The 57,671-nt window shown below is 52.2% G+C and carries 54 protein-coding genes (2 of these 54 only partly in view); 23 read left to right on the top strand and 31 right to left on the bottom strand.

Translation table 11 applies throughout. The features are described 5' to 3' along the window. The 4 genes in view from bioC to bioB are tightly spaced (each overlapping or abutting the next) and all read right to left on the bottom strand, a layout consistent with a single transcriptional unit that may run on beyond the window. Positions 1 to 554, bottom strand: partial view of a malonyl-ACP O-methyltransferase BioC gene (gene bioC / locus PL263_RS01835; protein ID WP_278211419.1) — the 5' portion only. 232 nt of this gene lie to the left of the window's left edge; only the first 554 of its 786 coding nucleotides appear in the window; its start codon is at positions 552 to 554; its stop codon lies off the left edge, out of view. Next, complete coding sequence (bioH, locus tag PL263_RS01830; protein ID WP_278211418.1) at positions 547 to 1,308, bottom strand: pimeloyl-ACP methyl ester esterase BioH; 762 nt, start codon at positions 1,306 to 1,308, stop codon at positions 547 to 549. The genes bioC and bioH overlap by 8 nt, the downstream gene beginning before the upstream one ends. Beyond that, positions 1,305 to 2,465 (bottom strand): 8-amino-7-oxononanoate synthase, encoded by a 1,161-nt coding sequence (gene bioF, locus PL263_RS01825; RefSeq protein WP_278211417.1) that lies wholly within the window; start codon positions 2,463 to 2,465, stop codon positions 1,305 to 1,307. Before bioF ends, bioH begins: the two co-directional genes overlap by 4 nt. Further along, positions 2,465 to 3,451, bottom strand: a complete 987-nt coding sequence (gene bioB / locus PL263_RS01820) for a biotin synthase BioB (RefSeq protein WP_140910659.1) — start codon at positions 3,449 to 3,451, stop codon at positions 2,465 to 2,467. The genes bioF and bioB overlap by 1 nt, the downstream gene beginning before the upstream one ends. 106 nt (positions 3,452 to 3,557) lie before the next feature. Between bioB and PL263_RS01815 the strand changes: the two genes are divergently transcribed. Then, positions 3,558 to 4,220 (top strand): ComF family protein, encoded by a 663-nt coding sequence (locus PL263_RS01815; RefSeq protein ID WP_347568929.1) that lies wholly within the window; start codon positions 3,558 to 3,560, stop codon positions 4,218 to 4,220. A gap of 32 nt (positions 4,221 to 4,252) precedes the next feature. Here the strand turns inward: PL263_RS01815 and PL263_RS01810 are convergent, their stop codons facing one another. Further along, complete coding sequence (locus tag PL263_RS01810) at positions 4,253 to 5,179, bottom strand: FAD:protein FMN transferase (protein WP_278211415.1); 927 nt, start codon at positions 5,177 to 5,179, stop codon at positions 4,253 to 4,255. Between the two features lie 327 nt (positions 5,180 to 5,506). Then, complete coding sequence (locus tag PL263_RS01805) at positions 5,507 to 7,147, bottom strand: P-loop NTPase (protein ID WP_278211414.1); 1,641 nt, start codon at positions 7,145 to 7,147, stop codon at positions 5,507 to 5,509. 207 nt (positions 7,148 to 7,354) lie between these two features. Here PL263_RS01805 and PL263_RS01800 point away from each other — a divergent pair, with 207 nt between their 5' ends. The 5 genes from PL263_RS01800 (at position 7,355) to PL263_RS01780 (ending at position 10,972) form a co-directional block, all read left to right on the top strand. Continuing rightward, positions 7,355 to 7,891, top strand: coding sequence for a flavoprotein (locus PL263_RS01800; protein WP_140910649.1), 537 nt, complete (start codon positions 7,355 to 7,357; stop codon positions 7,889 to 7,891). Next, on the top strand, positions 7,888 to 9,282 hold the full coding sequence (locus PL263_RS01795; RefSeq protein WP_278211413.1) for a DUF6513 domain-containing protein: 1,395 nt from the start codon (positions 7,888 to 7,890) through the stop codon (positions 9,280 to 9,282). The genes PL263_RS01800 and PL263_RS01795 overlap by 4 nt, the downstream gene beginning before the upstream one ends. 9 nt (positions 9,283 to 9,291) lie before the next feature. Beyond that, positions 9,292 to 10,002, top strand: coding sequence for a hypothetical protein (locus PL263_RS01790; protein WP_278211412.1), 711 nt, complete (start codon positions 9,292 to 9,294; stop codon positions 10,000 to 10,002). A 242-nt stretch (positions 10,003 to 10,244) separates the two neighbouring features. Continuing rightward, entirely contained in the window at positions 10,245 to 10,607 is a 363-nt protein-coding gene (locus PL263_RS01785) for a NifB/NifX family molybdenum-iron cluster-binding protein (protein ID WP_278211411.1), read from the top strand. Further along, complete coding sequence (locus tag PL263_RS01780) at positions 10,604 to 10,972, top strand: hypothetical protein (RefSeq protein WP_278211410.1); 369 nt, start codon at positions 10,604 to 10,606, stop codon at positions 10,970 to 10,972. Before PL263_RS01785 ends, PL263_RS01780 begins: the two co-directional genes overlap by 4 nt. On the opposite strand, the gene PL263_RS01775 is transcribed toward PL263_RS01780, so the two are convergent. Both PL263_RS01775 and PL263_RS01770 read right to left on the bottom strand, forming a co-directional pair. Further along, complete coding sequence (locus PL263_RS01775) at positions 10,969 to 11,844, bottom strand: CPBP family intramembrane glutamic endopeptidase (RefSeq protein ID WP_278211408.1); 876 nt, start codon at positions 11,842 to 11,844, stop codon at positions 10,969 to 10,971. The genes PL263_RS01780 and PL263_RS01775 overlap by 4 nt on opposite strands. Positions 11,845 to 11,856: 12 nt before the next feature. After that, complete coding sequence (locus tag PL263_RS01770; RefSeq protein ID WP_278211407.1) at positions 11,857 to 12,933, bottom strand: PA0069 family radical SAM protein; 1,077 nt, start codon at positions 12,931 to 12,933, stop codon at positions 11,857 to 11,859. Between PL263_RS01770 and PL263_RS01765 the strand changes: the two genes are divergently transcribed. From PL263_RS01765 to PL263_RS01755, 3 genes are all read left to right on the top strand, one after another. Further along, complete coding sequence (locus PL263_RS01765) at positions 12,932 to 13,072, top strand: hypothetical protein (RefSeq protein ID WP_278211406.1); 141 nt, start codon at positions 12,932 to 12,934, stop codon at positions 13,070 to 13,072. The two genes, PL263_RS01770 and PL263_RS01765, sit on opposite strands and share 2 nt — an antisense overlap. A gap of 351 nt (positions 13,073 to 13,423) precedes the next feature. Further along, complete coding sequence (locus PL263_RS01760) at positions 13,424 to 14,362, top strand: PEP-CTERM sorting domain-containing protein (RefSeq protein WP_278211404.1); 939 nt, start codon at positions 13,424 to 13,426, stop codon at positions 14,360 to 14,362. A 33-nt stretch (positions 14,363 to 14,395) separates the two neighbouring features. After that, positions 14,396 to 15,064: a tail fiber protein gene (locus PL263_RS01755; RefSeq protein WP_278211403.1), complete on the top strand. Its 669-nt coding sequence runs from the start codon at positions 14,396 to 14,398 to the stop codon at positions 15,062 to 15,064. Positions 15,065 to 15,106: 42 nt separating this feature from the next. Here PL263_RS01755 and fchA read toward each other — a convergent pair whose 3' ends face one another. Together fchA and cysS are read right to left on the bottom strand one after the other, a co-directional pair. After that, on the bottom strand, positions 15,107 to 15,736 hold the full coding sequence (gene fchA / locus PL263_RS01750; RefSeq protein ID WP_278211401.1) for a methenyltetrahydrofolate cyclohydrolase: 630 nt from the start codon (positions 15,734 to 15,736) through the stop codon (positions 15,107 to 15,109). 8 nt (positions 15,737 to 15,744) lie between these two features. Then, on the bottom strand, positions 15,745 to 17,118 hold the full coding sequence (cysS, locus tag PL263_RS01745; protein ID WP_278211400.1) for a cysteine--tRNA ligase: 1,374 nt from the start codon (positions 17,116 to 17,118) through the stop codon (positions 15,745 to 15,747). 113 nt (positions 17,119 to 17,231) lie between these two features. Between cysS and PL263_RS01740 the strand changes: the two genes are divergently transcribed. The 4 genes from PL263_RS01740 (at position 17,232) to PL263_RS01725 (ending at position 21,166) form a co-directional block, all read left to right on the top strand. Continuing rightward, complete coding sequence (locus tag PL263_RS01740; RefSeq protein WP_140910708.1) at positions 17,232 to 17,813, top strand: peptidylprolyl isomerase; 582 nt, start codon at positions 17,232 to 17,234, stop codon at positions 17,811 to 17,813. 39 nt (positions 17,814 to 17,852) lie between these two features. Further along, on the top strand, positions 17,853 to 18,575 hold the full coding sequence (locus PL263_RS01735; protein WP_278211398.1) for a UDP-2,3-diacylglucosamine diphosphatase: 723 nt from the start codon (positions 17,853 to 17,855) through the stop codon (positions 18,573 to 18,575). 394 nt (positions 18,576 to 18,969) lie between these two features. Further along, positions 18,970 to 19,749, top strand: coding sequence for a serine protease (locus PL263_RS01730; RefSeq protein ID WP_278211397.1), 780 nt, complete (start codon positions 18,970 to 18,972; stop codon positions 19,747 to 19,749). A 28-nt stretch (positions 19,750 to 19,777) separates the two neighbouring features. Then, positions 19,778 to 21,166 carry a TIGR03013 family XrtA/PEP-CTERM system glycosyltransferase gene (locus PL263_RS01725; RefSeq protein WP_278211396.1) on the top strand — a complete coding sequence of 463 codons (1,389 nt, stop codon included), beginning with the start codon at positions 19,778 to 19,780 and terminating at the stop codon, positions 21,164 to 21,166. A 39-nt stretch (positions 21,167 to 21,205) separates the two neighbouring features. Here the strand turns inward: PL263_RS01725 and PL263_RS01720 are convergent, their stop codons facing one another. The 6 genes from PL263_RS01720 to PL263_RS01695 all read right to left on the bottom strand — a co-directional run bounded on the left by PL263_RS01720 (position 21,206) and on the right by PL263_RS01695 (position 28,095). Then, on the bottom strand, positions 21,206 to 22,399 hold the full coding sequence (locus PL263_RS01720; RefSeq protein WP_278211394.1) for a glycosyltransferase: 1,194 nt from the start codon (positions 22,397 to 22,399) through the stop codon (positions 21,206 to 21,208). 100 nt (positions 22,400 to 22,499) lie between these two features. Beyond that, positions 22,500 to 23,306, bottom strand: a complete 807-nt coding sequence (locus PL263_RS01715; protein WP_278211393.1) for a PEP-CTERM sorting domain-containing protein — start codon at positions 23,304 to 23,306, stop codon at positions 22,500 to 22,502. Between the two features lie 154 nt (positions 23,307 to 23,460). After that, on the bottom strand, positions 23,461 to 24,123 hold the full coding sequence (locus PL263_RS01710) for a DapH/DapD/GlmU-related protein (protein ID WP_278211392.1): 663 nt from the start codon (positions 24,121 to 24,123) through the stop codon (positions 23,461 to 23,463). 16 nt (positions 24,124 to 24,139) lie between these two features. Continuing rightward, positions 24,140 to 25,654, bottom strand: a complete 1,515-nt coding sequence (locus tag PL263_RS01705; protein WP_278211390.1) for a tetratricopeptide repeat protein — start codon at positions 25,652 to 25,654, stop codon at positions 24,140 to 24,142. A gap of 492 nt (positions 25,655 to 26,146) precedes the next feature. Continuing rightward, positions 26,147 to 27,190 (bottom strand): nitroreductase family protein, encoded by a 1,044-nt coding sequence (locus tag PL263_RS01700; RefSeq protein ID WP_278211388.1) that lies wholly within the window; start codon positions 27,188 to 27,190, stop codon positions 26,147 to 26,149. Between the two features lie 35 nt (positions 27,191 to 27,225). Next, a complete protein-coding gene (locus tag PL263_RS01695; protein ID WP_278211387.1) occupies positions 27,226 to 28,095 on the bottom strand; it encodes a ThiF family adenylyltransferase in 870 nt (289 codons plus the stop codon). Between the two features lie 286 nt (positions 28,096 to 28,381). Here PL263_RS01695 and PL263_RS01690 point away from each other — a divergent pair, with 286 nt between their 5' ends. The 3 genes from PL263_RS01690 to PL263_RS01680 are packed head-to-tail and all read left to right on the top strand — an operon-like array spanning position 28,382 to position 31,223. Beyond that, the gene (locus PL263_RS01690) at positions 28,382 to 29,482 is read left to right on the top strand and encodes an ABC transporter permease (RefSeq protein WP_186289459.1); all 1,101 of its coding nucleotides are present in this window, start codon (positions 28,382 to 28,384) and stop codon (positions 29,480 to 29,482) included. Then, entirely contained in the window at positions 29,482 to 30,225 is a 744-nt protein-coding gene (locus PL263_RS01685; protein WP_140910629.1) for an ABC transporter ATP-binding protein, read from the top strand. The genes PL263_RS01690 and PL263_RS01685 overlap by 1 nt, the downstream gene beginning before the upstream one ends. Positions 30,226 to 30,227: 2 nt before the next feature. Then, complete coding sequence (locus PL263_RS01680) at positions 30,228 to 31,223, top strand: efflux RND transporter periplasmic adaptor subunit (protein WP_278211385.1); 996 nt, start codon at positions 30,228 to 30,230, stop codon at positions 31,221 to 31,223. A gap of 67 nt (positions 31,224 to 31,290) precedes the next feature. On the opposite strand, the gene PL263_RS01675 is transcribed toward PL263_RS01680, so the two are convergent. From PL263_RS01675 to cysC, 4 genes are read right to left on the bottom strand one after another with little or no spacing between them, the layout of a single operon-like run. Beyond that, positions 31,291 to 32,217 carry a hypothetical protein gene (locus PL263_RS01675; protein WP_278211383.1) on the bottom strand — a complete coding sequence of 309 codons (927 nt, stop codon included), beginning with the start codon at positions 32,215 to 32,217 and terminating at the stop codon, positions 31,291 to 31,293. Continuing rightward, on the bottom strand, positions 32,210 to 35,485 hold the full coding sequence (locus PL263_RS01670) for a VanZ family protein (protein ID WP_278211382.1): 3,276 nt from the start codon (positions 35,483 to 35,485) through the stop codon (positions 32,210 to 32,212). The genes PL263_RS01675 and PL263_RS01670 overlap by 8 nt, the downstream gene beginning before the upstream one ends. After that, a complete protein-coding gene (locus PL263_RS01665) occupies positions 35,482 to 36,435 on the bottom strand; it encodes a DHH family phosphoesterase (protein ID WP_278211381.1) in 954 nt (317 codons plus the stop codon). The genes PL263_RS01670 and PL263_RS01665 overlap by 4 nt, the downstream gene beginning before the upstream one ends. Next, the gene (cysC, locus tag PL263_RS01660; RefSeq protein ID WP_278211379.1) at positions 36,432 to 37,061 is read right to left on the bottom strand and encodes an adenylyl-sulfate kinase; all 630 of its coding nucleotides are present in this window, start codon (positions 37,059 to 37,061) and stop codon (positions 36,432 to 36,434) included. The genes PL263_RS01665 and cysC overlap by 4 nt, the downstream gene beginning before the upstream one ends. A gap of 220 nt (positions 37,062 to 37,281) precedes the next feature. Here cysC and dusB point away from each other — a divergent pair, with 220 nt between their 5' ends. From dusB to purD, 4 genes are all read left to right on the top strand, one after another. Continuing rightward, a complete protein-coding gene (gene dusB / locus PL263_RS01655) occupies positions 37,282 to 38,259 on the top strand; it encodes a tRNA dihydrouridine synthase DusB (protein ID WP_278211378.1) in 978 nt (325 codons plus the stop codon). Next, positions 38,260 to 38,523, top strand: a complete 264-nt coding sequence (locus tag PL263_RS01650) for a helix-turn-helix domain-containing protein (protein ID WP_140910622.1) — start codon at positions 38,260 to 38,262, stop codon at positions 38,521 to 38,523. Between the two features lie 32 nt (positions 38,524 to 38,555). After that, positions 38,556 to 40,115: a bifunctional phosphoribosylaminoimidazolecarboxamide formyltransferase/IMP cyclohydrolase gene (gene purH / locus PL263_RS01645; protein WP_278211377.1), complete on the top strand. Its 1,560-nt coding sequence runs from the start codon at positions 38,556 to 38,558 to the stop codon at positions 40,113 to 40,115. An 81-nt stretch (positions 40,116 to 40,196) separates the two neighbouring features. Then, positions 40,197 to 41,486, top strand: coding sequence for a phosphoribosylamine--glycine ligase (gene purD / locus PL263_RS01640; protein WP_278211375.1), 1,290 nt, complete (start codon positions 40,197 to 40,199; stop codon positions 41,484 to 41,486). A 67-nt stretch (positions 41,487 to 41,553) separates the two neighbouring features. On the opposite strand, the gene PL263_RS01635 is transcribed toward purD, so the two are convergent. Beyond that, positions 41,554 to 41,958, bottom strand: coding sequence for a septal ring lytic transglycosylase RlpA family protein (locus tag PL263_RS01635; RefSeq protein ID WP_140910619.1), 405 nt, complete (start codon positions 41,956 to 41,958; stop codon positions 41,554 to 41,556). 158 nt (positions 41,959 to 42,116) lie between these two features. Beyond that, positions 42,117 to 42,479: a SirB2 family protein gene (locus PL263_RS01630; RefSeq protein WP_278211374.1), complete on the bottom strand. Its 363-nt coding sequence runs from the start codon at positions 42,477 to 42,479 to the stop codon at positions 42,117 to 42,119. Between the two features lie 390 nt (positions 42,480 to 42,869). On the opposite strand from PL263_RS01630, the gene PL263_RS01625 reads away from it, so the two are divergent. Further along, positions 42,870 to 43,067, top strand: a complete 198-nt coding sequence (locus PL263_RS01625) for a hypothetical protein (RefSeq protein ID WP_140910617.1) — start codon at positions 42,870 to 42,872, stop codon at positions 43,065 to 43,067. Positions 43,068 to 43,077: 10 nt separating this feature from the next. Here the strand turns inward: PL263_RS01625 and PL263_RS01620 are convergent, their stop codons facing one another. Continuing rightward, positions 43,078 to 43,221 carry a hypothetical protein gene (locus PL263_RS01620; protein ID WP_278211373.1) on the bottom strand — a complete coding sequence of 48 codons (144 nt, stop codon included), beginning with the start codon at positions 43,219 to 43,221 and terminating at the stop codon, positions 43,078 to 43,080. Here PL263_RS01620 and PL263_RS01615 point away from each other — a divergent pair. Next, positions 43,211 to 45,487 (top strand): Tex family protein, encoded by a 2,277-nt coding sequence (locus PL263_RS01615; RefSeq protein WP_278211372.1) that lies wholly within the window; start codon positions 43,211 to 43,213, stop codon positions 45,485 to 45,487. The genes PL263_RS01620 and PL263_RS01615 overlap by 11 nt on opposite strands. A 97-nt stretch (positions 45,488 to 45,584) precedes the next feature. Further along, positions 45,585 to 45,965, top strand: a complete 381-nt coding sequence (locus tag PL263_RS01610) for an exosortase system-associated protein, TIGR04073 family (RefSeq protein ID WP_140910615.1) — start codon at positions 45,585 to 45,587, stop codon at positions 45,963 to 45,965. A 50-nt stretch (positions 45,966 to 46,015) separates the two neighbouring features. Here the strand turns inward: PL263_RS01610 and PL263_RS01605 are convergent, their stop codons facing one another. The 8 genes from PL263_RS01605 to PL263_RS01570 all read right to left on the bottom strand — a co-directional run. Next, entirely contained in the window at positions 46,016 to 46,432 is a 417-nt protein-coding gene (locus PL263_RS01605; RefSeq protein ID WP_278211371.1) for an SbcC/MukB-like Walker B domain-containing protein, read from the bottom strand. Further along, a complete protein-coding gene (locus PL263_RS01600) occupies positions 46,432 to 49,461 on the bottom strand; it encodes an AAA family ATPase (protein WP_278211370.1) in 3,030 nt (1,009 codons plus the stop codon). The genes PL263_RS01605 and PL263_RS01600 overlap by 1 nt, the downstream gene beginning before the upstream one ends. Positions 49,462 to 49,589: 128 nt before the next feature. Then, entirely contained in the window at positions 49,590 to 51,494 is a 1,905-nt protein-coding gene (locus PL263_RS01595; protein WP_278211369.1) for a hypothetical protein, read from the bottom strand. A 176-nt stretch (positions 51,495 to 51,670) separates the two neighbouring features. Beyond that, positions 51,671 to 52,138 (bottom strand): prepilin-type N-terminal cleavage/methylation domain-containing protein, encoded by a 468-nt coding sequence (locus tag PL263_RS01590; RefSeq protein ID WP_278211368.1) that lies wholly within the window; start codon positions 52,136 to 52,138, stop codon positions 51,671 to 51,673. A gap of 204 nt (positions 52,139 to 52,342) precedes the next feature. Then, complete coding sequence (locus PL263_RS01585; protein WP_278211367.1) at positions 52,343 to 54,124, bottom strand: asparagine synthase C-terminal domain-containing protein; 1,782 nt, start codon at positions 54,122 to 54,124, stop codon at positions 52,343 to 52,345. Between the two features lie 15 nt (positions 54,125 to 54,139). Further along, on the bottom strand, positions 54,140 to 55,486 hold the full coding sequence (locus tag PL263_RS01580; RefSeq protein ID WP_278211366.1) for an AMP-binding protein: 1,347 nt from the start codon (positions 55,484 to 55,486) through the stop codon (positions 54,140 to 54,142). Beyond that, positions 55,483 to 56,598, bottom strand: a complete 1,116-nt coding sequence (locus PL263_RS01575; RefSeq protein WP_278211365.1) for a glycosyltransferase — start codon at positions 56,596 to 56,598, stop codon at positions 55,483 to 55,485. Before PL263_RS01575 ends, PL263_RS01580 begins: the two co-directional genes overlap by 4 nt. A gap of 82 nt (positions 56,599 to 56,680) precedes the next feature. Then, positions 56,681 to 57,671: the 3' portion of a TIGR04063 family PEP-CTERM/XrtA system glycosyltransferase gene (locus PL263_RS01570; protein ID WP_278211364.1), read on the bottom strand. The gene runs 224 nt beyond the window's last position; only the last 991 of its 1,215 coding nucleotides appear in the window; its start codon lies beyond the right edge, outside the window — the gene reads right to left on this strand; the stop codon is at positions 56,681 to 56,683.

Raw genomic sequence — 57,671 nt, 5'->3', positions numbered from 1 at the left:
CCGGCCGCTGCCAGGAATTGGCCTATCTGGTCGGTACTGTAAAACTGGTTGACGTGAGCAAACTCGTCGACTTGGCTCCACGCCGCTTTCAATTCCGCCAAGGTCCGCGGACCGAAAGTCGACAATACCAAACGACCGTCGACGCACAATACTCGCCGGCAATCGCCCAGCAGCGCGCTCAAATCCTCGCACCACTGCACCGCCAAGTTGGAATAGATTTGGCCGATACTGTCATTCCGGAACGGCAAGCGCTCGGCATCGGCACAGACGTAAGCAAGCGGCAAGCCGGCACAGTTTCGCTGCGCGGCTTGCAACATCGGCACAGCGATATCCAGCGCAACGGCGGCCGGCGTCCGGCTAGCCAAATGCCGGCTCAGAAAGCCGGTACCGCAACCGATATCCAACACTGGTTGAGCCAGGCCGGCGCAGGGAAATTTTGCCAACAAGGTCTCGCCGACCCGGCGCTGCAAACCGGCCGACGCATCGTAACCATCGGCCGCGGCGGCAAACGACTGCCGGACTTTAGCCTTGTCCAACAGCGCCGTATCAGTCATCGCTCAGCACAGCATCAGCTAAAACTTGCGGATGAGTGAGAAACGGCACGTGCCCGGCGCCTGGCAATATCTCTATCTGCAACGCCGGCTGTAAATCCTGTAACGCGGTCGCGGTCGCCACCGGCACCAACGTATCTTTATCGCCCTGAATCACCCGTATCGGCAGTTTCAACGCCGCCAAGCTATCGCGCGCGTCGTGCTGCTTCAAAATCTGCAACCCGCCTTGCAGCGTGCCGAAATCCGGAGCCTCGCATTCCGAGACAGTCAGTTTCAGTTGTTGCAACACGGTTTTGGCATGCGGCAATCCCTGCACTTGCAAGCCCAAAAAGCGTTGCAGCGTCTGTTTCGAGTCGCGAATTAGCAATTCGGCAAAACTGTCGAGCACCTCGGGCTTGACTCCCGGCCAGCCGGGTTCACGGACGAAACGCGGGTTGCCCGCCAACAATGTTAAAGAACGAACCCGACCGGGACATGAGCAAGCCAAATTGATCGCGACCGTCGCGCCCAAAGACCAGCCCAGCAAATCGAAACGCGGCACCGGAATCGCCGCCAACAAGGCCTCGACGATGGCTGGCATTTCAAAATTGATTAACGGCGCACTACGTCCATGCCCCGGCAAATCCAGACAAATCACCTGCCGCTGCTCGGCCAATTGCCGGGCGAACTGGCGCCAAATACCGCTGTGCATGGCCCAACCGTGCAGCATCAGCAACGGCCGGCCGTGGCCGTAAATTTCGCAATGGATGCTATTCAACGCAACACCTGACCCAACGCCGTCAGTAAGGCATCGACCTGCTGCAGACTGTGGTGCGCCGTAAACGTGACCCGCAAACGGGCGCTACCGGCCGGCACGGTCGGCGGCCGAATCGCACCGACCCAAAATCCCAACTCCGCCAATTCCCGGCTCGCTGCCAGCGCGCGGCCGCTGTCGCCGACCAGCAGCGGCTGGATCGCCGTTGCAGATTCCATCAGCCGCAAGCCCTGTTGTTCGGCGCCGCGGCGAAAATGGCCGATCAAGGCCTGCAACTGTTCCCGCCGCCAGGACTCGGTTTGCAGCAAGCGCAAGCCGACGCGAGTGGCTTCGGCCACCGCCGGCGGCAAGGCCGTGGTGTAAACATAAGTTCTGGCTTTTTGAATCAGATACTCGATCAATTCTGCGGAACCGGCAACGAAGGCGCCGAAAGTGCCGAACGCTTTACCGAGGGTGCCAACCAAGATCGGCACTTGCTCGGCGGAAAGGCCGAAATGTTCGACCACGCCGCCGCCGTTGCGGCCCAACACGCCGAAACCGTGGGCGTCGTCGACCAGCAATCCGGCTTGATAGGCGTCCGCCAGCCGCGCCAAGTCCGGCAAGGGCGCCAGATCGCCGTCCATACTGAATACGCCGTCGCTGACGATCATTGCCCTGCCCTGAACCCGATCAAGCCTGGCCCGCAGATCGTCGGTGTCTGCGTGGCGGTAGCGCTGAAATCGGGCACCGGCCAGCAAGCCGCCGTCCAATAACGAAGCATGGTTGAGCCGATCTTCAAACACAGAGTCGCCGCGTCCGACCAATGCCGAGATCGCTCCCAGATTGGCCATATAACCGGTCGAAAACAGCAAAGCCCGTTCCCGTCCGGTGAACGCGGCCAATTCCTCTTCCAAGGCGTGATGCGCCGAACTGTGACCGCAAATCAAATGCGCCGCGCCGCTGCCGCAACCGTAGCGGTCGGCGCCGGCCTTGAACGCCCCGACCACATCCGGATGATTGGCCAACCCGAGATAATCGTTGCTGCAAAAATTCAGCAAGCGGCGACCCGCAACCTGTAATTCGACCGCCTGCGGCCCGTCGATGATGCGCCGGCGCCGATACAGATTTTGCTGGTCTAACTGCTGCAGGCTCGCGGAAAAATCGTAAAACCGCTTCGGCATCAGGCGTAGCTGGAGCCGCCCATCCGCACGCCCAAGCGAGCGAACAATTGCTTATCCTGGTTGGTCATCGGATTGTCGGTGGTCAGCAACTTCTCGCCGTAGAAAATCGAGTTGGCACCAGCCAGGAAACATAAGGCCTGCATTTCGTCGCTCATTTGGGTGCGTCCGGCCGACAAGCGCACCCGCGAATGCGGCATCATGATCCGGGCCACTGCCACAGTGCGCACGAAGACGATCGGGTCCAGCTTTTCGGTACCGTGCAACGGTGTGCCCTGCACCTGCACCAACATATTGATCGGCACGCTTTCCGGATGCTTCGGTAAATTGGCCAACTGCAGCAGTAATTTGGCGCGGTCGGTTTCCGACTCGCCCATGCCGACGATACCGCCGCAGCAGACGTTGATGCCGGCATCGCGCACCCGCTCCAGCGTATCAAGCCGGTCCTGATAGGTCCGGGTGGTGATGATTTCCGAGTAATAATCTTCCGAGGTGTCCAGATTGTGGTTGTAGTAATCCAAACCGCCTTCTTTCAAAGCCTGGGTTTGCTTGTCGGTCAACATGCCCAGCGTGACGCAGGTTTCCATGCCCAGCGCTTTGACGCCCTTGACCATTTCCACCACCCGTTCGATATCGCGATCTTTCGGACTGCGCCAGGCCGCGCCCATGCAGAAGCGCGAAGCGCCTTCCGCTTTGGCCCGCTCAGCAGCCTGTAATACCGAGTCAACCGGCATCAAAGCCTCCGGCGCCAGATCCGAATCGTAACGCGCACTTTGCGGACAATAACCGCAATCCTCCGAGCAGGAGCCGGTTTTGATACTCAACAAACTGCTGACCTGGACTTCGTTCGGATCGAAACAGGAGCGGTGTACGGTTTGGGCCTGAAATATCAAATCGTTGAACGGCAGGCCGAATAAAGCTTCGACTTCGTGCAATTGCCAATCGTGGCGCACTGCGACCGGTTCCAAGGGTTTGTGACTGGCGGACATTCTGTTACTCTCCGAAAAATTGTCAGGCGGGGCCGTCACAGCCACTTATCAACCCAACAGCAAAAAAATGGTAAACAACTGGCTGAAGATTATACAACGAAAGCTGTTGCCGCCGCGTTGCGTGTTGTGCGGCGATACCGGCTTGGCCGATTTCGACTTGTGCGCGGGCTGTTTGGACGATTTGCCGCGCAATCTAAGCTGCTGTTATCGCTGCGGCGAACCGTTCGAGAGCGAGATTGCGCTGCCCAGCTTGTGCGGGCGCTGCCTGAAACGCTCGCCGCAGTTCGACGAGACCTATGCGCCGTATCTGTACCGTTATCAGATGCCCTACCTGATCGGTCAGTTGAAATTCGGCCGCGATTATAAAAATGCGCGCCTGTTGGCAATGCTGCTCGCCGAGCATATCGCCGCCGACGCCGAACTGCCGGAACTACTGCTGCCGATGCCGCTGCATCCGCACCGATACCGGGAACGCGGTTTCAACCAATCGATCGAGATTGGCCGCCATTTGGCCCGGCGCTTCGAGCTGCCGCTGGATTTGTATAGTGTGGCGCGCAGCCGGGATACCGTGCATCAAACCGGCTTGCCGGCCAAACAACGGCATAAGAACATGCGCGGCGCATTTCGTCTGATTAAATCGTTAAAAGCAGAGCATGTAGCGATCGTCGACGATGTGATGACCACCGGCGCCACCGCTTCGGCTCTGGCCGGTGTGTTAAAGCAGGCCGGTGTCGGCCGGGTGGACGTTTGGGTCTGCGCCCGGGCCTGAACCCAGACCCGAATAGCGGTCTGCTCAACAGCCTAGCCCAGTGTGCCGCCGCTGCCGCCATGCACATCCACCCACAGGCAGGGCAAATTCAACTGCCGTAACCACTCGACGCCGTCCGCCTCTTTTAACATCGCAATCGTCGATGCACTGCCCGCCACCACGCAAAAATCGGCGACCGCGGTAACGGCCGCCAGATGCCTGACCGGCCAGCCGGTTTTCGGGTTAAGAATATGGCCGTAACGCACACCGTCGATCAGCAAGCAACGTTCGTAATCGCCGCTGCTAGCCACCGCACCTTCATAAACGGGCAAGGTCTTCAGAATCTCGCCGCGTTGACGCGGATCGCGAATGCCGACCCGCCACGGCGTCCCGTCGCCGCGCGGCCCGATCACCCGAATATCGCCGCCCAAATTAACCACGCCGTGTTTGACGCCACGATTGCGGCAAACCGTCGCCGCGCAATCCGCGGCGTATTCCTTAACCACGCCGCCGAAGTCGATTTCCATGCCCGCGACGCCGAAACCCAATAAAGGCTTTTGCCAAACCACCTTATCCCAACCGACTTTGGCCAACAGCGCCGTCAGCGCAGCCGGCTCGGGCAATCGGCCGGAATCGAATTTCCAGGCCTGCCGCAAAAGTCCTGAAGTAATGTCGAACAAGCCCTCGCTTTGCTGGTGGCAGGTCGTGGCGTAATCCAACAAACTTGCAGTTTCGGCGTCCACTTCGATCGCGGTTCCGGCCGCAGCGGCCCGGTTGATTTCCGACAGAAAACTGTCGGGGCGGTAGCGGGAATATCGCGCCTCCAAACGTTGGACTTCGGCCACCGCCGCATCCGCCGCCGCACTGGCGGTAGCGGTGCTGACGGCAAACAATTGAATTTCGCACGGGGTACCCATTGCGTTGAATTCGCGGCGGTAATAGGTCAACGGCCGATTCTTCGCGGGTTTGTTGGAGTTCATGATCAGGAAATCGCTGAGGCAAGGCCGCGATTTAACCAAAATCCACGGTTGCGATAAAGCCCGAACCAAAAGCTCCCGCTGACCGAACGACGGGGACACCAGCCGCGCCTGTTATCGCCTGGCGGAGAGCGGTCCGGATTTGCCTGGGAACTCGGATGTTTTGATAATGGAGGAAGAAGGGCCCAATAAGGCTTTGCGGCTAATGCAAGGCCTGACCAGGCCACAGTAATCTGATTTGAGCGATTCGCTGGGCTCGACGACGGGATAAACGCTGGTGCGATTCAGCTTCGACCGACCTGCCGTTAAAACCGCTTGCCTGATGCCGAATCAACGCGATCGGCCATCGCCTGCCATGGGCGGCGCCACACCGCCAAGCCCAGGGTTTAACAAGGTTTTGATGGCGATGGAGAGTTTTTCGCGGCGCGATGCCAACAACTGGAATCCGTGCATCAACATCGCGATTTCGTCCTGCAGGTTTTGTTGGTCAACCGCCATCATATCCAAAGCCTCCAGCGTCGAAGTGAGCAATAATTCGGGTTGGCTTTGGTAAGGACGATTGAAGCGGGCGTGAAAGGCATCGCGCAATTTTTGCAGCAATTCTTCAAACCGCTGTTCGGTGAATTCGTCGCTGCCGACGCTGGCCAATACCGCCTGTTCGGCATCGAACGCGTCGCGATGGTAAGCCTGCCGGAACGCGACGCGCAGTTGTTCGATCGCATCCTGGTGCTGTTCCGGCTGTCCCTGCACCTGGGCCGCCAAGCGCGCCACTGCTTCAGACAGCTTGTACATTGGCGTTTGATGGCGCATCGCATACAACGCCTCCAGAGTCGACGCCAGTTCCAGCAGGCGCGGCGCAGCATAGTTTTCGGTTTCCAGCCAACGATAAAACAGTGCCTTGAACGCGGCCGGAAAGGTGCCGAACTGCTCGCAATACGCTTCGACGAAATCGCCGGTAAACCGCTCCAGTGCCGGCTGGTCCAAAACTTGGCGTCTTATGTCCGCAAGCAAGCGCTGCGGCGTATCACTGGCGACAGCCGGTCTTTGTGTACGGACCGCACTGCGAATGTCCGGCCCCGGTTCCGCGTATCCCGCCGTTACTGCGGGCTCGGCCGCCGGCGCGGCATCGGCGGCGGTCAGCATCCGCAGCCAATAGTCGGTCAAACCGGGAGCATTCGGATCGCTGCCGATATGTTTGACGATGTTATCGGCTAACGAGAACAAACAGCGGCTGGCCGGCGAACCGGCCGCCAAATCGATCACCGTCATCTGCAAAGCCACCGCTTTGGAGACATTGTCGTCGCGAACCACGAAACCGCCGTACTCGACCTTCTGTTTCAGACACTTTTCGGCGACCGCGGCAAACCGGCGGTAAGTTTCGGTCGCCGCCGGATAATCCAGCGCCTGATTGACCACCACGCGCAAACTGCCGCGGTAGTTTCTGGCATTCAAGGCTTTCAGCAGGGAAAAGCCGTCGGTTAACGCGGCCGGATCGGCACTGACTAACAAAAATGCGTATCTGGCCGCCTCGATTAATTGCAATACCTTGTCGGTCAGTGCCGCCGGGACGTCAATCAAAAAATAATCGTATTGGCCTTCCAGTTCCCGCACTACCCGTTCCAGCTGCGAGTGCTGCTCCGCCGCCAACGGCTTGCTCATCAGCGCTTGCGCGCCGGGCAACACCGCCACACCGTCACTGGTTTTGATCACCGCCTCGGCCAGACTACGCTCGCCGCGGGCCAGTTGCTCCAGGTTGAACGCCGGTCGCAAGCCCAGCACGGAATTGATATTGGAAAGCCCGGTATCGGCGTCGATGATGCAGACACCGAGGCCACGGGCGGCCATTGCCGCGGCCAGATTAGCCACCAAACTGGACTTGCCGACCCCACTTGTGCCACTGGCGAATACCAGGACGTGCGGCGTTTTTCGAAGAACGTTTGTATCCTGCAATTGAGTAATCTGACTATCCATAATGAAACGGCAAACGAAACGATAGCGGCTGGGAGAAATATCCTGACAATTCGGCTCGGCATTGTACGCCTTATCCTACAAATCCCAAGCAACTAAAAGGCGCGGCGAAAATAGCGGCGGCGGCCGGTCGGAACCCACTCGGCCTCGGCGGCATTTGCCGCGAGTCTTCACGTATAATGCCGCGACCTGCAAACTAACCGAAACGCCATGACCACGCCACGCCTTGCCTGGGCTATCACCGGCTCCGGACATTACATCGAAGAATGTCTCGACTTCATGCTGACGTTGGATAACGTCGATCTTTACCTGAGCCAGGCCGGCGAGGAAGTACTGAAAATGTACGGCATCAAACTGGACGATATCCGCGCCAAGATGCCGATTTATCGGGACAAAGCGGCTTCGGCGCCGCCGGTGGGGCTGTTTTACAAAGGCTATTACCACACCTTCGTCATGGCGCCGACCACCTCCAACACCATCGCCAAATGCGTGCTGGGCATCGCCGATTCGCTGGTGACCAATTTGTACTCGCAAGCCGGCAAATGCCGAGTACCCAGCATCGTCTACCCCTGCGATACCGCGCCGGAAATCGAGACCACCGCGCCGGGCAAGAAAAAATTCATGGTCTATCCGCGCCCGGTCGACCTGGAGGCCACCGATAAAATTCGCAGCTTTCCCTACACCCAAGTCGTGGACGACGTCGAACAACTGATCCTGGCGGTAAACACCCGCCTGGCCGGGCTATGAGCGAAAAAATCCTGTTCATCACCGGCCGCCTGGCCGAAAAACAGGTCCGCCAGGTGCTGGAAAAAATGCAGCCCGATTTTTTTTACAAGGTGCATGTGATGGGCGTGACGGTGGCGGCACTGATCACCGCGGAAATGATCGCTCGCCGGCTAACCGACACCGGCGGCGCCGACCGCATCGTGATACCGGGCCGCTGCCGCGGCGATCTGGACATGCTGTCCCGGCATTACGGCATTCCGGTCGAACGCGGCCCGGAAGAGATCAAGGACTTGCCGCAACACTTCGGCATGGCTGCGCACCAATACGACCTGAGCCAATACCAAACCAAAATCTTCGCCGAGATCACCGATGCGCCGAATATCGGCGTCGACGCGGTGGTCGAGCGCGCGCATTACTACAAAGCCAACGGTGCCGACGTAATCGATATCGGCTGTCTACCCGGCACGCCGTTTCCACATCTGGCCGATTGCATCAAAACGTTGAAGCAGGAAGGCTTTAGCGTCAGCATCGACTCGCTGGAAGACGCCGACCTGCTGGCCGGCGGCAAGGCCGGCGCCGATTACCTGCTGAGCCTGACCAATAAGAGTCTGTGGATTGCCGACGAAGTGGCGGCAACGCCGATTCTGATTCCGGAAGTCCACGGCGACTTGGATACACTGGATCAAGCCATCGAGACCTTGAGCGCCAAAAACCGCGCCTTCATCGTCGACCCGATCCTGGACCCAATCCATTTCGGCTTTACCGAGTCCATCGTCCGCAATTACCAGTTTCGCCAACGCTACCCGGACATCGAAATGATGATGGGTGTCGGCAACCTGACCGAACTCACCCACGCCGACACCTCCGGCATCAATGCCATGTTGTTGGGCATTTGCTCGGAACTGAACATCAACCACATCCTGGCAACGGAAGTCAGCAAACACGCACGGCGGGCGATCAAGGAGGCCGACGTGGCCCGGCGCATGATGTATGCCGCCAAACAGCACAACACGTTGCCCAAACATATCAGCCCGGACTTGATGACGGTGCACGAGACTGCGCCGTTTCTGAACAGCCGCGAAGAAGTCGAAAATCTGGCGGCGCAAATCAAAGACCCCAGCTACCGAATCCAGGTCAACAGCGACGGCATCCACATTTTCAACCGCGACGGCCTGCACAGCGCCACCGACCCGTTCGATCTATATCCGAAACTGCAGGTCGAAACCGACGGCGGCCACGCTTTCTATCTGGGCGTCGAATTGGCCCGTGCCGAAATCGCCTGGCAACTGGGCAAGCGTTTCACCCAGGACCAAGCCTTAAGCTGGGGCTGCGCCGCGCAAGGCGCCGAGCCGACCGTGGACTTGCACACTTTCAAACCGGCCGGCAGCACGCTGAAAAAACATCAGGACTAAGGTGACACTATGGCCAGCCAAACTGCGCTACTGATCCTGATAGCCATACTCAGCGCGGTGCTGCTCTGGTTATGGCAGCACTGGCGCCGCGCTGCCCGCGCCGACTTCATCCGCCGCTACGCCTTCCCTGCCGGGCTATTCGAAAAATTGCAAAAGCGCCGGCCGCAATTGACACGCAAGGACTGTGAATTGACCGCCCGTGCCTTGCGCCAGTTTTTTCTGGCGTATCTGCATGGCGGCGGTAACTTCGTGTCGATGCCGTCGCAACTGGCCGACGACTTGTGGCACGAGTTCATTTTGTATACCCGGCATTACCAGCAATTCTGCCGCCAAGCCTTCGGCGGCTTTCTGCACCATACGCCGGCCGTGGTATTGAGCCGAAACCGCCGCAGCAATGCCGGCCTGCGCCGGGTCTGGTGGCAATGCTGCCGCGAGGAAAACATCAACCCCAGAAAACCCAGCCGACTACCGCTCCTGTTTGCCCTGGACAGCAAATTGCAGATCGCCGACGGTTTCAGTTACGTCGCCGATTGCCGCGGCCAGATCGCCCGTGCCGGCGACGACGGCCGTAGCGGCACGCCCTATTGCGGCGCCGACTTCGCCGACAGCAGTTTCGACGGCGACACCGACGGCTTCGGCGACGACAGTGGCAGCGGGGACAGTGGCGGGGATGGCGATTCCGGGGGCTGCGGCGGCGGTTGCGGCGGCGGCGGCGACTGATTGCCGGCAACGTTGCGTTATGCGCCGGACGCAGTTCAGCGCCGGTTTGTCGGTTTTGACCTGTCGTAAACCCGACAACCCATGCTCCTGCTATAGCCGCAGCCCTCGGTCCGCCTGGGTTGTACGTCTGGTATCGGACTTGCTAATCAAGTCCTGACCACCACCACTTTTGCCACGATGAAACCGAAATTCGCTGCTTTCCATTCGGCCATAGCCGGCCGACCAATTCCGGAGTCAGGACTATGCTGGAACCGGCCCTGAAACTCGCGGTTGCCAGCAAAGACGGCATCTCGATCAACGAACACTTCGGCCACGCCAAAAAATTCGGCATCTATAGCGTCGGCGAAAACGGCTGCCGGCTCCTGGAAACCCGCGACGTCGATAATTATTGCCTGGGCCAGCACGCCGACCAATCGGCGATGGCCGGCATCCTGGAAACCATCAAGGATTGCCACGCCGTTTTCGTCGCCCGCATCGGCGACGGCCCGACCGCGAAAGTCAACGCCATCGGCGTCCGCGCCGTGTCCGAATATGCCTATGCGGCGGTCGAAGAATCCCTGCTGGATTACGCCCGGCGTACCGCAGCCGGCGAGGAAATCGGATGACGCCGGAGCATGTCGCCGCGTGGGCGGCAACGCATGCGTTATCTCCGCTTCAGATCGATTGCGCCGTGACGGTGATGCTGAAAATCCTGGACGGCAAATGCAAGATGCCGGCGCAGGAAAAAGTGGTGATGGAGTTGCTGTACGACCGGATCAAACATCTGCCCGGCCAATTGCTGGACCATAGCGTACACGAACTGATCGAATCTGCTCGCAATGCCGATGACGAAGCACTGAAAAATCTGATCTACGAAAAACGCCTGCTAGCCGAAACCGCCATCTCGCGGCCGGTGATGAAAAGTTTTAAAGCGATGATCCGCGCTGAAGGCTTGCTGCCGGCGAAAACCGCAACCGACAGCGAGGATTAAATGCCGCCGGCGCTGAGTGCCGGATAGCTGAACAGCAAAAAGTGCAGACAATTCAGGCCAAAATGGCTCAGGATCGCGGCTTCCACGCGGCCAGTGGCCTGATATGCTGTGCCGTAACCGATACCGGCCAGCGTCGCCAATCCGGCGTAAGTCCAGCCGCCCGGCAGATGCTTCAAACCGAACAGAGCCGCCGCCAATACAATCGCCGACTTTTCGCCATGGCGCCAACGCTTCAACCAGCGCATCAAGCCGCGCTGTAACAAACCCCGGAAAAAGGCTTCTTCGACCAGACAGGTCGACAATAAATTGCCCCAGGCCCACAGCCAAAACAGCTCGCTCCATTTCGGTTGCCAGCGCACAAACGCCAAAGCCAGCGACGCTCCTAAAACCGCGATCGTCGTCAGCAACAGAATCGGCAACACCCGTTTCCCGAGTTGTCGCCATTCCCCGACCTTAGGCAGGCGGTGCCGTGTGCAACCCAACACGCAAAGGCCGAGCAAAATGCCGTCGAAGTTCAAATACTTGCTATACGGCAACGAATCCAGACCGAAGCGCCAATCGGCGATGACTTTGGGATTGGCGAAGCCCGGCAACCAATGAAATATCAACCCGGTAGCAACGATGAGGGCGACCAGCCAGGCCAGAGTCCGCCAAAACTTAGCCAGCGCGGCACGTTCGGCCAGCAGCAATCCGGTCGCCAACAGTACAGGCCAGAGCAAGGCCAGCGGCTGCAGGATACGGCCGTAGAGTCCGGCCGCAATCGCCGCGGCCAAGGCCAATGGCGTCAGCCAGCACTTGCCGGGCAGCCATAAGCCCAGCACGGCCAGGCTCAGCAGGCCGTAAGTCCACAGAATAATGGGCGTTACAAACACCACGCAGCCGGCTCAATCGAAAAAGTCGAAACTCATCTGCCCGCTCGGCTCGGGCTTGCGGAACACATCGCTACGCAATGCCGGCAAGGCGCGGTCCATGCCCAGTTTCTTGCAGATCAAGCCAAAGCGCTGGGCGATCAAATCGGCGTAAGAACCGCTGCCGCGCAAACGCTGATGGAACGCGGCATCGTAGGCTTTGCCGCCGCGGCTGTCGCGGACCCGGTTCATGACATGCTCCGCTTTCAGCGGAAAGTGGTGTTGCAGCCATTCTTCAAACAGCTCAGCGGTTTCCAGCGGCAGGCGCAGCAGAATGTATTCGGCACTGAGCGCACCGGCCGCGTGCGCGGCGGAGACGATTCGCTCCAATTCGTAGTCGGTCAATACCGGAATCAACGGCGCCACCATCACCCCGACCGGCACGCCCGCCTCGCGTAAGCCCGCCACGGCGTCCAGCCGGCGTTGCGGTGCCGAGGCGCGCGGCTCCAGAGTTCTGGCCAGATTCCGGTCCAAGGTCGTGACCGACAGGCATACCGAGGCCAAGCCCTGTTGCGCCATCTCGGCCAAAATATCGATGTCGCGTTCGATCAAGGCCGACTTGGTGACGATGCTGACCGGATGCCGGGTCTCGGCCAGCACTTCCAATATGCCGCGCATGATGCGCTGCTGGCGTTCCAGCGGCTGGTAGGGATCGGTGTTGGTACCCAAGGCCAACGGCGCACACTGGTAATTGCGCTTGCCCAGCTCTGCCCGCAACAATGCGGCGGCATTGGGTTTTACCAGGATTTTGGTTTCGAAATCCAAGCCCGGCGAATAGCCCAGGTAAGCGTGGGTCGGCCGGGCGAAACAATAAATGCAGCCGTGCTCGCAGCCGCGATAGGGATTGATGGAACGGTCGAACGGAATATCCGGCGAATCGTTATAGGTGATCAGCGATTTGCTGTTATCGACCACGATTTCGGTCGGCAGCGGCGGCAGATCGTCATCCAGGCTGCCCCAGCCGTCGTCCTCGGCATGGCCGCTTTGCTTCTCGAACCGGCCGGCGGCATTGCTGATGCTGGCGCGGCCTTTGTAAATCAGGGGTTTGGACATGGATTGCTCCGCAAAACCGCGTACGGCGCTCAGGTTATCGGTCGATACCGGCATTATACCCGGCGCGGTAGCCGCCGAAACCGTCTGCGAGTTGGCGCGGCCCACCAAGCAAAGTTTGCACCGGCGGCCGGTGAAATAATCGATAGTTTGGCGCCGGCCGTTTGCCGTCGCGTCAGAACGGTGCCACAGCATGGTCAAGACCAACACTCGCGACCGCCGCCGTCAAACCGCTCATTGTTAGCCTCCAATCCTGGCCGCATCGGCTGCCACACTCCGCCATAAAGCGCGATATTTCGTAAATCGCGCGACATCCCGTGCCCATCCTCTGTCGCCCGCGCTAACCCGCTGCCACAAAACACCGCAAAACCAATGACTTGAGCTGCTAAAACCGCCTTGGCACACGAATTGACTATCGATTATGGAAACCCGTTCGGGCCCGGCCCGAGATCCGATTCATAACTACTTCGCCAAAAATCAAGAGGAAAAACCGATGAAAACCGTCACCATGCCAAATCCGGCCAATCCCAACCCGACCGCCACGCCAGACCGACCGTTCCGCAATTTCAAAAGCTTGGCCTTGGCCATCGGATTGGCGTTAGGCCAACAAATCGGGGCGGCGCATGCCGCCAGCTTCGATCCGAACATCGTTATCAAAGGTTCCGCCGAATTCGACAGCACCGGCTCGCCTTCCGACCCGGTCAATGCCACACAAGCCGGGGAATTGACCAGAATTATGGCCGGCATCACGACCACGACGACCTTGACCGGCGCGGCGATCAACGGCATCGATCCACTCTCGGGCACGCTAACCAGCATCGGCGACGGCTTCGGCATCAAATTCAATGCCAATGGCAGCTCCAACAGCGAACCGTCTATCGTCAATCCGTTGTTCGGCGACTATACGATGTCGTTGCAGAACAATTCGGCCACCGATGCCTTCCTGGTTAATTTAAGGTTCCAATTCAGCTATCAGGTCAGCGCGACCGACTCGGTCCGCTCCACGACGGATAACGGCGAATTCGCCCGCGCCCAAGTCACCTTGCATAAAGAGGACGGTAGCGAATTGTTATTCGCCAGCGGATTGTCCGACACCACGTACAGCAACCAACAATTTCTATTCACGAACAACTTGGTTGATACCGCCAGCGGATTCGGTGGCACCTTAAGCGACAGCGGCTTTATGATCCTGTCCTTTCTATTGAATCCGGGCCAATTGCTGAGTTTAGGGGACGGCAGTCCCGAAGTACTGTTGCAAGGCGGGGCCGATTCCGGCTTGTTCGGCGGTGAGGTGAACACGCTGATTACGGTCGACTCGGTCGTCAAACAAAACAGCCAGACCGTACCGGAACCGGAAAGCTTGATGCTGACAGCAATCGGTTTACTTGCTCTGTTCGCCGCCAAACGCCGTAGCAACCCGCTCGCTGGTTAAGACCCGACAACTTAAATTTAAGAGGAAACCGACATGTCAAAACCCTTCAAAAAACCGCTACTGAAACTGGCCCTGATCGCCGCTGCCAGCTTACCGATGTCCGCCTCAGCCTGTGGCAACGAGCCCTTCATAGGTGAAGTGTGCACCTTTGCCTTCAACTTTTGCCCGCGCAACTACCTGCCGGCCGACGGCTCGCTGCTACCCATCGCCAGTCACACCGCCTTGTTTTCGTTACTCGGTACGACTTACGGCGGCGACGGCCGCAGCACCTTCGCTCTGCCGGATCTGCGCGGGCGAACTCCAGTCGGCGCCGGCCAGGGTCCGGGACTGTTCAATGTATTCCTCGGCGAAGAAGCCGGGGCGGAACACGTGGTTTTGAATATTACCCAGTTACCGCAGCACAATCATACCGCCAGCACCAATGTCCAAGTTACCGGCACCATTAACACAGTCAATGCGACCGGCAATAGCAGCAGCCCGGCCGGTAAAGTGCTGGCAGCCTCATCCGCTCGGGACAACATTTATTCAGGCAACGTCGCGGGAGCCAGCTCGCCGCTGGCTCCGGAAGCCCTGACCGCATCGGCCACCGCGACCACATCGATCGGAATCACCGGCGGGAATCAGCCAGTACCTATACGCAATCCTTACGTCGGCATGACGTATTGCATCGCGACTTCAGGCATATTCCCTTCGCGAAATTAAGCTAAATGCGATCAACACCCGGCGATCAAAAAGCCGTGACGGTTAAAGCTTGCTCTGCACGGTTTGATAAACGTGCAGCGCGGCTTGTTCTGCCGCCGCCAGCAATCCGTCAAGCTCGGCCAGTTGGGCATCGGCGAAATCGCGATCTTTCAAACCGGCGGCATTGATCTGCACATTCAAAGCTGCACTCTTCAAACCGGCGTAGGCGGCCATCACCGCTACGCCGGCATCGCTGATCACGCCCAAATTGCCTTTGTCGGCGGCGATTTTGCTCAACTCGATAGCCTTTGCACACGCCTTGGCACAGGCCAAGGGCACCAGCGTCGCTTCCTTCAACACGATTTGGATTTGCTCGCTCCGCTGGCTTTTTTCCTGATCGTTGGCTTTCGGCAAGCCGTAACTGGCCATCAGTTTATCGAATACGTCGACGTCGGCCTTGATCATATCGATCAGCGTCTGGCGCAGAGCTTCGGCTTCGATCAGCAAATTCTTCAACTCGGCTTCCACCTCGACGTATTTCGGCTTTCCTATCGTCAGATTGCAAACCATACTGATCAACGCCGCAGCCTGCGCCCCCATAACCGCCGCCGCGCTACCGCCACCCGGGGTGGCTTGTTTGCTGGCCAGTTCATCGAGAAATGTTGCGATCGATTTGTCTTTAATTTCGCTCATGTGTTTCCTTAAGCTTCCCGGCGCCAAGTGGTGTTACCGCCGGCCACGTCTTCCAGCAAGATGCCCTGAGATTTCAATTGGTCGCGAATGGCATCAGCCTGCCCCCAATCTTTTTGCGCTTTTGCGGCTTTGCGTGCCTCTATCAGGCGTTCGATCTCCGCTTCGTCCAAACCGCCCTGCCCGGCCCCACCTTTCAGAAATTGTTCCGGATCGTCTTGCAACAGGCCCAAAATTGCCGCCAACTGTTTTAACGTGGCGGCCAATAGCGTTTTATCCGCGGCTTTGTTCAATTCCCGCGCCAATTCGAACAGCACTGCCAGTGCGACCGGCGTATTGAAATCGTCGTCCATCGCCTGCTCGAAGCGTTGTCTGAACTCGACGTCTGCGGGGATATCGGCAATATCCACCCCTCTCAGCGCGGTATAAAGCCGGGTCAAGGCGATACCGGCCTCATCCAAATGTTCGTCGGAATAATTCAACGGACTGCGATAGTGACTGGACAGAATGAAAAAGCGGATGACTTCCGGACGGTACTGTTTCAGCACTTCCCTCACCGTGAAAAAATTGCCCAACGATTTGGACATTTTCTCTTCGTTAACCCGGACAAAGCCGTTGTGCATCCAGTAATTGACGAAAGGCTCGCCGGTAGCGCCCTCGGATTGGGCGATTTCGTTTTCGTGATGCGGAAACTGCAGATCCATGCCGCCGCCGTGAATGTCGAAATGGTTGCCCAGGCAGCAGGTTGACATCGCCGAGCATTCGATATGCCAGCCGGGTCGACCGGAGCCCCAGGGCGAATCCCACGCCGGCTCGCCGGGCTTGGCGGTCTTCCACAGGACAAAATCCAACGGATCGCGTTTGGCGCCGTCGACATCGACCCGCTCGCCGGCATTCAAGTCTTCGATATTTTTACCGGACAATTTGCCGTACCCCGGAAACCGGTTGACGGCATAAAACACGTCGCCGTTACTCCCGAGGTAGGCAAATTGCTTGTCGATTAATGCCGATATCATGTTGATGATTTCGGAAATCGACTGGGTTGCTCTGGGTTCGCGGTCAGGCGGCAGCACGGCCAAAGCCCGTTCATCTTCGTGCATCGCATCAATAAAGCGGGCGGTCAGTGCCGTAAAATCCTCGCCGTTCTGGTTAGCGCGCTGAATAATCTTGTCGTCGATATCCGTAATATTCCGCACATAGATCAGTTCGTAACCCGAATGCCGTAGGTAACGCGCCACCGTATCGAACACGACCATCACCCGGGCATGGCCGATGTGGCAGTAGTCGTAGACGGTCATGCCGCAGACGTACATACCGACTTTTCCGGGTTGTTTCGGGACGAATTCTTGCTTGCTGCGGGTCAGAGTGTTGTAGATTTTTAACATGTATAGGAGGCTTGAAGACGGCAAAACATCCGGCAATCTACCAAGATTCGAACTTCTCTTTCAAGATAAAAACACATAGAATTCAAGGCTTGCAGCTATATTTGGGAGCGGTCATGCGCGCAACTCTGGTTTACTTGATGCTGTTTTCAATCTCAACTCTTTCATTTGCAACAGAAAATAAAATGTCCAATACACACACCAAAGTTAAATTAACCACCTCTCTTGGCACCATCGCCATCCAGTTGGAGGACGAAAAGGCTCCGGCCTCCGCAGCAAACTTCGCCGCTTACGTCAAACAAGGTTTTTACGACGGAACGATTTTCCACCGGGTCATTCCCGGCTTTATGGCGCAAGGCGGCGGTTTCGATACCTCGTTTAACCAAAAAACGACAAACGCACCCATCAAAAACGAAGCCGACAATGGCCTGAAAAATAAACGCGGCACCCTGGCAATGGCGCGCACCAGCGATCCGCATTCCGCCACCGCGCAATTTTTTATCAACTACAAAGATAATTCTTTTCTGGACCATACCAGCCCGACCCCCAGCGGCTGGGGCTATGCCGTGTTCGGCGAAGTCACCGAAGGCATGGACATAGTCGACGCGATGGCAAAACAACCGACCGGCAACCGCGGCATGCATCAGGACGTACCTAAGACCGACATCGTCATCGAGAAAGCTGAAATCGTGGAATAAGGCCCCTGCCGTTACGGTATCGCCGTCACGGCCCCGTTTGTGAAAGACATCCTATTCATCTCCGACTTGCATTTGGCGCTGGAGAAACCCGAAATTCTCCGGCGCTTTTTCGCGTTCCTGCAACAACGCGCCCCCCAGGCAGAAGCTCTATATATACTTGGCGATCTGTTCGACGCCTGGATCGGCGACGACGATAACACCCGGCCTGCCAGAGCGATCAAACAGGCGCTTAAGGAACTAACCGCTTCCGGCGTAAAAGTATTCGTACAACAAGGCAACCGGGACTTTCTGTTGGGCGACGCATTTTGTGCCGAAACCGGAATCAGGCTAATCGGAGATTTCGAAGTTATCGTACTCGACGGCCACCGGATACTGCTTACCCACGGCGATTTACTTTGCAGCGACGATGAGGCATATCAAGCGTTCCGCATCAAATCGCGCCGTCGCGAATGGCAGGACTCAGTGTTGAACAAACCGCTTTGGCTAAGGCTGATCGCCGCCCGCTGGTACCGTTTGCGCAGTTACTTTCATAAGCGAGGAAAATCCGACGAAATCATGGATGTCAACCAAGCCACCGTGATGGAAACGATGCGCCAGTACAATTGCCGCATCTTGGTCCACGGCCATACTCATCGGCCGAACCGTCACGAGTTCATGTTGGACGGTGAACCGGCGCTACGGTACGTGCTCGCGGATTGGCGGCCGGAGTCGGCTGGGGTGTTGTGTTGGAAAAACGGCAGTTTTGCCGAAGAGCAAATCTGACTAAAAGATCCGGCGGTCCGTCGTTAATCGCTGTATCGAAACCGATCTCAGAATTTACCGTCTCGCCGCCGGAAACGGATTACTATCTCCGCTTGCATGGACCGTCCTAGTAGTGACAAGTTCACTGCGCCAAACACCGATCTGCGCCAAACTAGTGCCAGCCAAATAGGTCTTCCTAATTACTGGCTACTATTGCTAACGTTTATCGAAGTCGGATATGGCGTGCGCTCCGAGCGGTTTTCGCCGAAATATAACCCGGAACCCGCCGGCGAAATCCATTCATCCGCGAGCGTCAAACCTAAACTGACACCATTACAGCGCGATGCCAATTCGACTAAGTTGCGCTACACTCTAAACCAAACAAGGCCTCAAGGCTCTCCGGCACTTATAGACCATGAAATTCGGCATACAGCGTCTCCTCGTCACTATACTGGTATTGCTACTGCTCCCTCACGGCAGCCGCTCCAGCGAATTGAACCTACCTGACATACTAAACCGGGTCAAACCCGGAATTGTGGCAATCGGAACGTATATGCCAAGCCGCAATCCGCGCGGCGTCCTGCTTGGAACTGGATTTGCCGTGGCAGACGGCAAAAAGGTGATCACAAATGCTCACGTTACCGCCAAGAAACTTGACGCAGGTCATTTGGAGCGGTTTGCCGTGTTTTACCGCGAAGAACAAAAAGAACAGATGCAAATAGCCGATCTCCGTGCGACCGACGAAGACCACGACCTAGCGCTATTGACGGTTGAAGGCCGCGCCCTGCCGGCACTGGAAATTGGCGATTCGCAACGCGTCCGCGAGGGCGAGCAATACGCCTTCACCGGTTATCCGATTGGCATGGTTTTGGGTCTGTATCCGGTGACGCACCGTAGCATTATTGCGGCTATATCGCCCAATGCCATTCCGGCTGTTGCCAGCAATCAACTGAACGTCAACATGCTGAAACGCCTGCAGACCCCCTTCGACATTTTCCAACTGGATGCAACTGCCTATCCGGGCAATAGCGGCAGCCCGCTCTACGATCTAAAGTCCGGTAAAGTCGTCGGCATAATCAATAAAGTGTTTGTCCAGGGCAGTAAGGAAAATGCGATTTCAAACCCCAGCGGCATCACTTATGCGATTCCGTCCGAACACATTAAAACATTGTTAGAACAGGGCCCTGCCCGATAACTGTCCGGAACCGGCGAAAGCTCAAACCATGATCAGAATATTTCGGCATTACATATCGACGGCTTACCTGTGGCTCCTGCTGGCCGAAGCCATAGTGTTCTACTCGGCCATGTATATCGGAGCTGCAGTCCGGTTTCTTTACACGGCCTCTTGGTACTCGCAACCGGAATTGGCGTCATCTGCGGCAGTATTTTCAATCATCATGACGACCAGTTGTTCCGCATTGGGGCTGTACCGTAAAACACTGGATAAAGAGGAATACAACATCCTGCAACGGATCAGCGTCAGTTTCGCCGTCGCGGTATTTATTCTGGCCTTCACCTACTACATCATCCCCGAGCTCATGCTGGCGCGCAGCGTGTTGATTTCGGCGATCTTATTCTCTTTTTCCGGCCTGCTGCTTACCCGTTACCTGTTCTACCGCTTCGTAAACTTGGAAAATTTAAAACGCCGAGTGCTGGTAGTCGGCTGCGGAGACAGAGCCGGAGAACTGAGCGTGGTGAATTCCAGCTACGTATACAAAGGCTTCGAAATCGTAGGCTACATAACGTTAGAGGACGAGCCGGTCGCGGTGCCCCATGCCATTGCATTGAACGACAAAATCAGGCTGACCGATATTGTTGACGCGGCAAATGTCGACGAAATCGTCATCGCCGTGGATGACAGGCGTAAAAAATTACCCGTCGAGGAATTGCTGGACATCAAAATGTCCGGCGTACAGGTCATGGACTTGCAGACTTTCTACGAACGGGAACAACGTCTGGTGTTTCTCGCCGCCCTCAGCCCAAGTTGGCTAATGTTCTCCGACGGCTTCGTCAACAGCGGCATGAGGCCGATCGTCAAACGCAGTTTCGACATTATCGCCAGCTTGTTGCTGCTGGCCGTGAGTTGGTGGTTGATGCTGTTGACGACAGCGGCCATCTATATGGAAAGCGGTTTTGGCGCCCCGGTATTTTATCGGCAAAAACGCGTCGGCTACCGAGACGTTCCATTCGACGTCATCAAGTTTCGCAGCATGCGGGTGGACGCCGAAAAAAACGGGGCGCAATGGGCCAGCCAGAGCGACGACCGTGTAACCAAAGTCGGCAAGTTCATCCGAAAATACCGGATAGACGAATTGCCGCAATTATTGAATGTCCTTAAAGGGGATATGAGCTTTGTCGGCCCCCGACCGGAACGACCGGAATTTGTCAGGGGCTTCGAAGAAACCATTCCGTATTACAAGGAACGACACCGAGTTAAGCCTGGCATCACCGGCTGGGCTCAACTTTGTTACCCCTACGGCGCCAGCGAATACGACACCCGGCAAAAACTGCAATATGATTTGTACTACGTCAAGAACTACAGTCTGTTTTTGGACTTAACGATCATGTTGAGTACGGTTGAAGTGATTTTGTGGGGTAAGGGAGCAAGATAACGCTAAAGACATCATCGATAGCCGTTCCAGCTCACATCTCTAATCGGCCATTTTCCCTTCGATCAAGTCAATAATTTTGTCGAGATGCAAATGACATTCCCCGGCCAGATTTTCCGGCGTATTTGTCAGGGCTTGCTCGACGGCTCGTCTAATAGTTATAGGATCTGCCTGACCAGAACGGATTAAGTACCCTCTACCGCTTTGCCGCAGGGTTGACATCATCAGGTATTGATCAAGATTGCTCGGAAGGCCAAGCACAGGTTTGTTAGATGCCAAACTCTGATAAACCATCGGACTGCCACCGTTGCAAACTACTAAATCACACCTACTCACAGCGTGTTCCGCTGGCAGATAATCGGCAATAAACACGTTCGGATAGCAGACTTCTATATTGCTTCTTTGCGCTGTCGCGCAGACCACGGTCAACGGCATTTTAGATAGCGTTTCAAGTATCATCGGCAGTAATGTGGCGTTGCCGGAGCTACCTAAAGTCACAAAAACGATCGGTTTGTCTTCCGGCAGATTCCACCACCAGTCAGGCAAATCAACATCCGCCGACCACAAAATCGGACCTATAAAAAAATGATTTTTCGGCAAATCCCGCATCGAAAACAAAGATTCGATGTCAGCATATAGGGTGAAATCGGCATGGGTATAGACTTCCCGCATATCGTATGCCAAGGGAGGCAAGCCGAATTTTTTACAAGCTCGATTAAAAGCTAGGGAATGCAATGCAAACACAGCCGGCCGGACAAGATCGAACATCTTTTGTGCGACCGCTTCGCCGAAAATCTTTGTTATTGGTAACTCAGGAATCGGATAAGAAGTCTCAATGTAAGGACTCCAATAAGCGTTGGTTACCGTCGCATAAGGTATTTCTGCAAGCCTGCAGCTAATCGCTAGTGACAACCGGAAATCGCCGATAACGAAATCGGGGCTAAACTCGCTGAAAATTCTAAGCTCTTCCTGTACGTATTTTTCAAGAGTTTTAACGCTATACAGCGGAGAACCCTTATTTAGTTTTTTCAGGAATTCGTCGGTTAAAACGGATTCAATCTCTATATGCCGATATTTTGCAGGCCTGGAAACCGCTTGAAAACGTTGGTCTACAGCCAAGATCACCTCATATTTACCTGACGCGGACAACTCTTCGGCAATGGTGGCGCAACGGGCCACATGCGCCAAGGTCACAGCTTCGGCAAAAATCAATACGCGTTTGGCATCAGATTTCATTGCTAGAAATATTGATCCGTTCCAGAAAACTCAAGGCATAAAAAAGCGGCGTCTCCCAGAGGAAGACACCGCCTCAATGTTAAATCAGCTAAGCTAAAACTTAAACAGCCAATTTAGCTTTTTTGCCGCGAGAGTAGCCAGCAGCCAGTAAACCGATACCCATCAAACCCAATACAGAAGGTTCTGGAACGGTAGTTACTTGATCCAAAGTCAAATCCAAAGAGGTTTTTAGACCGAATTGGTCGATATCGACAACCAACGCGCCCAGTTTAGTCAAATCACCACCTGCTCCGACTTGATTAACTACAACAGTACCGCCCAGGTAGCTGCCGGAACCCAACAGAAACGCAGAAAAAGGAATCGAAGTCGTAGCTGGAACATCATGCGCATTGGAAGTAATCGTCACTTCCGTATAGTTAGTTGCATCGGTATATGCTGTGATCTTGAAATTGAAGCCAGCATCAGAAAAAACCACGCCGATAGAAAATGCGTTTTGAGTACCGCCAAAGGTCAAGTCCAGACCACCCAAGCCAGTATGATCAATCGCGTTGGTAGCTTCTGCGCCGTCCCATTGAATTTGAGCGCGGCCGGTAGTACCGGTAGAAGTACTAAAGTCAAACACGCCACCGGATACAGAAGCAGTAGCAGAACGGGTAGCTTGATCTCCGTTGTTATCTGAGATTTTACTAACGAACAAATCCCGGTTGCCGCCCAAGATGGTCGGATCAGCAACACCGACAGAGCCGCCAGGACCGGAAGTAATAATAGTGCCGGTATCGGTACCGTCTTTGGTGTTATCTGTATATGCGCCTTGATTGGTCGAAAACAAATCAACAGGGGCCGCGTTAGCGCCAAAGCTGAGAGCCAACAAAGAGGCTCCGCCGATAACTTTCATTTTGTTAAACATGACATTGCTCCAAATTTTGAGGTTAAACAGGTATCACTCGGTGATGCCATAACAAAGCAATATGGATGCCAAAATAATTTAATTAACATTTTCAATGAGTTAAAAAATACAGAACCGATAAAAACGAACAACTGTAAAATTTCGCGACACCCAACTACAACGATTTGATTCTTTTTACCGGAATACCGCCCCAGAGTTCATTTGCCGGAATGCTGGTATCCGGCGGCACTACGGAACCCGCCGCAACAATGGCCCCCTCTCCCACACTTACGCCAGACATTAATACCGCGTGGACGCCAATCGTCGCTCTGGCACCGATAACCACAGGTTTGAGCACGATGGTGCCGCTGTTTATCGTGTGTGCCGTAATAACTGAATCGTGACCAATAACGGCTTCATCACCAATCTGAATCAGCTGAGGATCGACCAGATGCCCGCCCAGGGCGATATCCCGCCCTATTGTTGCGCCGAATAACTTGGCCACAAGCGGTTTTGCGAACACCGTTGTGAAAGGCAACAAAGCCCCTTTGCCAAACTCGTAAATCACCGTAAATAATTTCCAGTAAGTGAACAAGCGATCCTCCATAGAGTATTCTCCAGGCGAAAACGGCTTGAACACCATCATTAACCTGAGAATCGCTGCCGACCATAACCCATAAAGCAAAAGAAGCAATAGCGAATCGATCACGACATGATAATCGCCAAAAGCAGGTACGGTAACAATCCCACTCAAAACCGACACCGGAAACAAACTCAGGCAGAAAATCAAGATTGTAAAAAACCCTGACAAGATAAAATCGACGGGATGGGTCTTCATAACTGGTCACCTAGAATCAATTTGCCGCGAGCGTCTTCAATAACGCTTCAGCTTGCGGGCGTTCGTCAAAATCACCTTTTTGAGCCAGCAATTCGGTCAGGAGTTTTTTGGCTTGATCGCGCTTGTTCAACCCTAAGTAAGCTTCCGACAGATGCAAACGAACGCTATTGCTGTTCGGTAATGCTTCGTAAGCTTTAAGCAAAATCGGTTCTGCTTGGACAAATGCGCCTTTTTTTAACAATAGCTCAGCGTATGTGTCGGCAATGTTAGGATCTTTAGGTGCTTTTTCGTAGGCGAGCTTAGCGTGACGCAGGCCCGAATCGATATCACCTTTTTGACCTAACATCCACGCCATATTGTTATGCACGGCAATGTTATCGGGATTTTGTCTAATAATTTCCTCATATTGCAGCAAGGCCTCATCAAAGGCTTTATTTCTGCGCAATTGTTCTGCGTAAAGAGCCCGCAAACTTATATTGGTCGGCTCGCTATTGATGCGGCTTCGAAACACCTCTAGCGCTGCATCAGTCTTACCAGCCCGCATCAGAGCAACAGCCAATTCAATTGCGAGTGGCGTATTGTCGTTTAGCTTTAATGCCTCTTGAAACAAAGCCACGGCTTCATCCGGCTTATTTTGCTCCAAAGCTATACGCGCCTCTAATTGACGGGAGTTCGCAGACTTGGGATACTTAGCCGACAACGTGCTCAAAATGTCTCGCGCCGCATCAAACTGTCGGTCGGAAGCCAATAGTCGCGCTTTAGCAAACAGCGTATAGCCGTCATCCGGTTGAATTTTAAGCGCTTTGTCAAGCTCGCCAATCCCTTGCGGATAGTTTCTAAGAACTTCGTAAATTTGGGCGAACTGATTATGAGTTTGAAGATCATCGGCCGCCTTGCTCAGGGCATCGGCAACCAAAGCCTCGACCTCCTTGGTATCCCCGGAATTTTTATCCAACCCCGCGAGCAAAAATAAAGTTCGAATATGTCCGGGATTATATTTCAAAACATCCAAATACAGCGACCGAGCAAGCTGCGGATCCTTCCCACGCAACGCATATTCAGCTAACGCCGCAGATGCTGACGGCTCACCCTTAGTTAAGCCCAGAGCTTTTTCAAAAGCGGCTATAGCCTTTTTATCGTCCCCCAAAGTTTGGTAAGAAAAACCCTCGATAATAAAACCGTGAGGAACGTCTGGCTGGGCTTGCTGAAGCTTTTTAGCAATATCGAGAGAACTTTCTACTTTTTTATCCTTAAGATAAATATTGGATAAAGCAACGGCCGTTGGTATTTGATTTGGCGCCAGTCTCCAGGCCTTTTCTAAATCCTTTACACCTTCCTCTTTGCGCCCTTCTTGCAAATGCTTTAAACCGCTATGGTAGAATTGCTTGACTAGTTCACTCTTATCTGGAAGAAAAACTCCGGGAGTATTACGGTAATAATCCTGCTCCGGCACTTGACCAAAGCCTAATCCATCCAACCCCAAGCCTTGCTCTATAACGGGGTCGTTCTTTTGCTCGGGATAAACAGACAAAGCCCACGCCTGAGAAATAGAAAAACCATATGTCAATAACGCTACTGCAAACCCATTAGAACAATAATCACTATTTTTTTTTTCGTAACACGACACCCTCCTGGGCAGGATTTATAGATAGAAAGAGAATTCATATACTCCCATCGCGAGTGGGAACTAAGACAAGTCTGAGAATACCAAGTTTTGCACAGATACTATTGCAATTGACAACTTGAATTTTAACGATAAAACTCGATTAACCGGCTTGCGCCACCCGCCATAATGCCGATCTGATCAGTGACCAATCACTAGCAACTCAGCTCTGAAACATGGCTCACAATCCGAGTTATAAGGCACGACCGGCCGACTCTCGAATTGGATTTGCCCCGAACAGCAACTCTTTATGCATTGTCGGGTTCACGTAACCACGCACCAGATGCGACTGCTCAGAGTTCTTTCCGCTAACACAGAGACGTCAATAAGTTAATTAAGATTGAATGGAAACGGGCTTTCTCAGGGTTGCCCCCCTGCCCGCAAAGTTTTACCGATTCTAAAACCGATTACTAATTCTTCAGAGGCACCTACGTTGAGCAATTCCCTTAGTCTTGCCTCAGCCTGAAAAAGCTGCTTCTGACGTTTTTCAGGAAAAGCTGACAGATCCGCAACCTTCCCACGATAAAAAAGCAAAGGCAAGCCGACAAGCGGCTGAAAATCCAATCCCTGTCTAGTGGCCTCCAGCCAAACTCGCTGCATGGCTCGGCCTGCTTGAATAAATCCAACTCTATCAGTTCTTTCCACGCACAACATACCAACGATGGGTACATTACGAAAGTTGTACCAACACTTGAGACCAACCACTCGTGACAATCCGAAATAATTGGCCAATTTCACAAACTGCCAAAAGCGCAACATTGGAAATAATAGTTTCTCGGGCCAACTCAAACCTAAAACATCCAATGCCATACCATCTCCGGAATTGATGCTTTGCTCTCGATTCCAGCGTATTTGTCTAAATAGAAAGCCATGTATAGCTTGACTCTCGAAAACCAAACTATCATTTATCATAAACGCTTTCGCCAATTTATTTATAATATTCGGCTCCGTTACAAAATGACTAACAACACCTGGAATTGCATTCACTGACTCTACCAATAACTTTAAGTCATAAATAGTCGATTTAGCCGATTGATATCTAAATCGGTTAGTCGACCGCTTGAAGATGGATTCATAAAGCGGTTCTAGAACGGGAAAATTTTCTTCACCCCTAAAATTAATAACTGCAACCTGATGAATGTTGCTCGAGTTTGGAAACAACTCGACGTTAATAGAAAAGCCTAAATGTCGCGCCGCTAAACTAATGTTTTCTATTACTGCGCCATGCGCAATATAAGACGCGACCTGTTGATAATTATAATAAGAGTCATCCTTTTCAGGAAGATTATAAAGAAGTATGCTCGAGCAATCGTCCGTAACATCAAAACGCCACGGCTGCGAGTTGTCTCCCGATGGCGCCCGAATGGCGGCATCCAATATTTTTTCTATTGTTGTCTTTTCCATTTTAGTTTTGGCCAATCAATGACGAGGAAGAAATCCTATTCCTGAATCATCTTAATAAACTGCTGCTTAGCCAGCAGAATACCCAACTTCTGGATCGGATTGTTGTTTCCGCCCGGCCGCCAAGTCTTAACCAACTTGTTACGGTAAGCGTCGAAATGCAACCCTGTCGGCGCGGCAATAACCTTACCTCGATCTAATAAAATTTTCAGAGCTTGAGTCGCTACGACTCCGGCACACAACTCGCATGCCATTGGAGTGGAAGGCCCACGATTATTTAGTAAATCGACTGCACCTCTCTCTATCAAATATCCTCTCTGCAACATAGCGGGCGACAATCCCAATAAGAAATGCAAAATTTTCTCCGTTCGCGACTTACCTCTAAGTTGAAAATACTGTTCAAAAGTCATTTTGCTCGGCATAAAGTTCAGTAGCGCAACCCCCATTCCTAAAGGAGCCGCCGTGACTGCAGGAATACCATGCTCTGCACAGTAAGCAAACACCATCTCTCTGGCTTCGAAAGCGAAAAAATCGAGCGAATCAACATATAAATCCACCCCACTAAAAAAATTGGCGAGATTGCTTGCAGTAACACCGTCCGAGTACTTTTCGATGGTCAACTCAGGATTGATATCGCGCGCCATGTCTGCCATCACGTCAACTTTGGGCTGATTTAGATGCGACATTGTCGCCCCTGCCTGACGATTAAAATTGGCCAGTTCAAATTTATCAAAGTCCGCTATGTGGAAGCTGCCGATACCTAAGCGGGTCAGCGTAAGCAAATGACTGCCTCCGACGCCGCCCAAACCCGCAATCGCTATTTTTTTGCCACGAAGTTTTGCCTGTTCATCTTGCGTGATCCAACCGATATTGCGGGAAAACGCCTGTTCGAAATTGAATGCGGTCATGGGGCTGCTCCAGATAGAGGTCGGTGGTTGTACTAAGTATTTTGCTATACTGTCAACAGGCTTTTTTGCCTTCTGTTTGCGCCAGCTACTATTATGAATGTATCTATAGTCATCCTCCCAACACCGATGCCCTGGACCTAAACCTCAAGCCGAAGACTGGCCACCCTAAACTACTAGCCTCTTCCTCTGCGATACCCAGCTAAAAGACGGCAGAAGTCCAATCTCACATCGGTAAAAATCATTCAATTCCACGATGAATTCGGTAGTTTTCCCAGTTTCCACCCAAATGTTACTTCACAAACGCCTACGCTTTGCGATGACGGTGGTCGGCATAGCACTGGCATTCTTCTTGGCGGCCGCTCAAATCGGCCTGCTGGTCGGTTGGGTAAATACTAACAGTGCCATAATAGAACATGCTGGGGCTGATGTATGGGTAATGGCAGAAAACACACGTACTTTCGACTTCGGCACTACCATACCTCGGCATCGAATCCAGCAAGTCAGTAGCGTTGATGGCGTTAAGTGGGCTGAAGGTATGCTAGTGATTTGGATAAACTGGCAACATCCGGATGGTAAACGTATCACCGTTGAAGTTATTGGCCTTGATTCCAGCAACGCCGGCGGCCCCTGGAATATCGCCTCTGGAGATATCGAATCCGTGCACTTGCCCGATACCGTTTTGATAGACGAGCTGTCAAAAAACGCGCTGGGTGTGAATAACATCGGAGACGAAGCGGAGATGGAAGGAAAGCGAGCAATCGTTGGCGGTTTCTCCAGAGGAGTGCGCACCTTTACTGCCGCTCCGTTTGTGTTTACATCAATCGATAACGCCCTAGGCTACGTCCCCGCCCATCAAGAAGACGATATTACATACGTCCTGGCGCGCATAGCACCAGGAGAAGACCCGTCCGTCATCCGCGACCGAATCGCGAGTGAACTATCTAACGTTGAGGTGTTGACCACAAAACAATTCGCGGCTCGCTCGGTTAAATATTGGATGTTGGAAACAGGAGTAGGCATCACCGTCATCATAACGGCAGCACTTGGGTTGTTGGTTGGCGTCATCATTATGAGCCAAACTTTGTTTTCAATCACGCAAGACCACATCGGCAATTACGCAACCCTGCTTGCTCTAGGCTTCCACCAAAAAACATTAAGACAAATCATACTCGCGCAAAGCATAACCCTAGGCGGACTGGGCATAATATTAGGCTCGTTACTGTTCTTAGTCGCCTGCAAACTCACAGCGCTGAGCCCAATTCCATTGGAAACCACGCCGGCGGTCTCCGCGTGCCTGACCCTATTTTCACTACTATGTTGCGTAGCCGGCTCCTGGTTCTCGATCCGTGCAGTCTTTAAATTGGACCCAGTATCGGTGTTTCACTGATGAAAAACGTTTTAGCTTGCCAGGGCATAACCAAAAGTTACGGCAGCGGAGATCTTGTCGAACAGGTATTGAAGCGTGTCGATCTCGAATTCACCCAAGGAGAAGCATCGGTATTGATAGGCCCGTCCGGCTCAGGCAAAACAACATTGCTATCGATACTGGGATGCCTGCTCGAACCGAGCGCCGGCCAATTGTTGGTCGATAATAACCCCGTCAATTTTTCCGACAAAAGCAGCTTGACCGAAGTTCGCCGACAAAAACTCGGGTTTATTTTTCAACAAGCTCAACTGTTACCGTTTTTAACGATCGGAGATAACCTATCCGTTGTCGGCCGCAATGCCGGCATGGAACCCTCCGATATCGATCAGCGCGTGAACAAACTACTGGATAGGCTGCAACTTCAACCTCTTCGGCACAAATATCCGACGCAACTGAGCGGCGGACAACGCCAACGCGTAGCCATCGCCCGCGCGTTATTGCACCGACCATCCATTGTACTGGCTGACGAACCTACAGCCGCACTTGACTGGAATACCGGTAAAACCGTAGTTGAACTATTGCTGGAACAAGCCCGAATCGAAAACGCAGTCCTAGTGGTTGTGACCCACGACACCAGAATGCTGCCTCTTTTCGATCGAATCCTGTCGATTGCAGACGGACTTCTAGTGGAACGAAAGCAAACTGCGGCAACGGAAAATACTTTCTATACTGAAACTAATTTGGACCATCCTCCCGGACTTTAAATATGCGACGCCCCGCCTCATTTTTTGTAGCTCTACTGGTGACAATTGGCAGTCCGCAACTTTTAGCCGAGCAATCCGGATCAGAACCGAGAAGGATACAAGGCATAGGCTACGTTGAACCTGCCAACGAAATTCGCCGAGTAGCATTCAAACACCCTGGAATCCTCGGCGAATATAAAGTCGAACTGGGTCAACGGGTCAAGGCCGGCGATACCCTCGCCGCTCAAAAAAACGCCGAAGAGCAGATCGCCGTGACCGTAGCGGAAGCCCAATTAACCGCCGCCAAAGCCGATTTGGCAAAAGTGATGGCAGGCATCAATCCCTACGAAATAGAAGCCAAAAAAAGCGCGCAGAAGGTATCTGCCCTGGACGCTGAATATGCACGCCGTAAACTCGAGCGCATCGACCGGCTGCAAAATAGCAAATTCGCTTCGGAAGACGAACGCGATCTGGCTGAAACCAGTGCCAAGCTTAAGCAAGCAGATAGTCTTCGCCTAATATCGGAAACCCGCTATCTGACAAACTACGTCCGCGACGTCGACAAACAAGCCGCCATGGCTCAAGTGGCAGTTGCCGAAGCCCGATTAAAAGCCGCTCAGCAAAGTCTCGCCGAAACCTTACTGATTGCCCCGATCGACGGCACCGTGCTAGAAAATATCTTACGCGTCGGCGAGTCGACATTTTCGACTAGCAGCCCGGAGCCGGTATTATTATTGGGCGACCTAAACAAGTTACGCGTGCGGGCTGAAGTGGACGAGAATTATGCATTAATGCTTCGCGCAGGCCAAAAGGCGACTTTGTTTGGCAGAGGATTAGGCGATAAAGAAATTCCCGCTCGCGTGTCCTTGGTGAAGCAAATTATGGGTAAAAAAACCGTGTTCGCAAAAACAGCAACCGAGCGCAAAGACATCGACGTTATTCAAGTTTTTATCGACCCAGAGTCGCCACTTCAAGCACCAGTCGGACTTGAAGTCAATGTGAAAATCGAATTAAATTAATAGAACTTAAATTCCGGATTTGTTGAGGAAACAGATTGGGCGACTTCTATTCTCGGTTTCCTACGATTTAACTTAAATCCTGCTTGATAAAAAACCTGACGACTCTTAAAAGCAAACCGCCTAGAAAAGTAGCCAACATCGCGTAAATCAGGTTTTTTACTGTGAGAAACCGCAGAATTAACGCAAAATAACTGTTTTCAAGGACGTCGCTTTGCACGTTCTCCAGGCTTTGCTCCGGAATATTCAACACCGCTTTACCCCCAGCGTTTGACGGCGTTTTATTAAACTCCCCCTGGAACATAGGATTTTCATTCGGCGCCCCAAGTCTATTGCTCACCATGATACTTGCGCCAAATTGTTGATTCAGTCCGTTTATAGACCGAAATCCTTCCGAAAAAACACTATGACTAAAATCGTATTGAGCCATCTTTGTGTAAATTAAATTATCAATTTCTTTGATATCGTAGTAAGTCCATAGCAATTTACTATATGCAGAGTCACCTATCGCATCCCTGACTGAGTCGAGCATTCCACTGTATGAAATTTTAAGGGAGGGTTCAACATTAAAAAAACCTTTCAAATCGCCATTATCATCAACACTTCGAGGATAAACAGAGGGTTTTACGGCATTTCTAGCCAGCAGTTCACCAAACGTCAAGTAAGGCTCAACTTGCGATGCGTCTTTTTTAGTTAGTGTATTTAAACTCTGACTTTCCGCTCCACTTAAAGAATTTTGTTTTTCTTTATTAGGATGTTGAGCATTCTCGGTCTCGATCGCAATCTCTTGCTGTCTATTAGCTTTGCTTTCTTCATGAGTCTGTTTTGAAGCCGGCACAGGATGCTGAGTTGACGCTTCCAGGCTGGAAGAAATCGAAATAAAGAATAAAAACCATATTTCCTTTGCACCAAAATTCTTAAAAATATTTTTAATTAATCGACAAAAAAAACCTTCACTCATTTTTAAAGAGCGAATAGAAGAGAACTCGTTACGCATTATTCGCTCTACTGAGAATCGAAAACCAACATACCAATAAAAACATAAAAGTTAGCCGCGGTTCGTCAAAAGGACTATCGACTACGCCCACCACCAAAAAACCGACTAACCCACTCGTTGCGGCTAAGCTAAACCTATCACCCAAAACTGCACTTTTAAAACTTTGAATCAAGATATAAGTGACAAAACAACTGAAAACAAGAAGCCCGAACCAGCCGAGATCGAAAAACATCTGGACCCAGATGTTTTTAATGTGCCAAGGCAAGTGATTATCGGTAGAAAAAAACCAATAATCGAATCCGTGCGAAAAACCGCCATTTTTAACTAAATCGTTTCCTTCCGCATCGACCAGACTGACATTTCTTACATCCAATACTGTTTGACTTATGCCGTTATAAAGACCTAACTTCGTCGCGCGCTTCGACAAAGTTCCAGTTAATTTTCCTTTCGGAGCACCAATACTCGTAACCTTGACAATTTTTTCGAATTTTTGCCAATTGCCTGTACCTGCTAAGTTAAAAGAGTCCCAAATACAATCAAACGAGTATAAAAGCGCTTTCTCGCAAATCGGAATTGTTAGCATTGCATTAGAGGACTCACTTCGAGCCTCGAAACTGAGTTTGTATTCAGTATCGGGCGCAACCGGTACCCTTTGCTCGACATATAGCGAGTCTCCACCGCCCAGCTTTAAATAATGCCCGTCACCCTCTGTGGCGAGAGAATACGTTGCCGGAATAGTATTCTCGGAATTTCGCCAAAAGTAGGTTCTTGGATAACTACCTAATCCCATTCCGAAAAGACTAGTCGCAATTCCAGAATCCATCATATTTATAGCGTCCAACCAATGGGATGTCCTGATATAGTAATCTTGTTCGACTTGACTAAAACGTTTCTGGATGAAATCCCCCTTCAAAACAGGTACGGACAGTCCTAATAAAACGGTAATCGCCACAGCAACAGCCAAAATAAAACCCAATCGATAGCGGACATTGCTTCTTACGGAAGTATAAAACAATACACACAGTAAAACGGCCTCAACCATAAAGGCAATATACGGCCCCCGGGAAAATGTAACCAATATAGTATATGCACTTAACGTCAATAATACCAAGGCGAAAACCGATCGAAACGCTTTCTGTTTACCGAAAAACTGAGTTGCGATGAACGGAACCACTAGTACCAAATACTCATCAATATGCCCGCCGCCGGTATGCATACTGGCAAAACTCGCTGTAATCCTAAAGTCGGTATCGTAGTTAAATAAACCTGAATACAAAAATCTTTCCCAAATCGCCACCAAACAGACAACTAACAAGCCCAACAGAATACCCGAACATAAATATTCTCGCGCTTTATTAATACGCTTTAAACTAAAAACCAAAACAGGAAAAAGAATCAATGCCCAAAAAAAGCCTCTGAAAACACGTAGGGCGTTATAGCGGCTATAGTAGTTAATAAACGAATTATCATCGACCGTGTCAAACGGGTATAGTCCGGCCAACAAACTTATTAACAACGAAGAAACTAGCAACATCGTCAAAACCCACAATCCTCCGGGTACATCACTATCCCTTAATACCCATCGATTTCTCAGCAGGCTGACCGCGAAAGTCGTCAGAACAACTAAATCGACTTCCGCGAAGAAGAAACGACCACTGAAAGGCGACAAATCGATCAAAGGCACAATCGTCGGTAATAAAACTAACCACGCTTGAGGCATAAGCCATACCGCTGTTGCGTAAGCCACTAAAAACGCAACAATCTGCAAGGTAAATGCCGGCAGACTTCCCGCTTTCCAAAACACGAAAAAAAGAACTGCCAAGGCGATCGACTTTCCTAAGGTATTAGATTGCCCATAACTATAGTCCGTATTCGAACGGGGAGTCGATAGAACGACTTGATTTTCTGCACCATCTGTAGCGTCTAAACTGCCAAAGCTTTGATACGCTATTTGAGCCTGAGTATTTCTCATATTCCCATTTTTTACCGATCCGGAAAAATTGCCATATTCAGCATACTTAAAGACATTTACAATGTAGAATCCAAAATAGGCAGAAAATCCGGCAATTAGAAAATTAGAAGGATCGGGATGTTTAACTGAAAAAAACAACTTCCCAAATTCAACTAACAAAGCCAAAAATACGGCAGCAACTACGATATAACTTACGTTTAAACGCTTCTCTATAAATGCGTATCCCACTCCTAGCGGCAGGTAAGTTACCACGACGTACATAACGCTGGTTAAGGCAACCGCTTCGGTAACATAATAATGATAGTAAAAGGGCAACCAGTTAATTTGAGCTATTTTGGCTAAGCCATTCTGATAGCCGGTAAAACTAGCGAGTGACCAACCGTTCACCGATAACACAACAACCAAATAGATAAAAAAGACAATTGGCAAAAACCGTAAAAACTCAATTCGTAGCGATTTTAGATTCAAATTCAATTTGCCGTTTGCTGCGCATGCACCGAAGCAAACTCCCGCGCCTCTGGCTATTATCGATACCCCCTGAAAAGTGCCGGTAATCAGCAATAACTGCAATACTTCCAACAAAGCCGAAACCGAGAATGCCAATAAAAAAACATTTCCGATTCTACGGCAAAAAAACTTACTGGCTATAAAGAAACCGAGCGGTACAGCGGCAAAAACCTCTAAACACGCCTTTAAAACAAAGACGACACCATCGCCATCTACGATTCCAGAAAAAAATCCTATGGATTTTGCCGAAATACTTTTATGAAGCTCATCCGCAGAGGTAACAAAGTCGAACGGAAAAAAACTCAAGAACAGGTAAAAAACCGTGTAGAGCGTAATAAATGCCGACTGCGATTGGCGGCTATTATTCACAATCGATTTAAACAACTCGTCGACTTTACCACCGACAATTAGCCATAAACCGGACCCGATAAACAAGCCGAGGGTTTCGGCTAACAAGTCGTTTAGCGACACCGTCCGCGGCGGAAAAAATACCTGACAAAACTCGATAGCTAATGCAAGGACGAACCCAAGCAACACCGCAATCACAACAGCCAACAGTCGATAAGAAGCCGGACTGCTCTTACCAGCCAACGCATTTGCCAGCAAATATGAGAACGGGATATAGAGCAAGATATTGGCTATCCAGTCAGCCCTGGAATACATCCCCAAGGCCAGCCAAGGTATATTGCCAAATACTCTGCAAGCTTGCTCAAAAGTGTAGCCATTAAAATCAAACGGTATCAGACTGCCGTAAACTATAAAAAAAACATAATATAACAACAAAGTCATAGAAATTGATTTACCATCACGTCGACAAATCGTTTCAATTCATTTCCTGGCAAATTATCGATACCGGCAGCGGCTTTACGCCCTCCCCCGCCAAATTGAGCACACACCAGGTCTGCTCCCCATTTGTTTACCAAAGGGGCCCGCAAACTAACCTGGTACCCCCCCACACCATTGAGTGTCAACACAGCATGCGCCCTATCCGGATATTGATTAGTCAAAGCATTTGCCCACACGCCACTTACCCTACGAGCCCATTTTTCGTTAGGCAACACATAAACGGCAACTTTACTGGTTACATATTCCACATCGGCGTCATTGGCTAAGTTTAAATCGCTAAAATAACCGTCGCATAGTTGCCGGTACAATTCGAACTTTTCAGAAATAAAAGTCAGCGGCGAGCAGTAGTTTTTCAGCTCTTGGTATAACAAATCTGGCGCCATGTGCAGATCAGAAATATCGTTGCCGTAGCCGTTGTAATTGACACAGACCCCCAACTGCTCCAGATCATGCAATTCCCGCGCCGATATGTTCAACTGCTTGGCCAATTCGCAAGCGGCGCCGCGTAAATTGTCGCCAAATGCCCCGGCAATCGCCCATGCTGTATAACGCGAGCCCAAATAGCGATCCATCAATAAACTGGTGCAAACGTTAGCGTCGGTATCGATCCAAGCTGTCAAATACGGATTGCCGGGTATTTCTCCGGAATAATGGTGATCCATGTAAAAAATCCTGACGCCCTCGGCCAGCAGTCCCAACAGCGGAGCGCGATTCCGGTCCAGGGATACATCCAACACCACCACGTCGTCGCCCCGGGTGGCCACAACTCGGTTTAAAAGCCCAATGTCGCGCTTGACACCGGTCACTAGCCTCGACTCAAGCGGATATGCCAAACGCAACTGAATCAGGCTACAGATACCATCCGCATCGCCGTTAAACACATCGATGTTCATAGCTCACCGCCTTCCGGCAACGGATGGATCACCCCTTTTGCCGCCAAAAAATCCATGACCTTGTCCACACATTCTTCTAAGGCATCTCTGCCGGTTTCCACGATTAAATCCGGATTTTGCGGAACTTCGTAAGGCGACGATATTCCGGTAAACCATTTAATCTCTCCCAGCCTGGCTTTTTGGTAAAAGCCCTTGGTGTCGCGCCGCTCGCAGACAGCCAGATCACATCGGCAATATATTTCGATAAAATCAGCCGCGGCGACCAAATTACGTGCCTGCAAGCGTTCCGCCCGAAACGGCGATATAAACGCCGTCAACGTTATGACTCCGGACTCCAGCATCAATTTGGCAACTTCGGCGATGCGCCGAATATTTTCCCTACGATCCTGGTCGCTGAATCCAAGGTCCGCGCACAGACCCTGTCGGACGTTGTCGCCATCCAAAACAAAAGTACGACACCCCATCAAGTACAAACGCTCCTCAACGGCGTGTGCCAACGTCGACTTACCAGCTCCTGACAAGCCGGTAAACCACAAAATTGCCGACCGATGCCCATTCAGCGCCTCCCTGTTCTGCCGGCTAATCGCTGCCCGATGCCAGACCACTTGTTTGTTCTCATATTCCATATCTATTTGCGTCCTCCTGCGACGCGTTGATTAATCCGTTCCAGTTGATCTGAAGCTGCGAACGCCCGGGAGCATGCTTAACAAAATTCGAATTCCCCAGACTACCCTCCAGCGGCAGACTCGGGCAACCACTCGCAATTAGCGCCCCGGCAATCCCGGCTTCTCCATCCTACCGATTTTAGGGTATCATTTTCTGCCTTTTCGGCTAGCCCGGCGCTCCATGAAGATCGGCCCTTATCAACTCCCCAACAATGTCCTGTTAGCCCCGATGGCGGGCATAACCGATAAACCTTTCCGGCAACTGTGCAGCGAGTTCGGTGCCGGTCTGGTCGTATCGGAGATGTTGATTTCGAACAACACCCTGCAAAATCATCCCCGGACCTTAAAAAAAGCCGACCGTGCTGGGGAAGCCGGCTTACGCTCTGTGCAAATTTTAGGCGCCGATCCTGCGCAGATGGCCGCCGCCGCGAGGCTCAACCAGCAACGCGGTGCGCAAATCATCGATATCAACATGGGCTGCCCCGCCAAAAAAGTCTGCTCGACCGCCGCCGGTTCGGCGCTACTCAGAGACGAAGATCTGGTGGCCCGAATTCTGGACGCAGTGGTCGCCGCAGTTGAGATTCCGGTCACTTTGAAAATTCGAACCGGCTGGGATCCGCAGAATCGCAATGCATTGCGGATTGCCCGAATCGCCGAGCAAACCGGCATTCAAGCTCTAACCATACACGGCCGCAGCAGAGCCTGTAAATTCGAAGGCCATGCCGAATACGACACTATCAAAAGCGTAAAACAAGTAAGCAAAATTCCAATCATCGCCAACGGCGACATTGATAGCGCAGCGAAAGCCAAACAAGTCCTGGATTACACCGGAGCCGACGCCATCATGATCGGCCGCGCTGCCCAAGGCCGCCCCTGGATTTTCCATGAAATCACGGCAAGCCTGCAGGGTACATCCGCGATACCGCCTAGTTTGACCGAAATCAAAACCCTCATAGTTCGACACTTGGAGAATTTATACAGTTTCTACGGCGAAGACAGTGGTGTTAGAATCGCTCGCAAGCACATTGGCTGGTATTTCGATCGTCTCGGCACTTTGCCGGCCGCTCAAAAAGCGGCGATCAACCAGGCTCAGGACACCAAGCTGCAACTTAAACTGGTCGACGCATCTTTTAATTTAATTTCATCAAGAGCGGCCTAGATGGTAACACCACCCCCTTCCAAAGATAACGGCTGCGACCGCACCCTTTCAGACCATGTCCGAGATTGCGTTGAAGAGTACTTCAAGCACCTTAACGGTCACGACTCCTCCGGCCTCTACAATCTGGTTTTGGCGGAAGTCGAGAAACCGCTGTTGGAAACCACTCTGAAATACTGCGATTTCAACCAAAGCAAAGCAGCGGTCATCTTAGGCCTTAGCCGCAGCACCCTGCGAAAAAAGCTGGAACATTACGGCATTAGTTAACATTTTCTTCCCCCCCCTTTTTTGAGGTTTGCATGAACAAAAAAGTGACCCGTGCGTTGGTCAGCGTCTCCGACAAAACCGGCATCTTGGAATTTTGCCGCGGCCTGAACGGCCTGGGAGTCGAATTACTATCCACCGGCGGCACTGCGAAATTGTTGGCCGAGCACAACATTGCCGTCCGGGAAGTCTCGGACTACACAGGCTTTCCGGAGATGATGGACGGCCGTGTCAAAACGCTTCACCCCAAAGTACACGGTGGCATATTGGGCCGACGTGGAATTGACGACACCGTTATGACAGAAAACGGCATCCAGCCGATCGACATGGTGATCGTGAATCTTTATCCGTTCGAACAAACCGTTGCCAAACCCGATTGCGATCTGAATACTGCAATTGAAAATATCGACATTGGCGGCCCGACCATGATCCGCGCCGCGGCCAAGAATCACGAGGATGTCGCAGTTGTGGTTGACCCGGCCGATTACTCGACCATTCTCGAAGAACTGCAAACCGGTAACGTCACCTTAAGTCACGAACGCCGCTTCAAACTGGCGCTGAAAAGCTTTGAACATACTGCACGCTACGACACGGCGATCTCGGTTTATTTAGGAAACATCATCGACAGCGGCTTTCCGGATACGCTCAACCTGCAATTTCAGCGCTTGCAAACCATGCGCTACGGTGAAAACCCGCATCAAAACGCCGCTTTTTACCGGGAAAAAACACCTTCTGCCGGCAGCATCGCCGCCGCCAGACAGTTACAAGGTAAGGAACTGTCCTACAACAACATTGCCGACGCCGATGCGGCGTTAGAATGCGTTAAAGCCTTTTCCGACCAGCCGGCCTGCGTGATTGTTAAACACGCCAATCCCTGCGGCGTTGCGATTGGTAAAGATATTTTCGAGGCCTATAACCTCGCCTATGCAACCGACCCCACCTCCGCGTTCGGCGGCATCATCGCCTTCAATCGCGAACTGGACCCATCCACCGCTGCGGAACTAATCGGCCGCCAGTTCGTGGAAGTGATTATCGCCCCGGCAATTGCTGCCGACGCCAGGGCGGCTCTGGCCAAGAAGCCCAATATCCGCGTTTTGGAGTGCGGATATTGGAGTGAAATTGATGATGGCCAATTCGATTTCAAACGGGTCGGCGGCGGCCTGCTGGTTCAAGACAGAGATACCGGCAACATCACTGCCGCGGACTTAAAAATCGTCAGTAAGCGCGCGCCGACCGAACAAGAGTTGGCCGACTTGTTGTTCGTCTGGAAAGTCGCCAAATTTGTCAAATCCAATGCCATCGTTTACGGCAAACACGGCCGAACCATCGGCGTAGGCGCCGGCCAAATGAGCCGGGTCTATTCCGCCAAGATCGCCGGCATCAAAGCCGCAGACGAAGGACTGGAAGTCGCCGGTTCGGTGATGGCTTCCGACGCGTTTTTTCCGTTCCGAGACGGGATTGACGCCGCGGCGGCGGCCGGGATTACAGCTGTGATACACCCCGGTGGCTCGATGCGCGACGCCGAAGTAATCGCCGCGGCGGACGAGCACAATATTGCGATGGTATTGACCGGCATGCGCCATTTTCGGCATTGATAAGCTTCAGCCTCTCTGATTCATACCAATTTGGGCCGGCGACTCCGGCCCTGTTTTCCCAACTCATTTCCGGTAAGTCCTATGAAAATCCTGATCGTCGGTAGCGGCGGGCGCGAACACGCCCTGGCCTGGAAAGCCAAACAATCTCCCAAAGCCCCCCATGTGTTCGTAGCTCCCGGCAATGCCGGCACCGCGCTGGAACCCGGTATCGACAACGTCGACATTCAAGCCGACGACATTCCGGGATTGCTGAATTTCGCCCAGGCTCGCGGCATCGACTTGACAATCGTCGGCCCAGAGGTCCCATTGGTACTCGGTATCGTCGACCAATTCCAGGCCGCAGGGCTTGCCTGTTTCGGCCCTTCCGCCCAAGCAGCACAGCTGGAAGGGTCGAAATCGTTTTGCAAGGATTTTATGGCCCGCCACGGTATACCGACTGCAGCCTACCAAACCTTTACCGACACCGAACAGGCTATCGCCTACATCCGCAGCCAGGGCGCCCCTATCGTCGTCAAAGCCGACGGCTTGGCGGCCGGAAAAGGCGTCATCGTTGCTCAAACCGAGGAACAAGCTATCGAGGCCGTGCAGGACATGCTATCCGGTAACAGTTTCGGCGAAGCCGGGCATCGGGTTGTGATCGAGGAGTTCTTAGCAGGCGAGGAGGCCAGCTTCATTGTCATCGCGGACGGCGAGCACGCACTAGCAATGGCGACGTCGCAAGACCATAAAGCGCGCGACAATGGCGACCTCGGACCGAATACGGGCGGCATGGGCGCTTATTCCCCGGCTCCGGTGGTGACTCCCGAAATCCATCAGCGGGTCATGAATGACATCATCATGCCTACATTACGCGGCATGCGCGCAGACGGGAATGAATATACCGGCTTCCTTTACGCGGGCTTGATGATCGGCAAAAACGGCACGGTAAAAGTTCTGGAATACAACTGCCGGTTTGGCGATCCGGAAACACAACCGATCATGATGCGATTGAAAAGCGATCTTGTGGAGTTGTGCCAGGCAGCATTGCAGAAAACGCTGGACAAAATCGATACCGAGTGGGACCAACGAGCGGCTTTAGGCGTCGTATTGGCTGCCGGCGGGTATCCGGACACCTATACAAAAGGGGATGCTATCAACGGCTTACCGACCGATAGCACCGAAGATACAAAAGTGTTTCATGCTGGAACCAAGTTAATGGACGACAGACAGGTGGTTACGGCCGGCGGCAGAGTGTTATGCGCCTGCGCTTTGGGGGCCGACATTGCCGAGGCTCAACGCAAAGCTTATATCTTGACCCGCCAAATCGATTGGAAAAACGTATATTATCGGGACGATATCGGCTTTAAAGCCATTCCAACTTCAAATCCCTGATCGGTAACAAAAAACCGACCGACTATCCGGGACGACAACATAGGGCGGATAGTCGGCGATTCAAGCCTTAGGCGTCGCCGAAGCGTACCACCTCAAGTTTCACTTTGGCCAAGCCGGCCTCTACAAAACCGAGCTCTCTTGCCGCTTGCTTAGATACATCTAACAATCGCTTGTTACTGCGACTAGCGCGGCTGTTGATACGTAGCTGAACACTACGGTTATTGGATAAGTTTACAACTCGCACCACCGAGCCGAAAGGCAAGGAGGCATGAGCCGCAGTCATTGCATTTTTATCGTAAACCTCACCGTTCGCTGTCCGCTGACCATGCAATTTGTCGCTGTAGTACGACGCAATGCCACTTTGTTCAATGGAAAGCAAACCGTGTTTCTCTGTTTTCGCATAACTAACAGAGCTAACAGACGCCAGGCCAGTTGATAGCGTTAAAAAAGCTATCCATCTCGCTTTTCGCATCCTACCCTCCTTTCGTTAAGAATTGACAGGAGGTTCAGAGACTAACTCAAGAGCCCCAGCATGACAAGCCTTTTTCGTTAGTTAACAATATTTTTAGCTTGTCAAGCCATATTTTCCCCATCAAATAAAGACTATCAAGCCATTGATATCAAATAACTTTATAAAATGAAAACGGCATCTTTACCGATCGCCACCCCGCCAATGTACAAGAACACCAGAATTGCACCGAAAAACGCCAACCACCGCTGCTGACCTTCCCGACGAATCGCAAGCATGCCCAAGCCGATAAAAATCGGCAATGCCAACAACTTGGCCACAATCCAACCAAAATTGCCGTGCAACCAGCCACCTTGAAACACCAAAACAATACCGCTAAGCAACAACAAGCTCGCTAATGCGTGCGGCGCGATCTTCAACACCGGGCGCTGCAATAACTCAGGCTTGAGTTGCGCTGCCAGCACCCTTGCGACAAAGCTGACCGCAACCAGAACTACGAACAGCAAATGTACGTGTTTAACCATTGTTGTATCCTCATGATAAAAAGTGAAGGCGAAGCCCGATGCGGTTTCGCTGTCTCATCTTACGAATGCTAACACGCGTTTCCGTTTAAGAGATACCGAAACAACCGTGTTGACGGCTTTGCGGCCAGTTCGACGTCCGAACTTCGAACCGACCAATCGCCGGCGCCTCCGCCAGCGTCACGTGAACGCCCCCGATCAAAACCGTCGGGACAGTCCGCTACAGCACTGATACAGCACAAAATTTCGCAACGAAAAAATATTGTTTTGACACAAAACAAATTTAAGTGTAAAAAATGCCCCGTCGACTAACAATAATACTAAATTCGACATACAACTCGAGTTGCCCCTGTATAGGGCTAATTATTACAACAACAAGATGAGGATTAGAAAATGGCTGAACAAGAAAAAGACAATACCTTTACCGTAGTTGCTGTTGTTACTGCGATTGCTATTGCTGGCGTCGTTATGTTGAAACAAGACGAAACCAAACACTTGAAATACAGCGGCGACACCAGTTCTGCTGCCGAAGCTCAAGTGCTGTCTAAGCACAAAGATTTCAACAATGACGTCCTGAGCCAAGCAAAATAATTAGTTTGCTTTAGTCTTCAAAACGCCAGTTGCTCTGCAGCTGGCGTTTTTTTGTGCCTGCTGTTTTTCCATCCTTCCCTGCTTTTTCATCCGCTACCGGTACGATAAAATCGGCGGTTTTACTTACTCCGAGCAAAACACTGATGGATGTCATCCAACAAATCGCGACAGAACTTTCCGTAAGACCCCAACAAGTTGCCGCCGCCGCTGCCTTATTGGACGAGGGAGCCACCGTACCCTTCATCGCCCGCTACCGTAAAGAATTGACCGGCGGCTTGGACGATACTCAATTGCGGAACTTGGAAGATCGCTTGGGATATCTGCGTGAACTCAACGATCGCCGCGAGTCGATTCTCGACAGCATCCGATCCCAAGGCAAACTGACGCCGGAACTGGAACAGTCGATCCGCGATGCCGACACCAAAACGCTGCTGGAAGACTTGTACCTGCCTTACAAACCCAAACGCCGCACTAAAGCACAAATTGCCCGCGAGGCAGGCCTGGAACCATTGGCTGACGCCCTGCTGCAAAACCGCGATTTGATTCCGGAGCAAGCCGCCGCCGCCTACCTTGATCCGGAAAAAGGCGTCGCGGACGTTTCAGCGGCCTTGGAGGGTGCACGGCAAATCATCATGGAACGCATCTCCGAAGATGCGGAATTGCTAACCGAACTACGCGAACGCATCTGGAATAAAGGCATCTTGCAGGCAAGCGTGGTATCGGGAAAAGAAACTGAGGCGGCCAAGTTTAAAGATTATTTCGACTACAGTGAAGCGATCAACAAAATCCCATCCCACAGAGCCTTGGCTTTGTTCCGCGGCAGAAACGAAGATCTATTGACGCTGACGCTGAAACCAGCCGAACAAGATCAAGACGAGCACCAGCTTTGCACCCAGTTCGTTTGCCGCCACCTACAAGTCAATGACACCCAAAAACCTGCCGATGCCTGGCTGGCCGAAACCGCCCGCTTCGCATGGAAAGTCAAACTATTTACCCGCATCGACATGGATTTGAAAATGCGCCTGCGGGAAGCGGCTGAGTTTGAGGCCATAAAAGTCTTTGCCGCCAACCTACGCGATTTGTTGCTGGCGGCGCCGGCCGGCCCAAAAACAACCATGGGGTTAGACCCGGGTATTCGCACCGGAGTAAAAGTTGCCGTCGTCGACCCGACAGGTAAATTGCTGACCACGGACACCGTTTACCCCCATCAACCCAAAAACCAGTGGGATCAATCAATAGCAACGCTAGCCAGGCACATAACGCAATATAAGGTACAACTGGTTAGCATCGGCAACGGGACCGCTTCGCGAGAAACCGATCAACTGGTCGCCGACTTAATGAAACGCCACCCGGAATTGCATTTCCAGAAAATTGTCGTCTCCGAAGCCGGCGCGTCGGTATATTCCGCATCGGAACTGGCAGCCAAGGAGTTTCCTGACCTCGACGTCTCGCTACGCGGCGCAGTATCAATTGCGCGCCGGTTACAAGATCCGTTGGCGGAACTGGTTAAAATCGACCCCAAATCCATCGGCGTCGGTCAATATCAGCACGACGTCAACCAATCGCAACTGGCCCGTATGCTTGATACCGTGGTTGAAGACTGCGTAAACGCCGTCGGCGTTGACGTAAATACTGCGTCCGCCGCACTGTTAAAACAAGTCTCCGGACTAAACAGCGGCATTAGCGAGAACATCGTTGCGTTTCGCGACGCTAACGGTCCGTTCGCGAATCGTGGCCAATTAAAAAAGGTGCCGCGCCTGGGTGACAAAGCTTTCGAGCAGGCGGCCGGTTTTTTACGCATCATGACCGGCGATAATCCATTAGACGCGTCGGCGGTACATCCGGAAGCCTACCCTGTAGTCAATGCAATTTTAGACGACACGGGTAAATCGATCCGCGACCTGATCGGCCAGAGCCACTTTCTGCGCAGCCTGAATCCGGCAAACTACACTAGCGCCGAATTCGGCCTACCGACAGTCAGCGACATTTTGCAGGAGCTGGAAAAACCCGGCCGCGACCCGCGCCCGGAATTCAAAAGCGCCCAATTCAAAGAGGGCGTGGAAAAAATCACCGACCTCTTACCCGGCATGAGCCTGGAGGGCGTGGTCACCAATGTCGCGGCTTTCGGCGCGTTTGTCGACATTGGCGTCCATCAGGACGGGCTGGTACACATTTCCCATTTGGCTGACGAGTTCGTCAAGGATCCGCGCAGTGTCGTCAAAGCCGGCGATACGGTAAAGGTACGGGTACTGGAGGTGGACGTCGCCCGCCAGCGTATCTCGTTGAGCATGAAAAAAGACGTCGACAGCAGCGACTTCGTGCGTAGCGAAAAGGCCACCCCAAACAACCACAAGCCTAAGCCGCAACCCGCACTACAGAATTCAATGAGTTCGGCATTTGCAAAAGCCTTGAAAAAGTAATCCAATCAAGCTCTGCTATACTTTCGGCCGAGACGCGGAAGACCTATAAGCCGAAACTCCGGCCGCGATGCAAAATGGGATTTTTACAGGACACGCCATGAATCAAGTTACTCGCAACGCAGCAGTATTGCTGTTATCAGCCACCGCGTGCTTTAGCTTAACGGTACAAGCCGACGAATCGGAAAGTTACGGCCAGACCGTCGGCCGCAAACTGAGTACCGGTCTCGCCAACATCGCGACTTCGTCCTTGGAAATCCCCAAAAACATCATCATTATCAATAATCAAAGCAACGTGATTTACGGCTTTGTCGGCGGCACATTAAAAGGTCTGCTGAATATGGGCGGTCGTATCGGAGTCGGCGTGCTGGATCTGGTCTCGGCACCAGTTCCAACCCAACCGATAGTCTATCCGCTTTACGTCTGGGACAATTTCGACGCCGAAACCACCTACGGCAAAGCCTTTCGTCCCAGCCGGTAGTTCGATTCGGCATAGCGGCCTTTGGAATAAGCCCAAGGCCGCCGCTTCTGCTAGGCAACCATCTTCAATTCGCTCAAGCCGTTGGCTTTTTTCACCAACTCTATTTGAGTTTTAATGCGTTTTTTAACGGCATCGACATGGGAAATCACGCCGACGGTCTTACCTTGAGTCGTTAACCCTTCCAGCGCACTCATCGCCAGATACAGAGCCTCGGCATCCAGATTGCCGAAACCCTCGTCTAAAAATAACGAGTCGATCGCCCGTCCATTATTAGCAATTTCCGCTAACGCCAAAGCCAAAGCCAAACTCACCACAAAACTTTCACCCCCGGATAAGGTTTTCGGCAATCGGCGCAGATTCCTCTGTTTGGTATCCTCGATCTCCAGGGCCAAACCGTGATCGTTTACGGCGCTGCGCACGTAATAACGACCACTGAGTTTCTCTAAAATTTGATTGGCCTTGGACATCAACTTATCGACCAACAGCTGTTGAATCCGCTTGCGCAGCCCCCCTGTTCATCGGAGATCAGTTTCAGATCCGCTTCCGCTTGACTGTACAACGCCAATTGCTCGCTTAGCCGCCCCTGCAACCCTTGAAGTTTCTCCCGGTAGCCCTGTTGTTTGTCTAGCTTGTTTTCCAAACTATGGACTTCCTGCTCAGCGATTTCGAGCTGCCGAGTCAACTGCTTCAACGAATACAATATGCTTTCTTCGTCAGTATTCGCCATCATCGTCAATACCGCAGCTTCCCGTTGCAACTCTTCGCCCGTTTTAGCCAAGGCTTCCACAATTGACACTCTTAGGCCGGCTTGGTCCGCCAGCGCCGCTTCGATTTGCTGGCGGCTATCGATAAGCATCAATGCCGCCCGCAAATCGTCGATATCGGCGAAGTCACTACCCGCCAACTTACCAGCAACCAAACGGGACATGGCTTCGAATTCGATTTGCTGAGCCGACAATGCGCTTTCGCAGTCGACGATCAGCTTTTGCTTTTCGACTAAGGCCAAATGCAAGCCCACGGATTCCTCGTTTAGTAATCGGCTCGCATAATCCGAGAGTGTGTTTTGGTAGTCGATGATGTTCGCCTGAGTTCCCCGCAATTTTTCCTGTAGCGCGGACACCTCCTCTATCAAGCCTTTTTGCCGCATTTCTCTAATCTGGTAATCCTGGCGACGGGCATTTAACTTGTCGAACAACAGGTTTTCCTTACCTTTACCGGGCAATTTCTCGCCCAATTTTTCGAGTTGCTGTTCCAACTGCTCAGTTAACGCTTTCTCTTCGGCTTTAAGACCGGCAAAACGCTGCTCCACCTCCACAAACTCGGACGGCCGATTATTCCAGGCCTCATCCAACTGACTGACAGATGCGGCAAGTTTTTCCAGAGCAGACTTTTTGTTATCGATTTCCGCCAACCATTTCGCCACATTCCGCTGCAATTGGGCGTGTTCGTTAACCAAATTTTTGATTTTCTCCAGCTCCTCCGTCTCGTTGGCAAGCAAGCGCTTCTGCAAGGAAACATTATCGATCGTCAAATCCTGGCTAACCACATTCAATCGATTAACCAGCAGCTGCCAATCCGAACGCATTTGCTGCAAGCGCTGGTCGCGGGCGGATATTTGCACGCCCCGCTTTTCCGCTGCTGTGAGTTGCGCCGCCAACGTGTCGATCGTGGTTTTTAGCACTTGCATCTTTCCGCGCTGGTCGACCAAGGCCTTTTTGGCATTACTCTGTAGCGGTGGCTTCATCAGGTAAGGATGGTGCAACGAACCGCACAAATAACAAGGCTGCCCCTCTACCAGCTTGCTACGTTCCGCGGCAAATCGTTTCAATAAGGCTTCGTTGGCTACCGCCTGCTCTAAAGCCTTGCCGATATTGTCCTCCCGGCTTAGTTCATCCCGTAATTCTTCCAGCCGTGCCTGCAGCCCAGCGGCATCAGGTAAATCGGCAGGTTTGCTACCAGCCGAAAACCAATGAAAAAACCCCTTCTTGTTGAATTTGGCGTTGACTTCGGCAATCGATAGCAATTCTCGAAAATCATTGACTCTGCCCTGCTGCTCCACCGCTAGGTCTTTCAGCTCATCGAAACTTTTACCTTGCGCCAACTCCGCCATCACGTCACGGGCGTCGCTAATCTTGGCTTCTAATTCAGAGATATCGGCTTTAGTGGCGTTTAGCGCCGACTTGTTCTTTTGCAAAGCCGCTGTGGTCGTCTTGGTCCAGTTCGATTGGCTTTTCTGTTTACCGGACAATTCCGCCAGTTCCACCCGCAGGTTTCGTAACCGGGGAATGTCCGGAAAATCGCTCAGCAATGCGGCATCGCGGCTTTGCTCTTGCAGCCAGGTATCGACTTCGGCCAACGCAGCTCTCTTTTCAGCCAGTTGCAGCTCTATTGCCTGGACAAGCTCGGACTCGCTGGGCAACAGCAACTTCAGTTCGCTGATTTTCAATTTCAACGTGTCGATCGCTTGTTTTTGCGTCTCCAAGGATTTACCGGCTAACTCCTCAGGCGTGCTGCTTTCCGCCTCTGCCCCCAGCTGCCTCCGCAACATCTCAAGTTCCTGCCGATATGCTGCGAGACTGGCTTGACTTTGCTCGAGCTGAACTTGTTTTGTATCCAATGCAATAAGTTCTTCGCGATACTGGGCGGCATCCTGCAACCCACCAATTTCCTGCAGCGCAGTTTGCAATTGCTGTATTTGATCTTCGATCTGACGTAGTTGGCTTTCCAGTTGTATCTGCCGATTTTGCAGAACCCGAACGTTTTTCGCGTCACGCATCTGTTGTTCAAGCAGCGCTTGTTGCGCCTTCAATTCATCTGCCTGCTGCTTGAAATCCTGCAAATCCTGCTCGGCGGCTTCCAAAGCCTCGGGGGCCAATAGCGGGATCAATTCGATATCCTGCTGCAGTTGAGCCAAACCGGCACGAGCGGCTTGGTAATTGGATTCGGCTTGCTCCCGGTAATCCCGGTAAATATCGGAGCCGCTGATTTTTTCCAAAATATCCATACGCTCGCTATCGAGCGCATTCAAAAACGCGGCGAAATCGCCTTGCGGCAATACCATGGACTTGCTGAACTTATGAAAATCCATACCGGTTAACTCGGCAATCCGAGTTCGGACCGAGTTCGGCGTGTCGGCCAAGAGCTCTTGCTGTTCGCCGTCTAACCGGGCCAAGGCCATGTGAGGCTGTAACACGCTATCGCCTGTACGTTCCACGCGCCAGCTGGAACGAAATTTAACATCGCCGAGAGCAAATTCGACTTGCGCCACACTGTCGTTGGTCTGCTTGGTCATCACGTGCTCCGCCGGCTTATCCAAGCGAAAAGTCTCTCCGTACAGCCCCAGCGTGATCACATCGAGGATACTGGTTTTGCCCGAGCCGTTCGGTCCGGTGATCGCAAACACGCCGCAGTCGGCGATAGGACCTTGGTCGAAATCGATACGACCCTCGCCTTCCAGGGAATTGATGTTTTTGAAGTTGATGTTGAGTATCCGCATAATCCCAGGCCACGGGGCAAATTGTGGTAATTCGCTAAAACCGATTTGTAACGCCACAAATCGGGAAAACACTAAAGGCTTATTTTAGTGAATTCGGCCGGGGACCGCAGAAGAATAATTCACGAGCACTAATTGTGTACCATCGCTTTTTTGTAAGCGATCGCCTCCCTCAACTTTTGGAATTCTTTGGCGTCAAAACCGTTTGCCACTCCCAAAGATTCCGCGTGCCGAATCACCTGTTCGGCTGTATCGTATTGTTCCAAGGCAATGAACAGGTAGGCTTTTTCCGCATGCAAATACATCCGATTCGGCTCTAATTCGATCGCTTTATCCATTTCGGCATGAGTTTGTTCAAATAAGCCCTGCGTTAAAAACACCTTGGCTTTAATCAGATGCATCATGGCTTTGTCGATGAAGTTAGGCTGTACTAAAGCCGCATCGGCCCACTCCAAGACATTGCCGGCAATGGTTTTGCATTCGTAATCGCCGTTGACCACACAGGTAGCCGCGGAGCGCACTGAATCCATGGTTCGTAACGGATGGGAACGGTAAGCCACTCGACGTAAAATCTCCCGGTGCACCAAGGCCTTGAGTGCTTCCATGTATCCGCGGTCGAGTATCAACGGATCGTCATAATGGACCGGCAACTCCACATCAGTATCTGCTTTATCGGCAGCATGAAGATAAACCAACCTATTCAACTCCCTGAACATCTCTATCAGAGTCGAAACCTCGAACTCGTTCAATTTCGAAGCATTCAAGTAATACTGGTAGGTTTCCGGATTTGGGCCACGCTTCAGCTCCAGATTGTTTGCGTAGGCGCTATTGGCCCTGACCGAGCCGGGATGGTTGCGTACTTCAAAATAACTGAAACTATCCAAATTCGACCAAATCGCAGCGCGGGTATAGGTCGCCAGCGCCAAACTGCCGACGATGCCGGCGTAGAGTAAATTCAATAGGCCTTTGCCGACACGGCCGGCTAAAAAATGATATGAGAGAACGACCATCGAAATCACTACGCCAATGCTAGGCAAATAGTTTCGATGTTCGTAAATCAATTCCAGCGGAAATACGGTGGACTCCATACCATGTCCGACAAAAAACCACAGAATGGCAAAAGTCAAAAACCGAAAATTACCCCGCCAAGAATGATAAATTGCAAATCCGATTAGCCCGAAAACACCGAGAATGGCTGGCAGAGTTGCGATTGGCCGAAATAAGCCCTTACTTATCAGAAAATCATCATGCGCCAAACTGAGTTCGGTGTTGTCCGGATAAAACAGTAGCCCCAAGTAATAAAACAATACTCTGGCTTGAGTCATTAATCTTTCTGTCAGCGTAAAATTCCGGGCTAAATATCCGCCGAGCAGGTAGTCGGGATGAGTCAGCAAATACAACACCGCAAGCAGCATGGGCAAAATTGCAGTGGTGCAATAGAAAATACCAACTTTGAAACGGGAAGCGGCGGGAATGCTAGGCAACAAAGTGACTTCGGTGACAAAAATCAACAGCGGCAACAACAATGCATTTTCCTTGGATAAACAGCCCAAGCCGGTACCTAGCGCGCAGCCAAGCACCATCAGGAAAATCCCGGACGGCTTTTCGACTTGCAATCTACCTTTCAAAAACACTAATAGCCCGGCCAACATAAACAGAGTCGCCATGCTATTCATACGCTGCACGATATACAGCACTGAAGTCAGTTGCAGTGGATGTAAGGCCCAGATTAGGGCAGAAATAAATGCCAGTTTCCGGACGGGATAAGATGGCGCTGCCGCGCCAAGCAACCGGCAACTCAGTAAAAACACCAAAAAGCTATTGACTGCGTGGATAGCAATATTGGTTAATTTAAATGGGACAGGGTCAAATTTCTGTCCGGCAAAATAATAATTTAATGCAAAACTGACACTGGCTATTGGCCTTTTAAACGGTCCGCTGGTATTGGCACTCCATGCAGACCCTAAGTCTTCGGCAGCCAGCCCCTCAATTAAGACACCATTATTATCAATAATATTGGGATAGTCATCCGCCAAAAACGTCCCATTCCGTCCCGGGTAATATATAACCAATATAACAACCGAGAACACAAAGATTGGTAGGAAATACTGCCATGACGATTGCTTCAAACTATTTACTAAAATCATTCTTAAATCGCCCCCTATAAAACAAAAGGGGCCGAAGCCCCTTTTGTATTAATGCCTCAGTCTATTTAGCTCTTCGGCAAATATTTTTGAGCTACTGTACTACCAGAGCCACCTGTCGGGACCACGGTCCAAGTCATTCCTTTACCTGGAGTGCAAGAGCCTTGATACATAACAGTTTGGTCAGCTTGTACAGAAGTACCTATTGTCTTATAGGCAATCGTAACTCTGGCTGTCGAAGCTGAACCAGCGGTAATCTCCACAGATTTCACATAGTTGCCGGTGATTTGTTCCTTTGGCAACAATCCAAAGAATGTGTTGGTTAAGTTAGTAGTCAAAGTCTGTTCACTACATGCCACACCGCCCGCGGTCAAAGCCGGAGACGCGAGGCTTGGACCTTCTGATACTTTGGATTTAACCGTATAGTCTTGATACGCCGGAATCGCGATTGCAGCCAAAATACCGATGATCGCGACCACGATCATTAATTCGATCAAGGTAAAACCTTGTTGTGCTTTTTGTAATTGTTTATTCATAAGAACGTCCTTCAAAGTTAACGGGGTTAAAACTCGGATTAACCAATACAAGTTGCGTGCCAAGTGACTGATAACGCCATCTGCAACCGCGATTCAAGCTTTTGAACCGCCCCACAGCCTATCTCTAAATTTGTCAGCTTCCGCGGACAAGCCGTTTTTGGCTGAAACTGACATTTTTTGTCAACCACTCCAATTTAAACTGGATTAATAGCCTTTACCGACAAACCAAAGTTCCAACATCATCAGCACCCAAATTAATTCGCCATAGTACGCGGCGTGAACGCTTTGATGCATCTTGATCGCATGCTCCAGAAATTCCGGCCGAAAAAAATCCCTGCGCCCCAAATCGCGAACGGCTTGGTAAGCCATTTGTTTCAAAGGCTCGTGATCTTTCAACCAAATACCGAACGGCAAGCCGAAGCCGTGTTTCGATTTATTGATGATGGCTTCCGGCAGAAAATCGGCCATCGCTTGTTTATAAAACCAGCGCAGTTTTTGACCGCGCAACTTATCGGCCGACGGAATGCGGCAGGATAAATCGACGATGCGTGGATCGAGCAGCGGATAACAGACTTCGACACCGGCCATTTCGCACATCCGGTTGACCTTAACCAGATCGTTGTCGTGCAAAGTGGATTTCCAATCCATGTACAACATTCGATTCAGAGTGCTGGCATTTGCCGGCCGCCAATAGTTTTCGCGCAAGGATTGCATCGGCGCGGAGATATCGACCTCGGTTAGGAAATCCGCTTGAAAAATATCCGCCGCCGCGTGGCGATGTAAAAAATTGTAATCCTGCAAACGATCAGGCATCGCGGCCTTGGCTTGTTCGATATATCTTTTGGCTTTAAATGGAATCTTTTGCCTGGCGATCGCGTCCGGCAAACCATCCAGCACATACTCCATTCCTCTGGTTAAGAATTGCGGCAGGCGATGATAGCCTTCGAACAACATCTGCTTGGCATAGCGTTCATTGCCGGCGAAGATTTCGTCGCCGCCGTCGCCGGCCAATAGCCGGTTAACGCCGTTGTCTTTTGCCAGTTTTGCGCAGTAGTAGGCCGCAAGCGCAGACGAGTTACCGAACGGCTCGTCGTAGTAGGCGGCAATTGCCGGAACCGCAGCAACCGTATCTTCCGGCGTAACGTAATAGGTATGGGAACGCGTTTTAAACGCAGCAACCGCAATATTGGCGTATTCGATTTCGTCATACCCGGCGACTTGAAATCCCATGGAAAAAGTCTTGGCCTTGCCGGGAAATACTCGCGCTAGTGCACCGGCGACGCTGGAGCTGTCCAGCCCGCCACTCAGGAATGCGCCGGTATTTTCGTCGTCTGCCACTCTATCGCGGACAGCTTCGACCAGATATTGTTGCAACTGACGGCCGGACTGGCGTAAATCGCAGTCGTTTTCGAAAAAGTCGGGCTGCCAATACCGATCAATCGCGACTTTACCGCCATGAAAACTGAGGCATTGCCCGCCTTCCAGTTTCATGACCTGTCGATAAATGGTGTTTGGGCTGGGGCAATAGTTGAAATAGAGGTAGTCGAAAACCGACTGGGGCGAAATGGCATTGCTCACCTGCGGGTGACGCACCACAAAATCCGCGCTGGAACCAAACACCAATGCGTCGTTGGTCTTCGCGTAATAAATGTGGCTAATCCCAATCGGATCGGTCATTAAAAACGTCGTTTGTTGCCGCTCATCAATAAGCAACAAGTTGACGATGCCGGGCTGACGCCGTAGCGCCTCGATTCCGCGCTGTAGATATGCCTCCAATAAACTCGACAACGCATCGGTGGGATATGCCGATTGCAGCGCCACCAACAACACCCCGCTCGCTTGCTTGTAATTAGCCGAGTCAGTCGCTACCGCATAACCGCGGCCGGCGCACTGAACAACCGGCAACTCACCCGCTGTTTGTGCCAGCGTTGCAACCGCCGATTCCGTGTCGGAAACCGGCCCCATCCATCCCGCAAATTTTGTCATAGCTGCCGTTGAAAATTAGGGTTTTACATGGCTGATCACATACCGAAATTTGCCGGAACGCTCTTTGGGAATGTAATCGGTGTATTCAATGTTGACGGTAACCGCTTGGCCGAGACGCTTTTTAAATTCCGCGACGATTTTTTGCTCGGCTGCATCCCGATAGCTGGCGGATTTCACAATTTGTACCGTGGTTTTTTCCAAACTTTCTTGGGTAATCTTAAAAGCCTCGACACCTTCCAGATCACGAAGTACATAAATCAGGGCCAAACCGTGTAACACAGTCCCGTCGAGCGCAACTACAAAGTCGGTCGTGCGTCCCTGGAGCTCTTCCAGCAACGGCAAACCGCGCCCACATCCGCACATCTTCTCGGACAATATGCCCATGTCGCCGGTGCGATAACGAATGAAAGGAAAGTCGCGGGTTGCCAGATGGGTAACGACAATTTCCCCCAATTCTCCATTGGGCAGTGGCTTTCCGTCTTTGTCCACGATCTCGACGATGATATCTTCCGCCGTAATGTGCATGCCGCCGTGCGGACATTGGTGGGCGATGAAGCCGGCATCGCGGCCGCCGTATCCGTTTGCCACCGGGCAGCCGAATACGCTTTCGATTTTTTCCCGCTGATGATCGTACAGGCGCTCCGAAGTAACAAAGGCCACTTTGACGCCCAAATTATCCAACCTCACCCCGGTTTGTTCGGCGCGACCGGCGATATGCGCCAACGCCGAGGGGTAACCGAATAGCATTTTGGGCCTGATCTGCTGCAACTGACGGATAAAACCATCGACTTTTTCCGCGGACATTTCGAACGCGGGAATTAAATGCGTCCGCAACAACTTGTCCCGTAACAGACGAATCTTATCTTGGGCGCCTAACTCGATTGGCGAACCCCAGATCACAGCCTCAGGATCACCAATATCCACACCCCACCAGCGCGTTGCGCGCCATTTGGCGGCGACATCGTGGCTGACACGGCGCCTGCCGATATAGAAAATCAACGGCTCTCCACTGGAGCCGCCAGTATTAAACCGCGCCAATCCCACTGCGTCATCCGCGGACATTTCAGGCAAATGCTGCCGTATTTCCGCTTTAGTCAACAGCGGCAACCGGGATAACTCGGATAACTCTATCTGAGCGACATCGAGACCCAACTCGGCAAACAATTGTCGGTAATACGGGACATGGGCCTGCACATCGCTCAAGAATAAACGCAGCGTTTTCAGCTGAGCCTGCCTAATTTGCTGCGGAGACCACCATTGGCTGCGTTCCATATCGCGCCGAACCCTGACCGTCGAGTGTTTTTTCAGGACCTCGTGAAGCGGAAATATCAGCGAAGAGCACAACGAGGTATAAAAACTCATACGTTCACCAAGTTATTGAATTCAGACAATAATATTTCGACGCGACCGTCCCAGCTATTTTGTCGCGCATATTCGATAATCGCCTCCCGATTCCAATTCGCAGCCAATGCCGCATCGACCGCATCCTGCAACGCTTGCCGGTCTCCAAACCGGACAACGATTCCGAGGTCACTGCTGCAGACCACTTCCCTGTTACCGCCGACATCGGTCGTGACAACCGGCAGACCGCAAGCCATGGCCTCAAGAAAGACGTTGGCCCAGCCCTCGTTCGCGGTCGCCAACACAAATACATCGGCAGCGGACAATACCTGATACAAACGATCGGACGCCATGGCGCCCAGAAAACGCACATCGGCCGTCAAACCCAAGGCTTCGACTTGGGCGACCAAGCGGGCCTTAATATCGCCTTCCGGACTTGCTCCGCCGACAATGAGGTACAACAAACGGGAGTGATTGTTTTTTAAGTCGGGCAATATCTCCAGGACGCGATGAAAGCCCTTTCTATCCACCAAACCGCCGACCGAAATCAAGACCTGGGCGTCGGCGGCAATATTTAATGCTTTTCTGGCTTGGGCTTTATCGATCGGAAAAAATTTTGTGGTATCCACCCCGTTGCCGACCACCCGAATTTTGTTGGTATCGGCACCCAATCCGACCAAATGGGTTTTCAAAGACTCCGATACAGAAAACACTCTGGCCGCGCGAGCTAGGGCGCTTAACATACGCCTCCTCCGGGCAGGAATTTTAGACAACGGTAACTCTGTACCCCGCAAGGTAATAGTCACCGGCAATTTCAACCATAGTCCGAGCCAGGAGGCTGCATAGCCGTCCGGATAGGCGAAGTGGGCGTCAATCAAATTGACCGCCGACTTGTTTTTGAGCTTTAGAAGTACCGGCAAGCTGCAAATTGCCATGAAAAAACCGTCCAGAGCCCGCCCTATTCCCGGCAACGCCAGAAAACGCGGAAAATATACGGTGATGCCGTTTTGTTCTTCTACTAGATCGGGTTGGGGCCTGTATCCGGGATGGAGTTTCCGAATCAACCCTTGCAAAGGGAACCAAGGCACCGGCGAAACCACTACCAACGCGCAATGCCCGGCTACTTTGGACATGCGTTCCCGAATAAATACGCCGGCGTTCGGCCGCACTCGACTGGGATATAACGAACTAAAAACAACGATCCGTGGCTGTCGTTCACACATTGCGTTGGCTTAGCAATCCATCGTAAACGGCTTGGTAATGACTGACGCTTCGCTGCCAGTTACGTTCTCGTTCCACGTAAGTTCGGCCCGCTCTCCGAATTGCATCCCAGTGTCCCTGATCCTGCAACGCAGACAATATGGTATTAGCCAAGGCATCGGCATTGCCCGCCTCAAATAGGTAGCCGGTTTCGCGATCTTTGATCAACTCATGGTGTCCGCCGACATCCGATGCCACCAATATCCGACCTTGCGCCATAGCCTCCAATGGCTTGAGCGGCGTCACCAGATCGGTCAATCGCATCGACATTCTCGGGTAAACCAACAAGTCTACTAAGTTGTAATACTGTTGCACCTGATCGTGCGGTACCCGCCCCGGCATGACGACCCATTCCTGCAAGCCGAGATTTGCAATTTTTTCGACAATTTGCGGCTGTTGCGGCCCACCTCCGACCAACAGCAAGCGGACATTCGGTTGTTGCCGGGCGATTGCAGGCAAGGCGTCCAGCAATAACAACAGGCCCTCGTAGGCGTAAAACGAGCCGATAAAGCCCAAAATGGTTTTTCCGGTCAAACCCAATTGCTTTAACAACTCAGAGTCGGCTTGTTCGCCGTAATTGAACTTTTCTATATCGACCGCATTCGGGATGACGGTGATTTTATCTGCCGCTATCCCGCGTTGAACGATATCGCCACGCAGGCCTTCGCATATCGTGGTCACAGCATCCGCCCGTTTGAACACAAAGGTTTCCAAGTACTTGGTCAACCGATAACGCAAACTACCTTCCAGAGTCGTACCGTGATCCACCGCTGCATCTTCCCAAAATGCTCTGCACTCATAGACTAACGGTAATCGGAACTTATGTGCGGCTCGGAGTGCGGCCAGACCGTTTAAGGCTGGCGAATGCGCATGCAGAACATCCGGTTTTATTTGCGGAATTATTTCGGTAAGACGCCGATACAGAGTTTCGACTATCGCCCACTGG

This window comes from Methylomonas sp. EFPC3, assembly GCF_029643245.1.
GTDB lineage: Bacteria > Pseudomonadota > Gammaproteobacteria > Methylococcales > Methylomonadaceae > Methylomonas > Methylomonas koyamae_B.
This window is presented reverse-complemented; position numbering and strand designations above follow the sequence as displayed.

Excerpts from the sequence above, each read along its gene's own strand:
- PL263_RS01605 (WP_278211371.1), bottom strand. The coding sequence starts at position 46,432 with ATGTCCAAGGCCAATCAAATTTTAGAGAAACTCAGTGGTCGTTATTAC.
- PL263_RS01715 (WP_278211393.1), bottom strand. The coding sequence starts at position 23,306 with ATGTTTAACAAAATGAAAGTTATCGGCGGAGCCTCTTTGTTGGCTCTC.
- PL263_RS01800 (WP_140910649.1), top strand. The coding sequence starts at position 7,355 with ATGACCACGCCACGCCTTGCCTGGGCTATCACCGGCTCCGGACATTAC.
- PL263_RS01770 (WP_278211407.1), bottom strand. The coding sequence starts at position 12,933 with ATGTCCAAACCCCTGATTTACAAAGGCCGCGCCAGCATCAGCAATGCC.
- PL263_RS01620 (WP_278211373.1), bottom strand. The coding sequence starts at position 43,221 with ATGACATCCATCAGTGTTTTGCTCGGAGTAAGTAAAACCGCCGATTTT.
- dusB (WP_278211378.1), top strand. The coding sequence starts at position 37,282 with ATGAAGATCGGCCCTTATCAACTCCCCAACAATGTCCTGTTAGCCCCG.
- PL263_RS01635 (WP_140910619.1), bottom strand. The coding sequence starts at position 41,958 with ATGCGAAAAGCGAGATGGATAGCTTTTTTAACGCTATCAACTGGCCTG.
- PL263_RS01765 (WP_278211406.1), top strand. The coding sequence starts at position 12,932 with ATGGATTGCTCCGCAAAACCGCGTACGGCGCTCAGGTTATCGGTCGAT.
- PL263_RS01630 (WP_278211374.1), bottom strand. The coding sequence starts at position 42,479 with ATGGTTAAACACGTACATTTGCTGTTCGTAGTTCTGGTTGCGGTCAGC.
- cysS (WP_278211400.1), bottom strand. The coding sequence starts at position 17,118 with ATGTTAAAAATCTACAACACTCTGACCCGCAGCAAGCAAGAATTCGTC.
- PL263_RS01695 (WP_278211387.1), bottom strand. The coding sequence starts at position 28,095 with ATGACCGCATTCAATTTCGAACAGGCGTTTTCCCGCAATATCGGTTGG.
- purH (WP_278211377.1), top strand. The coding sequence starts at position 38,556 with ATGAACAAAAAAGTGACCCGTGCGTTGGTCAGCGTCTCCGACAAAACC.
- PL263_RS01675 (WP_278211383.1), bottom strand. The coding sequence starts at position 32,217 with ATGCGTAACGAGTTCTCTTCTATTCGCTCTTTAAAAATGAGTGAAGGT.
- PL263_RS01670 (WP_278211382.1), bottom strand. The coding sequence starts at position 35,485 with ATGACTTTGTTGTTATATTATGTTTTTTTTATAGTTTACGGCAGTCTG.
- PL263_RS01710 (WP_278211392.1), bottom strand. The coding sequence starts at position 24,123 with ATGAAGACCCATCCCGTCGATTTTATCTTGTCAGGGTTTTTTACAATC.
- fchA (WP_278211401.1), bottom strand. The coding sequence starts at position 15,736 with ATGAGCGAAATTAAAGACAAATCGATCGCAACATTTCTCGATGAACTG.
- PL263_RS01790 (WP_278211412.1), top strand. The coding sequence starts at position 9,292 with ATGGCCAGCCAAACTGCGCTACTGATCCTGATAGCCATACTCAGCGCG.
- PL263_RS01625 (WP_140910617.1), top strand. The coding sequence starts at position 42,870 with ATGGCTGAACAAGAAAAAGACAATACCTTTACCGTAGTTGCTGTTGTT.
- PL263_RS01740 (WP_140910708.1), top strand. The coding sequence starts at position 17,232 with ATGCGCGCAACTCTGGTTTACTTGATGCTGTTTTCAATCTCAACTCTT.
- PL263_RS01680 (WP_278211385.1), top strand. The coding sequence starts at position 30,228 with ATGCGACGCCCCGCCTCATTTTTTGTAGCTCTACTGGTGACAATTGGC.
- PL263_RS01665 (WP_278211381.1), bottom strand. The coding sequence starts at position 36,435 with ATGAACATCGATGTGTTTAACGGCGATGCGGATGGTATCTGTAGCCTG.
- bioF (WP_278211417.1), bottom strand. The coding sequence starts at position 2,465 with ATGCCGAAGCGGTTTTACGATTTTTCCGCGAGCCTGCAGCAGTTAGAC.
- bioB (WP_140910659.1), bottom strand. The coding sequence starts at position 3,451 with ATGTCCGCCAGTCACAAACCCTTGGAACCGGTCGCAGTGCGCCACGAT.
- cysC (WP_278211379.1), bottom strand. The coding sequence starts at position 37,061 with ATGGAATATGAGAACAAACAAGTGGTCTGGCATCGGGCAGCGATTAGC.
- PL263_RS01585 (WP_278211367.1), bottom strand. The coding sequence starts at position 54,124 with ATGACAAAATTTGCGGGATGGATGGGGCCGGTTTCCGACACGGAATCG.
- PL263_RS01810 (WP_278211415.1), bottom strand. The coding sequence starts at position 5,179 with ATGAACTCCAACAAACCCGCGAAGAATCGGCCGTTGACCTATTACCGC.
- PL263_RS01590 (WP_278211368.1), bottom strand. The coding sequence starts at position 52,138 with ATGAATAAACAATTACAAAAAGCACAACAAGGTTTTACCTTGATCGAA.
- PL263_RS01610 (WP_140910615.1), top strand. The coding sequence starts at position 45,585 with ATGAATCAAGTTACTCGCAACGCAGCAGTATTGCTGTTATCAGCCACC.
- PL263_RS01580 (WP_278211366.1), bottom strand. The coding sequence starts at position 55,486 with ATGAGTTTTTATACCTCGTTGTGCTCTTCGCTGATATTTCCGCTTCAC.
- PL263_RS01600 (WP_278211370.1), bottom strand. The coding sequence starts at position 49,461 with ATGCGGATACTCAACATCAACTTCAAAAACATCAATTCCCTGGAAGGC.
- PL263_RS01575 (WP_278211365.1), bottom strand. The coding sequence starts at position 56,598 with ATGTCCAAAGTAGCCGGGCATTGCGCGTTGGTAGTGGTTTCGCCGGTG.
- PL263_RS01650 (WP_140910622.1), top strand. The coding sequence starts at position 38,260 with ATGGTAACACCACCCCCTTCCAAAGATAACGGCTGCGACCGCACCCTT.
- PL263_RS01805 (WP_278211414.1), bottom strand. The coding sequence starts at position 7,147 with ATGGATAGTCAGATTACTCAATTGCAGGATACAAACGTTCTTCGAAAA.
- PL263_RS01700 (WP_278211388.1), bottom strand. The coding sequence starts at position 27,190 with ATGGAAAAGACAACAATAGAAAAAATATTGGATGCCGCCATTCGGGCG.
- PL263_RS01795 (WP_278211413.1), top strand. The coding sequence starts at position 7,888 with ATGAGCGAAAAAATCCTGTTCATCACCGGCCGCCTGGCCGAAAAACAG.
- PL263_RS01685 (WP_140910629.1), top strand. The coding sequence starts at position 29,482 with ATGAAAAACGTTTTAGCTTGCCAGGGCATAACCAAAAGTTACGGCAGC.
- PL263_RS01730 (WP_278211397.1), top strand. The coding sequence starts at position 18,970 with ATGAAATTCGGCATACAGCGTCTCCTCGTCACTATACTGGTATTGCTA.
- PL263_RS01760 (WP_278211404.1), top strand. The coding sequence starts at position 13,424 with ATGAAAACCGTCACCATGCCAAATCCGGCCAATCCCAACCCGACCGCC.
- PL263_RS01755 (WP_278211403.1), top strand. The coding sequence starts at position 14,396 with ATGTCAAAACCCTTCAAAAAACCGCTACTGAAACTGGCCCTGATCGCC.
- PL263_RS01725 (WP_278211396.1), top strand. The coding sequence starts at position 19,778 with ATGATCAGAATATTTCGGCATTACATATCGACGGCTTACCTGTGGCTC.
- PL263_RS01785 (WP_278211411.1), top strand. The coding sequence starts at position 10,245 with ATGCTGGAACCGGCCCTGAAACTCGCGGTTGCCAGCAAAGACGGCATC.
- PL263_RS01690 (WP_186289459.1), top strand. The coding sequence starts at position 28,382 with ATGTTACTTCACAAACGCCTACGCTTTGCGATGACGGTGGTCGGCATA.
- PL263_RS01780 (WP_278211410.1), top strand. The coding sequence starts at position 10,604 with ATGACGCCGGAGCATGTCGCCGCGTGGGCGGCAACGCATGCGTTATCT.
- PL263_RS01615 (WP_278211372.1), top strand. The coding sequence starts at position 43,211 with ATGGATGTCATCCAACAAATCGCGACAGAACTTTCCGTAAGACCCCAA.
- purD (WP_278211375.1), top strand. The coding sequence starts at position 40,197 with ATGAAAATCCTGATCGTCGGTAGCGGCGGGCGCGAACACGCCCTGGCC.
- PL263_RS01720 (WP_278211394.1), bottom strand. The coding sequence starts at position 22,399 with ATGAAATCTGATGCCAAACGCGTATTGATTTTTGCCGAAGCTGTGACC.